Below are 57,671 nucleotides of genomic sequence, written 5' to 3'. Positions count from 1 at the left end.
TATCACATGCTATGCTTATGAATATGAGTTTTACTACAATCTGAGAAATGTAATAGCAAAACCAAGAAACTTTACAAAGATAGCGGGAAGAATAACAAGAATTGTTAACGATAAAGAGTTGACATTGAGCGACCATTCGGGTGATATTGATGTGTACATTGACAGTTTAGATCTGAATATCGTCAGGTTGCTAAACAAAGGTGACATTGTTGGCGTCGCCATTACATATGATAGCTCTAATGATAAGTTCATAGCTAATGATTTAACTCTACTCACCAAAACCCGCATCGGTATTGATTATAAGAATACAAACAAGGATTACAATCTTAAATACAGACATCTTTCTCATATTAATGACAAAAAGATAGCGAAAAATATACAGCTTCGCAGTAAAACTCTCAGTTCTATCCGCAAATTGTTGATGGATGAAGGTTTTATGGAGATTGACACCCCTCTCCTTCATCCATTTCAAGGAGATTCCACGTCCCGCCCAATCTTTGCAGAGACAGCGACATACGATGGGTTGCGTTTTGCCCTAGCGTCTTCACCAGAGCTATATTTGAAGAAGCTTTTAGTTAGTGGGTTTAATAAAGTTTTCACTATAAATAAGGTATTCAGAGACGAAAAGATTGATAGAACTCACTTAATGGAGTTTACTTCAGTAGAATACTATATGGCTTACGTTGACTACAAATATATGATGGATTTTACAGAAAAACTCTTAAAAAACCTTGCAAAAGAAATTACAGGAAAGTCAAAACTAACCTTTATGGACAATGTCTTAGACTTTTCCAAGCCATGGAAACGAATATCTATTCACGATACACTATTAGAAAGGTTCGGCAAGGATTTATATGCATTAGATTACAACGAGCTAATTGATGTTGCAAAAACGATAGACATAGAGTACTCTGAGCAAGCTTCGCCAGGCAATATAATTATTGACATATTTGAAAAACTTTACCTGTCGTCCTTAATACAACCTACTTTCATTTACGACTTTCCAAAAGATGCTAGCGTCATGTGCTACGACATAACGATGGCTAAAGATCACAGGAATAACAACTTGATGCTTGAAAGGTTTGAATTATATCTTGGTGGTATGGAGCTTGCAAACTGCTATTCAGAACTCAACGACCCCGAGGTGCAGAAACAAGCTTTTGACAGATTCTTAACTAGGCGAAATAAAGAGCTAACCATGGACGAAACCTTCTATCATGCGCTACGCGTTGGTATGCCTCCAGCGGGTGGCGTTGGATTTGGTATTGATAGACTTCTCATGATTCTAACAAATTCCAGCGATATCATAGACGTAGTCCCATTTTCTACCTATCATGAGAGTCAAAAAAGCAATTAAAATATTTGAAAAGATTCGCGACTTGCCCTACGGAACAAGTGGCAGTGATGAAGTGTGGTCGTGTTACCAAAAATGCGTACTCTTGAAACAAGAACTGCAGCATATCGGTATTACCAGTCAATTGCTAATTGGTGTTTTTGACTGGCAAGACCTGCAGATCCCCGAACATATCCTCAAAATTCGCCGCCAACGATATGAGAGACATGTGATACTACGCGTATTTATTGACGGATCGACGTATGATATTGACCCGTCGATTGACATTAGACTTGCACCAACCTTAACAATAGCTCATTGGGACGGCACTTCAAGCACGGCAACCATGGCGTCACTCAAGCATTTACGCATCTACCGACCACACTCATTGCATGAGCGTATTTTGTCGCGATTACGACGCAAGTTATTTCGGGGTAATCCCAAGGAGTTTTACACTGCGATTGACAAGTGGCTAGCAGACACACGAGCACATCAGTCATCCTAACGATCGCGGTACAGACTGAGCCAGACACTAACCTATCAATTGCTGTCATTGCCAATTTGACCTCGTTCTCATTTTTAGGCAAAGAAAAAACAGTAAATCTGTAATTCTTAGGTTTACTGTTCTGTGTTAATTTTTATTAAATTATTAGTTTAACAAGCCCCGAATTACCTACTTGTGATACTCTTTTATTGTATGTTCATATTCATTCAAAAGATTCTTTGAATAAATTTTTTCATTTTTTGAATTTCTAACTTCTTTCCAAAGAATAGAAGCTACTTTTAATTTGTTCGAATAGTTGCGGCTATTTTCATCTGCACAGAAATCCTTTAAAAATTGATTCCATTGACAAACAGAATTATCATACTTGGCATAATCCGACTCTCCATAATACACCTTCAGCATATCTTTGATTGTAAATTTGCCATCCTTTTCTCTTTTTACTTTCCGCCAAGCAGTAGCCATATCAGCAGTAAATTTAAAAGGTGTAATACCTGTTACGGCGGAGAAATATTCTCTAAATTTTGCATTAAAAGAAAAACCACATTCAAGTAATGGCATGTCTAATGTAATATTTTCAACTTGCTTCTTTTCATTTTTTATTAGTGATTTTTTAATCAGATTACCCTTAAAGTACTGCTCAATAATGTGATTGAGTTCTTGTTTTGTACCTCTATATTCTAATCCTAATGACTTGCAAATCTGTGAAAGTTCTTCACGATACCAATAATATTTATTAAACTCGTCAAACGATGTAGTTTTATCAAACTCAGGTCTACTTTCTATCAATATTTTAGCTCCTCAAAACTAATTTATTTTTTCATATCTAGTATCTACAGCTCTCCGACCCTCACCCGCCGCTGCTCCGTCGTATCTCGCTCACGCACGGTGACGGTGCCGTCACCGCCAGCTTCTCCCGGCAAGCCAACACTTGATCTCGCTGAGAACAACACCCTTAGCCGCCAGCGCAGCCAGCAACCCTTTTTTATCTCGCAATCTAACTTTTATCTCAATTTCTCTCATATATGAATGATACAATGTTTAGGACACGCGCATCTGCAAGTGGCGCTTCAGCCAATCAGCAATCGTATCAATATCGAGATGATCGGTCGCGACGCGGACAGCAAAGTCCTCTATATCTCCGCACCATACCACGAAGTGGCTAATCACCGTCTTTTTGGACCAGGTCCTTGTAGAAGTCGAGCAGCCTGTGAGTGCCGAAGGGTTCACCTATGCAGTCGTGGAGCATGTTCCATGAGATGAAGCGCAGCGTGTCGGCCCTTCTCCGGTTGAAGAGTCCGAGGGCTCCGATGAGGGGCGACAGGATGGCGGGTGACATGGTTGCGATTTTTGCAGGCCGATTGAGAGCTTGGAAGGCGCACTCAGCGAGCCCTTTCCAGGTGAAGACCTCAGGGCCTCCCACGTTCCATGTGCCCTCCTCGCCGTCGGTCAAGCGGTCGATGCAGAACTTCGCGAGGTCGGCGCCGTGAATGGGATTGATCCTGGTTTCCGGGCGGAAGAGGAAGACACGACCCTTTTTGGCCATCTGAAGAATCTGGGTCATGTCGGAGAAGTACCCGGGGGGATTGATGATCTGACTCGATATACGGGAGGCTGTCAGTTCTCGGGCGAAAGCGGTCTTTGCCCGGGTCAGCTGTGCCGGGCACTGGTCGCCTCCGATGACGTTGACGAAGCAGAAGTGCTTGACACCGTGCTTCTCCGCGGAACGGAGGACGGCGAGATTGGCCTGGTAGTCGATATCCCAAGGATTGGCCTTCTGCTTGGTGACCCCCAAGGCGGATATGACGTCGTCGGCCCCTTCTGCGACATCGGCGATGAATGCGGGATTCGTGACCTCCCCGACGGCCCAGTCGTCGACGAGGCCATCCAGTGAGGGAGAATCCCAGGGGCCTGGAGAGACGGCCCGCTCGCGACTGCGGGTGATCGCGCGCACCTTGTAGCCACGGCGGTGCAGCTCGGCGACGACGAAACGTCCGAGATAGCCTGTGGCTCCGGCTACGAGAACCGTTTTATGCTTCGTCATTTTGCCCCTCATTTTTGAAATTAACAACCAATTGTATACACATAATACCATACCTGAAGCCATTAATCACGCATCGGCCCGATAATATCCGTATTACCAAAGTAAGAATCAGTCAACACCCGACGCCATGGCGTATTAGTTGCCGCAGCATATATCATTTTGCCGATATCACCACGACATACCAGTAGCACCGTTTGATCAGGGTGTCGGACACGCCATAGAATCAAGCACCCGCTGGCCACGAGCTAATAAATCAGGAAACGTCTCAGCGCCATCAGGACGTAAAAAATAGGTCACGTTTTCTGTTTTGATGATGTCCGGCGCACACATTTCCTCAACATCAGCGGCCGGCCTACCGGTCATAATGCCAAAATTACGCTCGATTAAATCATCGTGAACTATCGGCTCGGCAAGACCCAGCTCCGTCGCCACAATTGCTGCCGTCTCGAGAGCCCGATCAAGTGGCGACACGTACACCACGTCAAAAACCAGCTCCCTATCCCTGATGCGCTGCGCCAATTGCTGCGCCTGCTGACGCCCCAAATCAGTCAGCGGCAGGTTGCGATGACCATTCAAAATCCCACGCACATTGTCTTCATCTTGGCCGTGGCGAGTTACTCCAACTGAATCTCGTGCAACGAGATGTCCGTTGGTAAGTTTTGTCATAGGGACAATTATAACACTTCCAGCTTAAACCCAGCATACGTACCGTCTTGCTTATAGGCTTTTGAGCCTAGGAACGAAGGAATAGCCTGAAGTTCATCATTATAGACAAAATTCTCAAGACCATCTATGCTCTTTTCTTCCTCTGGCAGAATTTTTCCTATCATCTTATAAAAAGTTCGTTCCTGGTCAATCATCTTCCCATCCAAGTATCGTTCTATATCAGTGCATATCTGCTTGTACAAATCATCATTCAGGCGCGAATTAGACACCTCATAAGCCACGAAATTCGACGCCACTGTAGTGATATCGTTTAACGGCGAAACCACTAAAGTATCTTTTATAAAACTAGAGTTGATAAATCTCTGCACTACTTCATTATTTCTATCTGCCGTTATCAAAATATTTGGCTGCTCGGCAGTGGTCGTATGAAAATCCAATACCAACTCCGGCTTCAATAACCGAATCCGCTCCTCAATCACCTTCGCACGCCGACCCTCATAAGTATCCAAACCAAGTCCATAACTCCTATTTAAGTCCGATTCGGTATACCGCACATTCTTTGCGTAAGCGCGAGGATTAGCTATGATAAATTCTATATCCTCCAGTAGCTTAGACCTTTTGGAGAGCATATATGCTAGCACATTTGGGCCTAATAATTCGTTACCGTGGGTGGAAATTATTGCGAGTATTTTTGTCATAAATATTCCCTTATTTACTAAATCTATTAAATATATCTTTACAATACTTACTGCTTATTATATAGTTCCTGCCATTTCATATGAGTTCTATACGCTCGAGCTGGCGCGTCAACCTCGCTTTTCTGAAGTAATAACTCCTCAGGGTTAATAAACATTACTTCATCACCCTCTTCACCTGGCGCAAAGTCAAAATTCTCCGGCCAGACACGGCAATAAAAACAGATTTGATTAGCATCAATCCGCTCAATATACATCTCATCCGACGCGTCAAAAAGCTGATAACGCAAACCGCCCTTGTAGCCAACCTCTTCGTACAACTCGCGTTTCAGCGACGACTCAATCGTCTCGCCAAAATCCATACCACCACCAGGCAAATCCCAATACGTCCGATCAATTTCTTTGACAACCAAAATGTGCCCAGCCTCGTTATAAATCAATGCTTTGAGCGAAATGCGATACAAACAATCCAGATGATCCGTACCATCTAGATTCTGCTTGATGATATGTCCTTTGGTGGTTTTTGACATAAGGATAATTATACTATCAAGCGCCTTTATCAGATATTTTTAGCTGCTCCAAAGTATTCACAATGACACCAACGGAATATATCAAATATTCAGACTCCACAGCTCCTTGCGTATTAGAACCATGCTTTGATCCTGGGTTGTAATGACTATCTAGCGTATTAAGCTGACTGGTAATGGAATTGCGAAAATGATTGGCAACACCAGCCTCTTTAAGGACACTTCCTATAGTTTTTTTATTAGCCTCAAGACCTTTTGTATTATTCAGATATTGCCGCAAATACTCTTCAAGGGTAAGCCGAGTGGCGTTTGATGACTCATTCCATTTCCCCGAAGCATATTCTCTTAACGCCTTCTCATATTCACCTGCACTCTTACCATCTAGGCTCAATAAAGTGCGCTCTACGACCTTTTCATCTAGCATCGGCTCACCTTGAGGATAGGTTACATATTTTCCTCTCTTATCTTTGCTGATCCTAATTCCTACATTTTCATTATTAATTATCGTAACGATCATATCCTTTTGATTATCGCTAATTACACTAGAAACTAGGATACATTCAAGTTTCTCCGCCAAGGCTACGGTAGATACTATACCTGAAAAATACTTTTTGAAATTAAATACTCCACCTTCATAAGTAAGTTCTATATACTTCTCTAGCGGAACCGCCGCTATAAATGCAAACTTATTTAGCTTACTACTATCTCGAACATACAAAGAATCGCCTATTAGAGCGCGTATTCTATAAATCGCTGTAGTAATATTATCCTCAACACTTGGCTCGGACAGCCCCCACCGTCGACGAAAATCATTAATCACGATAACTCCTCAACCTTCACCCGTCTCTGCTCCGTCGTATCCCGCTCACGCACGGTCACCGTGCCGTCCTCCAGCGTCTGGAAGTCGATGACCACGCAGTGCGGCGTGCCAATTTCATCTTGGCGGCGGTAGCGTTTGCCGATGTTACCGTTGTCGTCCCACATCACTCGGCCCGGGTTGGCTTTGGCGAGCTGGGCGTAGACTTCGCGGGCTTTTTCCACCAATTCTGGCTTGTTTTTGAGTAGCGGTGAAACGGCAAATCTTACCGGCGCCAAGTGCTCTGGCAGCGCCAAGTACACCCGCTTTTCACCGTTTTGCTCGTCCTCACGGTACGCACCCGACAACACCGCCATCAGCGCTCGCTCCACACCAAAGCTCGGCTCGATGACGTGCGGAACAAATTTTGTGTTCGTCCCTTGACGGTGTATTCCATACTCTTACCACTGACCCGCTGGATATTCATCAGGTCAAAATCGGTCCGGTAAGCGATACCCATCAACTCCTCGCGACCGATCGGATAGTCGTATTCGATGTCGATCGTTTTTTTGCTATAGTGTGCCCGATCCTCCGCTGGCACGTCTAGCTCGTGAATGTGCTCTGGTTTCAAACCCAGTTCCGCCAAAAACTCATGCGTCGCCGCCAGCAACTCATCAAACGCCTCTTGCCAGTGCTCAGGATCGACGAAATATTCGATCTCCATCTGCTCAAACTCGCGACTGCGAAAGACGAAATCGCGCGGCGCAATTTCATTACGAAACGCCTTACCAGCTTGGGCAATACCAAACGGCAAATTCGGGTAGAAACTATCGACGACGTTTTTGAAATTAGTGAAGATACCTTGGGCAGTTTCCGGACGGAGATAAGAAATACTGTCATCACTCTCAGTGGCACCAACGCGTGTCTTGAACATCATATTGAAAGTGCGCGACTTGCTTAGCGGATTGCCATCAGGGCTTTTGATGCCGCGCTCCGCAATCACCGCATCCATCTGCTCCATGGTCATACCATCAGCGTCAACACCATTGTCTTTGAGGATATGATCGGTGCGGTAGCGTCGGTGATTAACCATATCTTCGCACAGCGGATCGACGAAGGTATCGACATGCCCACTCGCCTTCCACACTTTCTGATTCATCAGAATCGCCGCATCCACGCCGTACATATCGTCGCGCTCGTCAACAAACCGGCGCCACCACAAATTCATGATATTACGCTTCAATTGCACGCCCAACGGGCCGTAGTCCCAAGTACCGGATAGACCACCGTAAACCTCTGAGCCCTGATAAATAAACCCTCTACGTTTGCAGAGGCTAACAATATCTTCCATTTTTGCTTGACTCATCGTCATGTCCCTTTCTCCGTGTTGGCAACATGGTAGTAGTTATTCGTAATTTAGTATACTACACTCACCCCTGGACAGGTATATTTCACTAAACAGAAGCGTGCTGACGAGTAATGAGCCAAACATCCGGCAGTACCGATGCAATACCACCAATTTGAGCAGCCGATTCGATCGGTTTTGTCATCAATATACGCAAAAGTTTAATGTGATCGGCGCTTATCTCACCCTGGTCGGCCCGACGTAATCCCCGCTCATTTATGTCATACATGTACGTTTTGTCACTTGACAGTGGCTGACCAGAAACATCAACCGACAGATTCAGTTCATACCCAGTCAGCTCTGCATAGTGGAGATAAAACCAACTTTGAGTTAACTGTAGAGGTATGCTCATGGCATCTAACCCCATATATACTTCACTCAGCACACCATACCACTCTGGCTCATCAATACTTTCGCTCGCCCTCGATACGAGGTTAATTGCCTCGTATCCAAACTGTAAGCGATCGTAATCTTCGAGAATGTATCGATAAAAATGCACAAGTTGGGTTGAGGTAAGAATACCCAGGTCACCCTTACCTGTGTTAATCACCACATCGCTAATCGCAAATAATTCTATCCCTCCAGCGAGCTTACTTTTCTCTCGTCGGACACCTTTCGCCATCACGCTGCGTTGACCCAGTGGTGTAAGTAGACGCAAAATACGATCAGCCTCACCATAATTGGTTCGTCTGAGCACGATCGCCCTAGTGCGCTCAACGCTCATAGAAGCACCTTTCGAACTGCCGTAACAACATCTGATGGCTCCATAGCTGTTTTGTCGAGCACGCACCTCACCCCATACTGCTCTAGGGTGTCCGACTTGATATCTGACGCTATATTAGTGCAAAGTATAACCGGAATGGTTGCAAGATCACTATGGGATTGCAGTTCATGCAACAAAACCAGCCCGTTCGGCCCAGGCATGAAAAAGTCCAGAACTATGACATCTGGACGCGCAGAGTCAATCTCTATCATAGCCTCGACACCATTACGCACACATGTCGCTCTGTAGCCTGCCTTTTTTACCGTTCGAGCAAGTTGATCAGCAAACCATACGTCATCATCAACGATCAGTACACGCCCCGCCATAGTCAGAATAACCTCATCTGCGTTGACGCACTTATATCAACATAAAATGTCGCGCCGTCTCGGTGTCGAGTTGTGCCTATCGACGCATTCATCGCTTCTGCAAATTGATGAGCAATGTATATCCCCAAGCCGCTGCTCTCTGGCCGACTATGAAGTGGTTGTGCTCGATTACCAAGCGAAGACTCAAGCTGTCGCCAGACCTTTGTCGGAATAGCTGGTCCATAATCACGGACTCCGAGTCTGATTCGCGTACCGTTGTCATGCGACGATGCCGTAATGACAACAGGCGCGTCACCCTCAGCATAGTGCAGTGCGTTATCGGCGAAATTAAGCAATATCCTACGGAGTAAATCACGATTCGCTAGGCCCAATAGCGGTCGACTACGACGGTTTACCATAATCTTGCGCCCCTTTGCTCTATATAGTGGAGATAGTTCAAACGCTACCTCCTCGCACAATGAGATTGGGTTGATTGGCTCAAGTGTAAACAAACCGTCCTCGAGACGCGACGTACGAGTGAGGTCAGCCGTCAGACGAAGCGCACGTTCGCTCGTCAGAGTAATCTGTCGAGCCAAAGTTTCAATCTCGTCAGGTGAACAATCCCCCGCCTCCAGCGCAAGCGACAACTGGCGAACCAGCGCAAGCGGAGACTTCAGCTCGTGTGCTGCCGCAACAAAAAGTGGTGTATGAGACAATACACCACCCCCCGCCAGTAGTTGCTCACTCTTCCCCTCGTTCATACGTATGAACCCAGTGTAGCATGACGAGGGTATTGGGCGGTAGTCTACTGCCTACTCGTTGAACTTGACTGTTTTGAGTAGTGCCTCAAAATCAGCCTTGAATACATCTCCATCTGTACGTATCGTTAGCGTACGATCTCGCATCTTGATGAGAACAGCCGTACCATAAACATCTGCATTGAAGTTGCCTTCTATCTTTGTTCCTGTATGTACACCGTCTGCATATACGCTTGATTTGAGACTACCTTTTTTAATCTCTTTATCGTAGGCTGCTACTGCCTGGTCATAAGTCTTTTGTTCGATTGTGATACGAATAGCAATCTTCTGGTTGTCACCAACTGGTGGAACATAAATCGGGTTGAGGTACGCATGATACGTCACGCCACCACCCTTGCTAACGTCAGTCGCCTGATACGCGCTCCACGTTTTTGGGTAATCAAACGTCAGACGCCCATAATCTGACGGACCAGCAAACTGCCGCATCGGTTCTTTTTCCTTTTTCTCAAAATCAGCCTCGAGTTTTTTTGAGTTCTCTAGAACCGCTTTTGCAGTTGCCTCCTCTACCTTGGCGTCAACATTCTGCTTCTGATCTAGGTAATTAACATAAGCCCAGACACCAAACGAGCCAAACACTAATACGAGGATAACGAGCGCTATAATAGCAAAAATGCTACCATTAATCGCCCCATGTTCGAGATTGCGACGTGTATTCATGCTTATGATTATACGTGGTAGATATGCTTATTGTAAAGGAGCAACCTGGTAGAGATGATGTGCTCCGAGTGATTTCACCAGCTTCGCCCCATTCACCTCAAATGCATAGCTCATGAGCATAATCTCGCGCTCCAACCGATTAGACTCCTGTTGGACATATTCAAACATTTTATGGATATCCCGGTCTTCACCAAATACGTAGACAATCGTCACGTTATCTGGTAGTTGAGTTTTCCAAAAATTGGCTAATTTCACCGAAACACGTGAATCATGGCGAGAGAGCCACTTTGAGACGGCTACAAGAATCGGATGAATCTCATACCCCACTACCCGCGCACCGAGCCGACTCGCCTCACGAAGTACGACCCCGTCACCAGAGCCAATATCAACCAGCACATCCCCAGGAGACAGTTTATATAGCTTGGTAAAGGCTTTTTTGAGGTCAGACCTCTTTGACGGAACATACGGTGCCCCCGTAAATGCCACAAACCCAATTGTGACAATAACTACTCCGAGAACAACCCAAAACCACATATGGAATCAATCTCTGCTAGGCATCAAACTTCTGCTTCAAGACTGTGATTTCATTTTTTAGACCTGATAGGTCCTTTTCAATTTCATCTGCCAATTTTTCAGCCTCTTTGTATTTATCGAGAGCCACCTCAAGCTCGAACTCCTCGCCCTCAAACCACGCGACCAGCTCGCCAAGCTTGGTCATTTTTTCTGATATAGATTTATTTTCTTGAGACATCTTTTACCTCCGCTATTATAGTGTCCTGCCGTCGCTCAATAGTGATACACTTACCAGGTATAGCCTGTCCGCGGATCATTGCATATCCACGTTTTAAAACCGCTCTAGGGTCATAAGCTACTAGCACCTGGCGCTGTGTCACCACCTGATTGAGCAGAATATCGGCTCGCGCATTCAGCATACTTAGACCATGACGCAACAGTTGCTTAGATTCATCATCAATGTCCGTCACAAACTGCTCCATGCGAAGCAATATACGACCGACTAGATGGCGAAGTGAAGCAACAAGTTCGCGCCTGTCTGGTACGAGAATCTGGGCAGCGTTACTTGGCGTTGCCGCCCGAACATCAGCCGCCAGATCAGCAAGCGTCTTATCAATCTCATGCCCCACCCCAACTAGCGTTGGAATACGGCTGGAAGCAATCTCGCGTACTAGCAACTCATCGTTAAATACATTCAGATCATCAGCACTACCCCCGCCACGAATAATCACCAGCACCTCAGGTAGAACCTCTTTCTCGTTGAAATACTTGATCGCTCGAATGATCTGATCAGCCGCGCTAGCCCCCTGAACTTGGGTGTGTGCGACGTCTACTCGCAATCCGCCCCAACGTTCATCAATAATTTTGACAAAATCCGCATACCCAGCCGCCTGCACGCTACTGATTACACCAACATAATTTGGAATCTCTGGCAGAGTTCGCTTTCGCTCTGCGGCAAATAGTCCTTCTTTTTCAAGCTTTGCTTTCAATAGCTCAAAACTTTTTTTAATACTTCCCTCGCCACTTGGACGAATCGACTGAATCGTCAGGCTAAATTTTCCCCACTGAGTAACTTTTGGCGACGCCCGAACCAGGACTTTCATGCCGTCCTCAACCTGAACTCGCAGGTTGTAAAGCGACATAAAACACCCGACGCTAGTCGTTTCGTCTTTCAGGTCAAAAAATACCCACTTACCCTGATTAATCTTAAAATTAGCTACTTCGCCCTCAATCTCAACGATTGGATACGCGTATTCAAGCGTCTGATTAAGGCTGGCGACAAAATCGCTAACATTAAATATTGGCGTCTGGTCGCTTACCATACTTCATAACCACTCGTTGATAAAATACCCATCCGATAATAATCGTTACTGCGAGGACAATCGCCCGAGTAAGCACAATTCCGGCAATCGCCTCACCCTGCGGCATGCCCGCAACTGCTAGTACAAACACCATAATAGCCTCATACGCCCCCGCGCCACCTGGCGTAACGATTGCAAATGCCGCAAGACTCGCTAGACCATAAGCAATCAGAATAGGCGCAGGATTCACCGGCGATCCAAGCGACCAAAAAACGATCCAGAATATCGCCACCTCTGTAATAGTAAAGAACAGGCCCCACAAAAACGGCTGTAATAGCACCCTCTTGTCGCGCATCATACTCTGGTAATCGTCTGACATATCGTCAAGAAACTCAACTAGCTTCGACGGCTTAATAACTTGCTCGACTCGACCAAATGTCACCTTACGAACGATTTTGTTGCAAAAACGCGATATCCGCTGCGCGACACGATGCATACGCTGTGGATCACCCATAAGATACATTCCGCCAATCGTCACAAAAACCATCACCGTTACAAGCGTGGAGCTCATCAAAATAATCCACCGATTTAGATGTCCATCAATCGTAACGACGAAGACCGCAATAGCGAGTAGTGCAATCAAACTAGCAAATCCCGCTACATAGCGCAGTACCTGTGCCATCGTCGCACGCCCAATTGGCACGCCGTAGCGCGCCAACCGCCAGTTCATATAGGAGATACCACTGACGCCACCACTAGGAAGAATATGGTTTACAAAGTTTAATTCAAGTGAAATGCGCGCTTGCGTCCACATACTTACATCTTTTATGAGATGTTTCTGGCGAAGATACGAAAACACCATCTCTCCCGACGCAAGATATCCAGCGATTATAACTGGTACCAGTAGAGCTAGTATCCAGGGGTCCACTTTTCCGATCAGTTCCCACGCACGAATTAACTCCTTGCGGGAAAAGAACAATATCACGCCGATCAGCACAAATGTCAAAATGCTAATCCACGTCCTTAGCGATAGCTTCTTCATATCTATCCAGTATACTATAGATATGTACATCGCTATACTTGGTCGCCAACCTGCCCTAGGCATCGCCGAACTTGAACGGCTCTATGGACTAGAGTCTGTTCGGTGGTTTTCCGATATCAGCGTAACTATTTCCACACCCAAATTTGACCTGGACATTCTCGGTGGAACCAAAAAAGCTGGTCGTGTTGTTGCCGAACTATCTGGCGACTGGCGTCGCGTCGGCATAGAGATTGTCCGCACCTATCTCGACGCCTGGAGTAGACACGAAGGCAAAATTACACTTGGTATCAGTGCTTACGGATTCAAATCTACCGCACGCGACATCCAGAAAACCGGCCTAGCACTCAAGTCAAAACTAAAAGAAAAAGGCGTCAGTCTTCGCTTAATTCCAAATGCTGAACTGGCCCTAAACACCGCAACCAGCCACCACAACAAACTGGGATTGTCGAATAATCATGTCGAACTATTGGTAGTTCGCTCGGCTAGCGGTAAGGTAATCGTCGCCGAAAGTATAGGTGCGCAGAATATCACCGCCTACGCTCGACGCGACCGCGATCGCCCACGCCGTGATGCTTTTGTAGGTATGCTACCTCCAAAACTAGCCCAACTCATGATCAATCTAGCTATTGGTGAGTCACGATTTGACGGCGACACACAAAACAAACATATTCTAGACCCATTTTGTGGAACTGGTACAGTCCTCCAGGAAGCTCTTCTCAGGGGCTACTCCGTCTACGGCACCGACCTCAGTCAAAAGATGATTGACTACACCATCGAAAACCTATCCTGGCTCCAAAAGACCCACAAAAACATTGGCACAATATTGTCTATTCGCCAAGGCGATGCCACTAATTTTCAGTGGGTAGAGGCCAACTTCCTAAGCGCCGTAATCTGTGAGACCTACCTCGGACAACCGTTCTCAGCACCGCCAAGACCCGAAAAACTTCAAGAAGTTATCAAAAACTGCAACCATATTATCAGTGAATTTCTCAAAAACCTCGCTCCACAACTAAAATCAGGTACCTCGTTATGCATCGCCGTACCCGCCTGGCACGACGGACATCGCCACTTCACCCACCTGCCACTAATCAATCAGCTCGAAAAGCTCGGCTACACTCAGGTCACCCTAAAAAATATTCGTAACGAACAACTTCTCTACTATCGGGAGAACCAAGTTGTCGCCCGAGAGCTACTTATCCTCAAAAAGGCTTGACGAAACCGCCAAAAGAGCGTAAAATGGAACAGATTGATTTACTAGTGTTTTAAGGAGTCACAATGTCAAAGGTTAAAGCAGGCGGTTCAAGCAAGAACATCCACAACAACGCCGGTGCACGTCTCGGTGTGAAGCGCTTTGGTGGTCAAAAAGTCTCCGCCGGCGAAGTTCTTGTTCGCCAGACCGGTAGCACAAAGATTGCTGGCCCTGGCACATACACCAGCCGCAATTTTACCATTCATGCTGCGGTTGACGGTGTCGTCAGCTTCAAAAAGGTTAAAAAAGCCTCATTTACTGGTCGCACTCACCCTCGTACGCAAGTTTGCGTTGAATAGCTTCCACCTATTCAATAACAAATACCCACTTACAGACAAAGTGGGTATTTTCTTTCGCAAACCCAACCCCTACACAGCAGTTAAGCGACTTTTAAGATCACCTATCGACGCAGGTAATCGCTTCTGGCGCCGATCGATTGTTGCTAAGCTGTCTCGTAAGCTGCAAAGACTTGAACCAATCTCACTCCCATACGCCTCCATACCCAATCTATCGTGCTGCATCTGGTCGATAAGCGACATCATCCGGTTGAAGTAGCTTCGAGCCTCATCAGTTTCATAAGCAACAACACCTCGATCGTAAAGCAATTCAGATATCGCACTGTCCGCACTATTCAAAGCCGACTTTATCTTTTTATAACTCTCCTCGTCGAGTTTAGTACGCGCCTCAGACTCTATGTCTTCAATCGCTGACTGAAGCTCCAGTATGGCCCGCTTATCACTCTCAATACCCGTAGTATCATTTGACACCGCCCGACTCGCTGGACCCGCATAGTCGTCAATCAAACGACGGATACTGCCAGAGTCAACCGATTCCGCTTGCCTCAGCTTCATCACTATACTATCAACCTCATCAAGCATTTCGTCCAACGCCCGACGGTATCGCTGACGCTCTTGAGAAGTCTCGTCGAAACTATACTCGAGTCGATTTACACGGTCTATTAGCTCCGCCCTGATCGTTTCGATTGCCAACTCCTGATGACGATACAGCTCACCGATCGAGTCTTCTGGCGATCTCGTATCTAACCCATCATTAGCATCAGACCCATCTAGCGAAGCTACATTGGAGTCAGCAACGCGCTCAGCAAACGCCTGCAAGTCAGCGATCTGCTCTCGTAGATTAGGCTCTGCGGGCTTATCTACTGCTATCTCAGACAATCCGTTTGTCATTGGCTCAAATTCAACATTTCGTAAGCTAGTCCCGATGTCGCGACAATCACTTACAAACGCACGAAGCTCACGTTTACCATCGTCACTCTCAATATAGCCAACCTGAACTCCGTCTACTGCAGTCGACGGATCAAATCCAATCTTGGCTAACATCTCATCTGCAATCACCTGCTGTTGTTCGGTAGTCTCGCCCGCATCTGCGGCCGATAAAACTGCCTGCTCAATCTTGCTCATCTGAGCGGTAGTAAGAGTCGGTGTATTTTCTGGGTCATACGTATATCGTACTGGCTTTTGGTCGGCATAAAGCTCAGCGTCAGCGCCAAGCTCCTCTAGGTTAGTGCGATGAATCGATTCAGGGTTCTGTTTGGCCATATAGTAACTATTCTATTTTTGTACTTTTTAACTTTATGGTCTAATTATAGCAAAAAATTGCCAAAAAGTCAATATACTTATGGCAATTCCTCTACTATTTTTCCCTATGATAGTTGACCGTCTAGGCCGAGATGGTGCTTAACTCGTGCAACCACATCGCCGATCACCACTTGCGACTTCACAAGATAGTCATCAACTCCAAGTTGCTCTGCCCTCTCCTTGTCCTTCGGCTGGCTAAGTGCAGTAAGCATGATGACACGAATATTTGTGGTTTCTGGGGTATTACGAAGAATATCAAGAACATCAAATCCACTAATCTTTGGCATCATAGCGTCCAGCAAGATCAAATCAGGCTTAAACGACACCGCTGCCGAGAGCGCATCTTCACCATTATTTACTTCATGGATTTCAAAACCCTCAAGCTCAAGCCTTGAACGATACACGGCAGCTAGTGCTATATCATCTTCTACTAGTAGAATCTTTTTCTTTGTAATATCCATATACCTTTTCCTATCGTTTCTATCTACAGTATACCATAAGTGTTATTTAGCTAGATCCATCGCTTTGTCGCGCTGTGGATCGCGACCAGCATTCATATCATCGGCTGTCAGCTCTACGATCGCTTCTGGAGTAATCCCCTCCTTTGTAATGTTTTTACCCTTTGGCGTATACCAGCGTGCTACGGTAACCTTGAGAAGACGACCATCAGCAAGATTCAACACCTTTTGAACCGTACCCTTACCAAACGTCTTCTGGCCGACAAGCGTTGCCTTGCCATGTTCCTGAAGCGCACCTGCCAATATTTCACTCGCACTTGCACTATCTCTGTTGACAAGCAAAATAGTCTTCATTCCATCGAGGATCGCCGATGAGCCCGTTTTTACTTCATCTGTCACCTTGTCGCCAGCTTTTTCCGTCACGACTATCTGATTATTGAGCCATATCCCCGCCACATCTCGTGCCGCATTGAGATACCCTCCACCGTTATCACGTAGATCGACGATCACAGCTTTAACACCCTGGGATTTTAGCTCACTCGCCGCCTGACGCGCCAGAGATGCCGTCTGTGCGTCAAATCGTGAGATAATCATCGTACCGACTCCGTCAGACACCGACCATCGCACACTAGGATCACTCACCTGAGCGCGTACTATAGTAAAATCAACAGTCGATTCTCCACGCTTCATCGTCAACTTAACAGAGGTACCAGCCTCACCACGCACCCTACTAGCAACGGCCGAAGCGTCCTTGCCCTCGACCGACTCACCATTAACCGCAACGAACACATCTCCGCTCTTTACGCCCGCCTTTTCTGCTGGCGAGTCATTCAGCACCCTCAAAACCGTTGGCTGGTTGCTACGCCGACCAATCTCGCTTCCAATCCCGGACACCTGACCGCTGAGACCTCTGTTAAACTCCTCGGCTTCTTTTTTATCCATAAATACCGTATAGCGATCGTCCGCCGCCGCAACCATACCGCGGACTGCTCCATCACTTAGGGCATCGGCATCAAGCTTACCATCGTAATTTGCCCTGAGATTACGATAAGCATCCTGCAAAACAGAGGTGTTAAGCGAGTCAGCACTCGCCTTTATGCCAAACACTGGCGCAATCGCTGCATACAGTTGATCACTACGCGTTCCAGCGATATAACCCACTAACGCTACGAAAGCAATCGATACAAAAAAGGTACTTTTTGACACCATATTGTCTCTACGACGTGTTTTTACTGCGTCATCATGTGGCGTATACTCCGTCACTACTAACTCCTTGATTCTAACTACTTAACAATAGTATAACGCACCCCAGGGCGGGCGCGCTATAGACTTTTACATGTTTTTGCTTAAGCTAAAAACGAAGGTAGATAACTCGTGAGGCAGACTTACTGATTGTCATAGTTGAGTACTCACCTGTACCGCCGAAGTTATATTGACTGACGTAGACATTGTCGCCAGAAACGCCCTCGACAACCATGAGGTGTCCAACTGGAGCCAATCCGGGCGTAATCGGCAGAACGACAGCATCACCAGGCGCTGGGTCACTGACACGAGTCGCTTTTGTACCGTTGCCCTTACGAGCACTCCATTCCCATTCGTAAGCCATACCATCCCCACGGAATGGCGCAACAGGTTTGCCATAGCCGTTTTGGATACGCCATGCTGCGTAAGAGACGCATTCTCGGGTATAAAGATTCCACGGATCGACACCGTAATCTAGCGGGCCGGCACAGAATGGATATCCTCCGCCACAGCCTCTATTGCCGCTAAAGCTCGTAATCGTCAGCCCACCAATTATACCGCTAGTAAATCGACCACCACTCTGTTGCTGGAGCGATGCATAGTAGGCCCGTTGCTGAGCGGCTGCATTTTCAACTTGGGCCTTTGCGTCATTTGCCATCTGCTGATACGCCGCCTCGTCGTTGCGTGTCTTGGCGACAAGCTCCGCTTGCTCTGCTTCTTTGGCGGCCAGTTGGGCCTTTTGGTCTTTCTGCTGGTCGAGGACTTTTTTGACCTCATTTTGCTTTGACTCAAGTTTCTTTTTTAGAGAATTGATCTGGTCAATCGTGTCACTGAGGGTATTTTGAATAGAATTACGATACTCCTGCTGGTCGACATAGTCGCCAATATTTTTGCTACTAGCGAGCATCTCAAGTGGCGTAATCGAGCCATCGACATACATATCCGCAATAATTCGGCCAAGCGCTTCTTTGTTGTCGTCAATCTTCTGTTTAGTCTCTTCGATCTGCTTTTGTAACGCATCATACTGCTTCTGGCTGAGATCAATCTGCGCTAAAATAGCATTTTTCTGTGCAGTAATCTGATCAAGCTGCGCCTGCAATGTATTGGCCTGCGCATTTAGGGCACTAGCCTGCGATTGATACTGTTGCATCTGCGCATTAAGCGCTCGCATCTGGTCATCCCACTGGTCGGCGAATGCTTGACTCGTCAGAGCCATTGGGGAGCTTATCCCCATCACAACAGCAGTTGCCACGAGAGCCGACTTCGTGACTAACCCATGTTTTGAAACTGTTGTGGTGGACATTAGTTTCATTGTCCACATGTTACCATAAGCAATATAGCACAGTCAACCCACGGTCATATTATCGTACTAAATTTTGAGGTGTCGACGAGTTGCAAACAGCGACGAAACCGTTCCCACCAGAGACCCAATGCCAATCATCGCGAGTAAGACAAATCCAATATAAGTTGTAATAAAATCAACGGTCCCCTTTACTACCACTCCATTATCGGCAAGTCCATTTCCAGTGAGATAAAGGACACCTACACCAATAAACGTAGCAATCACAGCGGCAATTAGCCCATAAACTATCGCTTCAACAACGAACGGTCCACGGATAAAGCTCTTGTTTGCACCAATCAGCTTCATCATCTCGATCTCATCGCGACGATTAAATATAGCCATGCGGATAGTGTTAAAGACTATCAAAGAAGAGATCACGACAAATAGGATACTCGCCCCGATGCCGACACGCTGAGCAAACCCAATCCATTGACCGATATTTTGAATCGCAGTTCGACGCGCACCAGCAAATGACGGCGCCCTCTCGGGGTGGATAAGCTTCTTGAGAGTCTCGCTTTTCTTTACAAACTCATCAAGCTGAGAGGTGTCATTTATATCTTTTAGGCTAACGCGGATCGTTGAAGGGAGCTGATTGGTCGCCAGATTGATGGCATTGAGAGTCTTTTTGTCAGTCTTGTTGTCCTGTGCTGTTTGCTCACGAGCGCGATCCGAGTCTATAAACGTGACATCACTCACGTTTGAGAGCTTCTTCAGCTCCTTCATGATTGGGAGAGCCTGCTCCTCCTTTGTACCCGTTTTTAGGTAAATCGACATGTCGACTCGCCTGCTGATTTCATTCACCGAGTCGCTCAAGACATTTTGCGCCACTAGTGTCATAAAGATAATCAACAAGGTTATCGTCATAACCGCTGTTGCTGCAATTGTCAACCAGGCATTACGTGTAAAGTTGTTGATTCCGTATCGACACATCCTAAGAAATGTCATCCATTGACGTCGATGATATTTTTGCTGCGCAAAAGCGCGTGCATTCTTGTCTTTTGCCATTATTGTCGGTAACTCCCTTGCGCCTGATCGGACGTGATCTTGCCATGATCTATGGTGATGACTCGACGCTTCAGTTTGTTTACTATCTCGACATTGTGTGTCGTCAAAAGAACTGTTGTTCCGTATTTATTGATCTTTTCAAGCAGTCGAACAATATCCCAACTGTGCTTCGGGTCAAGATTTCCTGTTGGCTCATCAGCAATCAGGATCTTTGGCTGACGCACTACCGCACGAGCAATCGCAACGCGCTGGCGCTCACCACCAGACAGCTGATGTGGGAAGTTCTTCTCTTTACCTTTTAATCCCACGAGCTCAATCACCTTTGGCACGGTAGTTTTAATCTCACGATTTGTCATACCCGCAATTTCAAGAGCAAATGCCACGTTTTCAAATACTGTCCGTTGTGGGAGAAGTTTAAAATCCTGAAACACTACACCGATTTTGCGCCTCAGTAACGGTATGTGTTTGTCTTTAAGCGTATCGTAATCAATACCTCCGACAACAATCTTGCCACTTGTCGGCTTTTCCTCACGAGTCAACAGCTTAAGAAGAGTTGACTTACCAGCACCAGAAGTACCAACAATAATCACAAATTCATTTGGCTCTATATGAAGCGACACTCGGCTTAGGGCCGGCTTCGCCTCTTTGCTATAAGATTTCGTTACCCTATCTAACAGAATCATTGGTGACAGTATAGCATAGAATAACCACAAGGGCTATCGCGACAAGCACATGTTAGCGATTACCAGCTACCGCTTGCACCGCCACCGCTGAAGCCACCGCCACCGAAGCTTCCACCGCCAAAGCCGCTCGAAGATCCACCGCTACTTGATCCGCCACCGAAATGCGTTCCACCAGCCCACCACGAGGGTTTCTCACCTCGAGACGTACGACTGCGATAATTTTTCGAGACAAAATAATCAAATACTAGTCCAGCTATGGCCAGGGCGCCAGCGCCAATAAGCGCACCTAGCGTCCAACTCATTAGTCCAGCAATAACAATACCGAAACCGCCGCCAATCACACCACCAGCCCACCAGCTCTTACTACGACCAAGGACCGAACCAAGCCAAGGAGCTAATATAAAACCAAGACAAGCCAACCAAAACGGATTAAACTCTTCGGCCATTGAGCCCATCTTGCCCTCATTAGGGTCCGCGCGCCCCTCAACCTGAGCTGTGATACTATCGAGCGCCATATCAATCCCCTGTGCATAGCGACGCTCACGAAACTCTGGTGCTATAACGTTACGAATGATTCGACCAGACTCTACGTCCGTCAGGTCTCCCTCTAAGCCTCTACCAACTTCAATTCTAACCTTGCGATCCTTGAGGACAATGAGCAACAGCACCCCGTTATTCTTGCCCGATGTCCCGATGCCCCACTTGCGAGCAACATCAATTGAGTACCCTTCTATATATTCGCCCTCACCCAGCGTTGGAACAATCAATACACCTATCTGGTAATCTTTTTTCGAGCGACTGTTGTTAATTTTTGCCGACAGACGGTTAATGTCTTCGGTGGTCAGAGCCTCCGCTTGATCAACAATCGGCCTATCCAGAGGCGGCGCCGGAGGAACCGCAAGCGCCGAAACAGATGGCGCAATTAGCCCAACTGCGACCAGTGCCACAAACATCGATCCGATGACTTTTCGGCGCAGGCTTCCCCCCATCGCAATCATAGTCCTATTTTGTACCGAAGTTTACTTTTGGAGCGTTCTCTGTGCCAGACGCAGACTCAAAGTACGCCTGCTTTGAGAAGCCAAAGATACCGGCTACGATGCTCGTCGGAAATGTCTGCACTCGAGTATTATACGGTCGTGCAATTTCATTGTAGTCAGAGCGTGCAACAGCAATACGGTTCTCCGTGCCCTCAAGCTGCACCATCAAGTCACGAAAGGCTGCGGTCGTCTTTAGGTCTGGATAATTCTCTGCAACTGCAATCAGCCGACTCAGCGAGCCAGTCATTTGGTTTTGCGCCTCAACGTATTGTTTAATCTGCTCTTGCGAAGAACTTGCGTCGATAGTCATTTTACCAACCTTTGCACGCGCCTCTGTCACGTTCGTCAAAGTAGTCTGCTCGAAGTTCGCCGAACCTTTAACGGTATTGACCAGGCTGTCGACCAGATCTGCTCGACGCTGGTATTGCACCTTAACGTCACTAAATGCTTTTGTGACTTTTTCGCGCTCACCAACAAGACCGTTGTACGTCCCAATGAGCAAAGCTCCAATCAGCACGACAACCACCGCAATAACGCCGATAACACCAAACTTTTTCTTCATATCTACTCCTACGGATGACCCGTCATTCGTAATGTTCTTACGTATACCAGTATACACGACTCCCTGGATTGGCAGTAGCAAATTAGCCTATAAATCCTAGGAAATACCTTGAGATAAGTATGCATCGATAAATTCGTCAATCGATCCATCAAGGACTCTTTGCACATCACGATTCTCATGCTTGGTTCGCGTATCCTTGACCATAGTGTAGGGATGAAGGATATAATTTCTGATCTGCGCCCCCCAGCTTGCAGACTCTCCTGCGCGTAAATCAGCAAGTGTTTCGGCGTGTTGCTCTAGCTTCATTTGAGTTAGTTTCCCGCGAAGGATCTTAAGAGCTGTTTCTCTGTTTTGTATCTGACTACGCTCGTTTTGAATAGCAACGACAGTACCAGTAGGAATATGTGTTACGCGCACAGCTGAGTCGGTCGTATTGACACTCTGACCGCCATGGCCGCCACTTCGGTATACGTCAATCTTTAGATCCTTATCGGCTATAGAGACCTCATCTGGCGCATCAATCTCGGGCATAACCTCAACCAGCGCAAAACTGGTCTGACGAAGATTATCGGAATTAAACGGACTAAGACGAACTAACCGATGAACACCATGTTCAGACCGAAGTTTACCATAAGCGTAAGCACCACGTACAATATATGTTGCACTCTTGATTCCTGCCATTTCACCTGTTGACCGCTCAACAAGCTCGGTCGCAAGGCCAGATTTTTCCGCCCAACGCAAATACATACGCTCGAGCATCTCTGTCCAATCTTGCGCGTCAGTACCACCAGCACCGGAGCTTAGCTTGAGAATAGCACCACGTCCGTCATATTCACCATCAAACAGCAACTCTTTGCGACGCTCCCGATACTCATCTTCAAGCGCATTAATCTGCTGCTCGAACTCAGGCAGCATCGTCTCATCACCCAAATCCATCAACTCAACTATGTCTGATATTTGAGATTTTAACACTTGCCACGGCTCAACCTGACCGTGTAGCGTAGCCGACTCACGCGCAAGAATCTGAGCGCGCTCGGGATTCACCCAAACATTGGCGTCAGACAGCTGTTCCTCAATTGCCGTCAGCTCCTCCTGCTTTGCGTCAATAGCCAGCTGATCGTAGGTGGCAGAGATCTGCCCTAACAGATCAAGACTTCGTTTCTTTAGCGGTTGCATTGTTGTCTATTATATCATTTGGGTTTGAGGCCTCAACTACCTCCTTCCATCGATCTAAATGACTTAAGCGTCGCACCAGAAACGGATGAGTACTAAACGTCTGCGCTAAGCGATTCATTGGTCGCTCGGCATTGTACTGCAGCCACTGACGAGCAATGTCATTCATACCACCAGCCACATCGGGCCCAACATGCACCTTGATAAGGGCGCTCTTGACCAGCTCCGAATTGCCCATATACATAAGCGCCAGACGATCACACGTCAGCTCTGCTCGTCGTTGCCAAAAACCAGCAAGCCAAGTAAATATAGAACCAAGCACCGGCAGACTCATGAACGGTATAAAGTAAAGAGACGCAACTGTATGTCCGTATTTAATGTGACCCATTTCATGCACAACAACCGCCTTTAGCTCATCATGTGAAAGATAGCGAATAGACCCCGAATGGAGAACGATCGTATATGGACGCACGAAACCAAACGAATAAGCATTGATGACTGGATCTTGGGTAATAAATATCTCAACCCGCGGTAATTCTAAGTCAGCCGAAACCTCATTCACCCAGTCGCGCAGCCAAGCATAGGCGCTATACTCTACCTGAAGAGCATTGCCGAGCATGTTCTGCCGCTGCATCTTTATAATGAACATACCGATCAATATCGCTAAAATAAACAAGAATACACCGCCAATCATAACACCGATTAAACCTATCGTCGCCACAATCGGCGTTAACGGCTCTTCTTTTGTGGCCTCAATAAAATAGCTAACGATAAAGTAACCGCACGTCAATAAAAAGAACGTTACAAACGTCATCGTCAGCACGATCAAATCACTAGAAGAATACGCACGCTGCACCGCCAGCTGTCCTTTGGTATATTTTTGCTGATCCATTCCTACAGCCTCCCTACCGCCGTCGTAAACTGCTCGCCACGGTCTATGTAACTTTTATATTGGTCAAAACTAGCACTAGCTGGGCTAAGTATAACGACTCCGTTCTCCTTTGCTATCGAGCTGGCCGCTGCGACAACCGCATTCATATCACCAGTTTCTCTGTGTACCGACACGCCCAACTCCTTGCATAAATCATAAATACGTCCTCCCGTCTGTCCAATAGCAACCACTGCAGCTTCTGCGCCTCGACAAGCCTCTATAAGAGTGCGATAATCCGCACCCTTATCTGAGCCACCGAGTATGATGACCTTTGGTTGAGTAAACGCCGATAAAGCGGCAATTGCCGAACCTGGAGTTGTGGCGATACTATCGTCATAGTAGCGTACATTATTTACTTCTCGAACGAACTTGAGACGATGTGGTAATCCAGTAAAACTACGGAGTCCAGCTTCAACAGCATCAACTGACGCCCCAGCTAACAGTGCGGCACTAATCGCGGCACAGGCATTTTCGCAGTTAAATGCTCCTGGAATTTGCATAGCGTCGACCGAGCAAATAGGCCTATTTTGGATAAAGAACAGGTCATCTCGTACATAGACTTGCCGATCGTCAGGAATCGCATACCTAACCTTGTGTGACAATGCTCCCTCAACAACCTTTGCCGTGTTATGGTTTGTCGGATGGTAGATCACAGTATCATCTGACGACTGGTACTTGACGATATTTGATTTTGCCAAAAGATACTCATTCATGTCTGCATGCACATCCAGATGGTCTTGTTCTATCATCAGGACAACAGCAATCTTTGGACTCATTTTGATGTCCCATAGCTGAAAACTACTCATCTCATATACAACAACGTCATCAGGCTGGATCGACGAGAGAGTATCAAGCGCAGGTGTACCTATATTGCCAACTAGATGCACATTTCTACCACTTGCTCGCAATATAGAGGCAATCAAACTACACGTCGTCCCCTTGCCCTTTGTGCCAGTCACCCCAATAATCAGCGCTGGGCAGCGCGTAAAAAACTCATTTGTTGCCGACCATATAGTGCCGTCAGTCTGAATTAGACCCGGGTTCAAGCCCGCCGTCCTAACTACCAGGTCAAACCCATGTAGCCTGGAGAATGCTCCCTCGCCGAGTATGGTATTAGCACCATCTGGAAGCGGTCTTTTTGGCGCACTATTCTCATCGACAATCGTTACATCATCGCCCCGATCAGCGTAGTATCGATAGCTTGACTCACCTTCAATTCCGTATCCAGCAATTGCAACTTTCAATTTACTACTCCTTCACCGTAAAAATTGTCTCTAGCTTATCGCCAAGCGCAGTAATATCCTCTTTTGAGCCACTACTTACCCCAGCAAGCACCCAGGTATTATGGGCAATAAACTCTCTTGCAGTCGCAAGCATTCTTTCAAGCGTTATTTTACGAATTGCATCAGGTACTTTATTGTAATCCTTTACAAAACCGTCACCGAAATACCGCCCACTATAGAAGTTGCTAATCTGAGCAACAGTTTGTGCCCCCATCTGATGACGTCCTAAAGCGTATGATTTAGCGGCATCAAGCTCCTCTTCGGTTATCTTGCCGTCCATGACGGCCTTGACTTCGCGAACAATGATATCAACCAGTCCGCCAGCCGTATCTAGATTGACCTGACCCCCAAAATCCCAGCTACTGTCATGGAAGCCAACTGATGTTTCGCTAAACATTCCATAAGCTAACCCCTTCTTACGTGCGGCGCCATAAATACGCGAGTGTAATGTCCCCGTCAAAATCTGATCTAGGCAAGCCATGGCTTCAGCCTCCTCGTCGCTCAGCTCGCGAGGCAACGTCATACTCCAGCCAAAAGTTAGGTTGCTCGCCTCTTTACGACGAATTAGTGTAGGATTTCCGCTTGTTAGCTCATCTTTTGGTATAGCAAAACGTTCACCTCGAGGAAGCTCCCATTCCTCGAGCATTCGCTGGATTTTCGCCTTGCGACCCTCTAGCTTACCGGCGATCACAAAGCGCATATTGTCGCTGGTATGAGTTCGCCGATGATGCTCTCTGATGTCCTTGAGTTGGACGTTATTTATAGTCTGAAGCCTCTGCCAGTATGTATAGACGTCCTCGCCTAATAATTGTTGTATTTTTGGCCACAAAACACGATTGTGGTTATTTAGATACCCCGTCAATTCACTCTTTACGTTGCCTTTTTCAGCCTCTAGCTCTTCTTGCCTGAATTTCGGTTGACAAATCGCTAGCCTCTGCAGGGACAAGATTCGCTCCCATTCAAAATCGGCACAGTCTGCAACGTATACCATAGACAGATCGCTCGTCCAGGCGTTATGATACGCTCCATTTTTTGTAAACTCGGCCTCATAAGCATGCTCATTTCGAAACTCAGCATTTGCTCCAAAAGCCATATGCTCCATGATGTGTGCCGTTTCGTAGATGTCTTTGTGTTTTACATAGCGGTTACCAGCTCGAAATTGAAACTGAAAACTCATCACCGTCGCACCGGGAATGTCAATCAAAAGACCGCGTGCGCCGTTTTTTAGTCGGACTTCGGTAGTAGTGTGCTTCATGGCTTAACGACTCTTCTTACGGTTTTGGCGTTGAGCTTTTTTCTTTTTGCGAGCAGCGTTACGCTTCTGATTAGTGCTTGCTGACGACTTATTCTTTCGAGTAGATTTATCAAAATCGTGATCACGGTTCTCTTCACCACCGGTAATCTCGTTGACACCTCTTTCAACTGCATTTTCGGCAAGCTTTGTAAGCTCTGTATCGTGCTCATCATCAACCGCCTCGCGAGTAATCGCGTCTGTTTTGTGGACGTGATAAATCGCTCTTAAAACCTCATCACGGAGAGTGGCCTGCAAACTATCAAATAGTTTTTGTGACTCAGAACGATACTCCACCAGCGGATCACGCTGACCGACACTACGCCAGTGAATTCCTTCACGAAGGTGTTGCATATTTTCTAGGTGCTGCATCCACAGAGTGTCTAGCACCTGTAGATAAACCTCTCGCTCAACACCACGAATCAACTCCTCGCCAAGCTCAGCCTCTTTTGCTTTATAAAGTTTTTGCGCCAGCTTAAGCGCCATTTCTCGACGTGTCCGGTCTTTCTTCTCGGCACCAACGGCTTCTATGTCTTTTACTTCAGCTGGGATAACCGCCTCAAACTCATCCACAAACTTTGGATTATTCTTTGACGGAACAATAGTTAGATCAGCCACCTTCTCATTGATCAATCGCTGTATCTCAGGCGCAATATTATCACCCTCCAAGATCTTTCGGCGCATCGTATAGACAACCTTTCGGTGACGGTTAATCACATTGTCGTACTGCACGACATTTTTTCGAGTATCGAAGTTGTAGCCCTCAACACGCTTTTGTGCCGCCTCAAGCGTTTTTGATACAGCCTTATTTTGAATTGCCGTCTCCTCATCAACACCAAGACGATCCATCAATACAGTTAGCCGCTCACCCTGGAATATGCGCATCAGATCATCCTCAGTCGATACATAAAACTGCGTATCACCAGGGTCGCCCTGACGACCACCACGACCACGAAGCTGATTATCAATACGACGCGACTCGTGACGCTCCGACCCGATAACAACCAATCCACCGAGCTCGCGAACACCTTCACCAAGCTTAATATCCGTACCACGTCCAGCGATATTGGTTGCAAGTGTAATTGCGCCCTTTTGGCCAGCTTGCTCGACGATCAGAGCCTCGCGTTCATTATTTTTTGCGTTAAGTATCTCGTATTTGATGCCTTCGCGGTCAAGGTGCGCTGCAATCATCTCATTCTTTGCAATCGACCCCGACCCAACCAATACTGGACGACCGATTGCATGATACTCCTTGATAGCCTCAGCAATAGCCTTAATTTTACCTTTTTCGGTCTTGTAGATCAGGTCATCATGATCCTCGCGAATAATTTTTTTATTCGGCGGTACAACTACGACATCGAGTGAGTAAATTTGCTGGAATTCCTCAGCCTCGGTAAACGCCGTACCCGTCATACCGGACAGCTTCCTGTAGAGTCGGAAGTAGTTCTGGAACGAAATAGTAGCGAGCGTCATACTCTCCTGTAACACCGGTACGCCCTCTTTGGCCTCAATCGCTTGATGCAGCCCTTCATTATAGCGGTTGCCCTGCTTTAGACGCCCTGTATGTTCGTCAACGATAATCACCTCGCCATCGTTCGTCACGACATAGTCCTTATCTCGATGAAACAGTGTCTGAGCACGAAGCGCCTGATCCATATGATAAACACTGCGAACATACTCAGGCGTGTAAAGGTTTTTGATGCCGAGCATTTTCTGTACCTTTTCGACACCCTCGTCCGTCAAAGCAACACTCTTGCGCTTTTCATCGAGTATATAGTCTTCAGGAACAAGCTGTGCAGCGACTTTCGCAAACTGGTAGTACGCATCTGGATTCTCGGCTGCTGGAGCAGAGATAATCAAAGGCGTACGGGCTTCGTCAATCAGGATAGAGTCAACCTCATCGACAATCGCAAAATTCAGATCACGCTGACGCACGAGATCGAGTTCATTCACCATATTGTCACGTAGATAATCAAAGCCAAATTCGTTGTTTGTTCCATATGTTATGTCGGCCTGATATGCTTCTTTGCGCGTACATGGGCGCAATTTCTTCATCCTGACATCGGTGTGCAGCTCGTTATCGTAACTACCGTCGTATACATAAGACGCATCATTGATGATGACACCAGTTGACACACCTAGCGCTTCATAGATCTGCCCCATCCAGCCAGCGTCGCGCTGGGCGAGATAGTCGTTCACCGTGACTATATGGACACCCTTACCCTCAAGTGCATTCAGATAGGCCGCCAACGTTGACATAAGAGTCTTTCCCTCACCAGTCTTGAGCTCGGCAACATTACCCTCATGGAGTACCATTGACCCAATCAACTGCACGTCATAATGTCTCTCTCCAATAACACGATCAGCCATCTCGCGCACAACAGCAAACGCATCAGGCAGAATTGTGTCGAGTGTCACACCCTTCTTTTTAAGTCGCTTCTTGAGAACTTCCGTCTGCTCGGCAAGCTCCTTTTTGGTCATCTTCTTGTATTTTGGCCCAAGCTTATTTATCTCATCGACTTTCTTGCCAAGACGCTTCAAGATACGCTTTTGCGGATCACCGAAAATCTTTGTGAGTGCTTGCTGTTGATTAACCATGTATAACCCTCTCCAAAATTGCTAGACATTCTGATAAAAACTACTCCTTATTATACCGAGAAAAAGCACAGAATAAAAGAGATCTGTCAAAAATACAGCCCCAGAAATAACCGAGGCTGCATCTCTCATAGATTACTAACTTACGTCCTACTATAGCTCACGCGCATAACTACGCTTGAATCGATCAAGTACTTTTCGTCTCCCAACGTGCGGCACTCGATCCTCCTTGTATCTCTTGAGCTGAGCAACAAGCTTTGCCTCAACAATGTCGGTTGCCGCCAATACATTCATCGTCGAGTCTTTTGCGGTCAGCGTCTTGTCTGGAACATGAAGCAATACCTCTACCTCATATTTATTGCCCCTGTCGCGGTTCACTTCGGCAAGCTTTACGTCTGCACGAACTGATTTACGTGCATGCCTCGGTAAACGCTTATCGAGCGATCCGATTTTCTTGCGAATATACTTTTTCGTAGGCTCGTCAGGTGTATAACTGCCGACTCCGGTTATTTCAACGTTTGCGATCATTTTATAAGACCCCTTTCGCTTAACCGATATTGTACTTCAATTATACACGCTTTTTATGATCTGCACCTATCGCTTCGCAAACACTGCTAAACCCATCTCGCTTGAGATATTTTTCAAGCCCAGCGTTTATCTCACCAATCAACTGCGGTCCTTCAAATATCATTCCGGTAATCAATGCCACTAGACTAGCGCCAGCACGAATCTTGGTGTATGCATCATACGCGCTAAAAATACCCCCTATGCCTATAATCACCAACCGGTCACCATACTCGGCGTATGTGTACTTAATCAGTTCTGTAGACACTTTTCTGGTGGGCTTACCACTCAAGTTGCCTGGAATCTTCGAATCAAGTTTATCGCGCTTATCTACACCATTCCTCTCGTGAAGAAGATTTCCAATCGCAACACCCTGAACATCATGCTTCACGATCACCTCTAACAATTCACGAAACTCACTCCAAGCTTTGTTAATCGGCATTTTTAGCATAACTGGTCGCGATAAATGTAGCCTATCGATTGCCGACAGTAACCGATCAAGCCTATCTGGTGACGTAAACGGCTCACCACCGTACGTATTTGGACAGCTAATATTTACTTCATACCAAGCAACTTTGCCCTGCGCCTCAAGTACGGTCAGGCTATGGCAATAATCTGCAATCGCTGTCTCATCATCTACTGTCTGCCTGGAGTTGGTCTTTGCCACGGACACCGCAAGTGGCATAGTATCAAATAGCCCCGCCGGATATCCTTGGATAATTTGCGCCACCGCATCAACACCGCTATTTGGTAATCCCGCGTGGACTACTAGTGACTTACTATGAGGCAATCTATGAAACCATGGCTTGGGATTCCCTATACAGTTCTCAGCAGTAATAGACCCCCCGGTCATAAACCCAAATCCAACACTTTTAATCGTTGGCGCAAGCTCAATATTTTTATCAAAACCAGCTGATAAGCCTACAGGATTCTTAAAATGAATGCCCAACAGGTCTTGCTCTAGTAGTGGTGATTGATACGCCCAGAGTTTTGGTAACCGCCTAATACCTGGGGTTTTTTGAGTTATTTTTGCCACCTTTACAAGTCGACGGTGAACACCATCTGGATGCTGCTTAAAAAGCAAGGGTTTTGCAATCCGCTTATACGCATGCTTTGTTGCGCCCCTCACCGTACGCTTGATCATTATGTTTACAGCTCCTCGAGACCACCTAGATATGGACGCAAAACCTCTGGCACCACGACATTACCCTCCGCAGTCTGGTAATTTTCGATAATTGCCACCATGCAGCGACCTAGCGCAAACGCCGTCGCATCGTTTGTGTGAACAAGTGAAACACCGTCTGCGTTTCGTACACGGGTCTGCAAACGGCGCGCCTGATAATCCGTCATGTAATCAGCGGTATGCGTCTCGCGGTACTTGCCCTGACCTGGTAGCCAGACTTCCATGTCAACGCCGCGCGCATTTGGCTTACCAATATCAGCCGTACATTTCATCAGGACATGGTACGGTAGCTTGAGCTGAGTCAAAAGCCACTCTTGAATGGCAATAAATAGGAGATGCTCGCTATAGCTATCCTTCGCCTCAGTGAAACTCTCCATCTCGAGCTTATCGAACTGGTGCATCCGAATCAGCCCCTCCATATCTTTGCCGTACGTCCCCGCTTCTTTGCGGAAACTAGTCGCAAAGCCCAAGTATCGAAGCGGTAATTGCTTGGCATCAAAAATCTCACCCGCATGCATACTGCCGAGCACATGCTCAGCACTCCCCTGCAGCCACAAGTCCTCGCCCTCAATCTTGTAGCGATCGTCACTTGGCTGGAGACGATCCATCTGATCATACGGCTCAGTCCGGATCATCAGCGGCGGCAAAACGGGAGTAAATGGCCGAGGATCAACCTCGAGACCAGCCCCCGTAATAATTTCTTTCATCGTCGCCTCGCTCGTGAGGGAGTTCATCACAAACTGGATAATCGCCTGTTGCAACAGCACCAGATCACCCATGATATAGGCAAAGCGAGCGCCAGCAACCTTGGCGGCGCGCTCTTTGTCGAGCCAACCCTTTGCCTCGGCAATCTCATAGTGATTTTTCGGCGCAAAATCAAACTTAGGGATATTGCCGACGACCTTAACTTCAACATTCTCGTCCTCACTGAGACCAACTGGCACGTCAGCATGAGGCATATTAGGCACCTGCTTCAATAACGCCATGTAGCGTCCATTGACCATATCAAGCTGACTCTCAAGCTGACCAAGCTCGGCCTTGATCGCTTTACCTCTATCGACTAGGTCCTGTTCAGGCTTACCCCCCTTCATACGAGAAGCTACTTCGTTGCGTCGCTGACGTAACTCATCAACCCGTTTTTGTAAGTCGCGACGGCTATCATCTAGCTCCAAGAGGTCGCTTATCGACACCCGGTAGCCCTTTTGTTCAGATGCACGCTGTACGGCATCGGCATTTTCTCTAATAAAACGAATATCTAGCATGGTTCTTATTGTACTACACCACCCTCGCTCAATATCGCACTATTAGTTAGATATCTTGACTATACTCAAACTTGCGGCAGATATATTACCCACCTTTGACTCAGAATAGACATAAAGACGCAGCTGTGTACCGGCCGTAAAGCGAGAGAGACGCGAGTATTGCATAGTAAATCGCCTGCCTGTGCCGCTATTATGCCACGCCCCTTCTGGAATATCTTGAGCTGAATCGTTAACTACCTGATAAAACTCACGCGCTGGCGAGCTATCTACCAAGCGAACACTTGAGCGAATCATATACACTCCAGCGCTAGGGATGGTATAGGTTGTGTTATTAGTCCAATTACCACCACCTCGATTAGTTACAACAGTTGTCAACGGTATTGCATAGTAGGTGTCAATAGGCGCGATAGCCACAGTTGCACTACCAGCGGCCCCCGTGCCAACACTGGCCGAAAATATCGTATCCTGAGGAATATTACCCCAAGTAAAGTCGCAATCGGTATCTGAGCGCTTCATCAGTATTTGACCATTTTGCCCCCCTGACGGTAAGAGTGCACCAGAAAACGTTAAACCTACGCTTGAGGTTCCACTGCCTGTTACTGAAAGTGAAGGCGAGCATGCCTGAGAACTATTTGTAACATTTAAGACCGCATTTGCACCAGCGTCACCTTTAGGACCCTTTTCACCCTTTTCACCTTTTTGGCCTTGAGGTCCAATTGGACCGGTTGGGCCTATGGGACCAATTGGTCCAGCGGGACCAGCAGGACCCGTGTCACCCTTTTGGCCTTTCTCACCTTTTTGGCCGGCAGGGCCAACTGGGCCAGTGTCACCTTTTAGACCTTGCAAACCTTGAGGGCCAGCAGGACCCGTGTCACCCTTTTGGCCTTTCTCACCTTTTTGGCCGGCAGGGCCAACTGGGCCAATTGGGCCAGCTGGGCCAGTGTCACCTTTTAGACCTTGCAAACCTTGAGGGCCAGCAGGACCCGTGTCACCTTTAGGACCTTTTTCACCTTGTACGCCTGGAGCGCCCTGTGGGCCAACTGCACCAGCGTCACCTTTAGGACCCTTTTCACCCTTTTCACCTTTTTGGCCTTGAGGTCCAATTGGACCGGTTGGGCCTATGGGACCAATTGGTCCAGCGGGACCAGCAGGACCCGTGTCACCCTTTTGGCCTTTCTCACCTTTTTGGCCGGCAGGGCCAACTGGGCCAATTGGGCCAGCTGGGCCAGTGTCACCTTTTAGACCTTGCAAACCTTGAGGGCCAGCAGGACCCGTGTCACCTTTAGGACCTTTTTCACCTTGTACGCCTGGAGCGCCCTGTGGGCCAACTGCACCAGCGTCACCTTTAGGACCCTTTTCACCCTTTTCACCTTTTTGGCCTTGAGGTCCAATTGGACCGGTTGGGCCTATGGGACCAATTGGTCCAGCGGGACCAGCAGGACCCGTGTCACCCTTTTGGCCTTTCTCACCTTTTTGGCCGGCAGGGCCAACTGGGCCAATTGGGCCAGCTGGGCCAGTGTCACCTTTTAGACCTTGCAAACCTTGAGGGCCAGCAGGACCCGTGTCACCCTTTTGGCCTTTCTCACCTTTTTGGCCGGCAGGGCCAACTGGGCCAATTGGGCCAGCTGGGCCAGTGTCACCTTTATCGCCTTTATCGCCCTTGAGATCTGAAAGTGCTATTAGATTTCTCCAGGTAGCGTCACCAGCATACCGCCACTGAACATATAGAGAAGTTTTCTGAAGCTCAATTTCACGACCGTCCTGGCCGGCATCGCCCTTCGCTCCTTGCGGCCCTTGTGGCCCCTGGGGGCCGCCAGCGTCACCTTTCTCGCCTTTATCACCTTTAGCGCCAGCATCACCTTTAGCGCCCGTCGCACCTTGTGGGCCTTGTGCACCGGTTGCTCCTCGAGAACCTGGGTCACCCTTCGCACCTGGCTGACCTGGAGAACCCTTAGCGCCAGCAGCCCCAACCGATCCACTCTTTCCGTCCGTGCCGTTTTTGCCGTCCTTACCAGCGTCACCTTTCTCGCCCTTATCACCACGAAGCTCGGCAATAGAAACCAAGTTCTGCCAATCGCCGCCCAAGAACTGCCACTGAATATTACCGTTACTCTGGCGCAAACTAATCTGCTCCGCCTTTACACCCTTGAAATAGCCGCCATGGCGGCTTCCCCAAGACCACCACCACAAAAATATGATGACAGCCAGCAGTACTATAAACAGGCCTACGACCAAACGTCGACTTGCATACCTTTTAACCTGTTCTTTCACCCGTTTTTCCTATCTTATACACATTGTTTATTAAAACACACTATATACGGACCCATGTTACCATAAGCAACACTAAAATACTACCTTTACACCACAGAATTACTCAGTGCGAAGTGCTTCAATTGGATCGAGCTTAGCCGCCCTACGACTCGGTAGCCAACCAGCAATAATAGCAATCAACATCAGCGAAACGATTACCAGCAGGGCACTGAGCGGCTGAAATATTAGCAGCGAGTTGCCGCCAAAGCCAAGAGACTCAGATATTTTCGGGTTAAATACACTAGCCAGACCCCAGGCAGACAAGATGCCAAGTGTACCACCTAGAAAACCGACCCATGCTGCCTCATATCGGAATAGCCGCCCAACATCACGACTACTTGCACCAAGTGCCTTCATTAGACCGATCTGTTGAGTGCGCTCCAACACGGATATATACATCGTATTCACTATACCAAAAACACTCACCAACAGCGCCAGAGCACCAAAGCCCATGACGATATACTGCAAAGTATTAACAAACGTAAACAATAAACCCTGAATATCTTTGGCTGTCATTGCAACATAGCCCGCATCAGCTAGACTCTTTTTTACAGCTTCCGGCCCCTCTTTGGCGGTCGCCGTCACCGTTGCATACCTCTGGTAATTACTTGTGCCTAAGGTTGCGAATTCACTCAACTCCTTTGCGGCGTCAGCGCTAATATATGTGTTTGGTGTATTCGTCATCTGATCAGCCGATTTACGAGTTACTGCGACAATCGTAAACTCTTTGTTCAAGACTTTTCCTTGAGTCAGTTCCACGACACCAGCCTCACCTTTTTCAGCCATAACTTGCGCTAACTTTTCTTGGCTAATATTTTGTGGCTGCTGATTGACTGTAATTACTATTTTGCTACCAATGGCATTTTCAGCGCTATCAATACCGAGTCTCTCAATATAAGCTTCTGGTATGGTTGCCTCATCTCTACTGAGATCAACTCCAGATTTCATGTCGCGCCCCGCCACCACTTCTTGACGAAGCGTACGATCGCGCATCACTATTTGCGGCAGGTATTGTTTCTGAGAATCTTTTGCAGCCCCAAATGTTGCATATTTTGGGGTCAGATTATAAAGCGGCTGCACGTTATCTATATCACTACGTGAACGTAATTTCGCTAAGTCATCTGGACTTAGGGTGGCATACTCTCTCCCATACTGAGTTACTGTATCAGGTTTATACTCTGGCAGGACGGAAGCACCAATCCCTTTTTGCATATCGGTTATTTTATTGTCCTTAGAGATTATCAACCCTTTTGGATCAATGTTACTGCTGATAATTCGGTCAACATACTGACGAGCCCCCTCACCCGCCATTAAACTGGCCATAATAGCAAATCCACCAACGGCAATAGCCACACTGGTCAAAAATGTGCGCATCTTGGCACGTCGGAGATTGCGCCCGGCTCGCCGAATAATATCAGTCGTTTTCATTATTGAATCCTCCTTTTTGCTGATGGCCGAGTGGTCCCCACGCTCTTCCTCGGGGATGAGGCAGTACGACGCGAAACCTTTTTAGCCAGATGACTTGCCTCTATTTTGACTACTTCGCCGTCTTTTATTCTCACAACTACGTCACAACGTGCAGCCAAGTCTTCATCGTGTGTCACAATAATTAATATTGCACCATTTTCCTTCTGGTAGCTGAACAGTAAATCCTCCACCACCTTCGCCGTAGTCGAATCAAGATTACCCGTAGGTTCATCGGCAAACAATATCTTAGGCTGACACACAATCGCACGAGCAATTGCTAAACGTTGTTTCTGGCCACCGCTGAGGTCTTTGGCGCGCGACTTAATCTTTTCACCCAAGTCTACCGCCGCCAAAGCTCGCTCGATACGTCGTCGGCGCCTTGACCTGGCGACACCAGCTGTCTCAAGAGAAAGACTCACATTGTCGTAGCACGTTTCGCCACCCTCAACAAAGAAACTCTGAAAAACAAACCCCATCTTCTTAGCACGAAACCTATCAGTCGCCCGCGCACTTAGACGCAAGATGTCCTCGCCATCAACAAGCACCTGACCCTGTTGTGGCTTGTCTAGTCCTGAAATAGCGTGCATAAGAGTAGATTTACCGGAGCCCGACTTCCCTAAGATAGCTACACTCGTACCATCCTCTATCGTCATGCTAACATCTTTAAGCGCAGTAAATATATTTTTCTTCTTACCATATATCTTGGTAATATTTTTTACTTCAATCATAATCCCCCTTACACTACAGCTATCGCACCGCTAATTATTAAGACAGTTATCGCTAAGCCAATGATTACGCGATACCAGATAAATAACGAAAAAGTATTGTTTGCGATAAACTTCAAGAGCCAAGCAATCGAAAAATACCCAACCAGGCCCGACACAGCCGTAGCGACAAGCGTCGGGGTCCAGCCAACACCATGAATCACAATATCGTCATATTTAGTAACAGCCTGCATCATACCTGCCGCAACCAGAGCTGGAATCCCGAGAAAAAAACTCAGCTTAGTCACTGCTACTCGATCCAGCCCCGCAACAAGACCCGCTGACATCGTAGCACCACTACGACTTACACCAGGAATCAAAGCTAAACACTGCGCAAGTCCAATACATAATGTATCTCGCCAGCCCACCGCCTTTTCAGTACGTCTTTGCGACGCAAAACGATCAGCTAGCCACATCACAGCACTCCACGCAATCAAAGCGCCCGCCACCCACCACATATTCCGAAAGGTCGTCTCAATTGTATGACGAAACAGCAGTCCAACAACTGCAATCGGCATAGACCCGAGAATAATCGCCCAGCCATAACGATAGTCGGCCTCCTTGCGGCTAGAGCGATCAAACAAACCTCTAGTCCACGCCGAAAGTATCCGAACAATATCAGCACGGAAGTACCATACGGCAGCTACAATTGCACCGATCTGGATAATTGCCGTAAATGCAGTAACGCCAGGGTCATCAATTTTGTAGCCAAAGACCTTCTCTACAATCGTAAGATGACCAGTGCTCGAAACTGGCAAAAATTCCGTTACACCCTCGACAATCCCGAGGATAACTGCATGGACAATATTCACTCTTACTCCCCTACCAAAACCCCGCTACGAGTCAGGCTACTTATCACTTACCTTAATTATAACCCATAAAACCCTGTGCTTATATTATTTTTTCCACCCCTGTTATCTATTGACGATTTATAATGTTTATGCTAGTATGAGAGACAACATAAGCCATAAACAAAGAAAAACCACCATGGAAACAGAACAACCTACTCCACCCTCAAGTACAACGACTCCCCCAATTCCTGGGGCTGAGGCTTCGATAGAGGCGGTGCCTCAATCTATCGAGCCGGTCACAGAGACAATGCCAACCAACAATACCACCAATGACGCGCAAACTACTGCAGTAGGAACAGCTAGTTCAGACATTCAAGCATCAATGGCTGACGAGCTAGCCTCGTCACCCACAATAGAAGTACCCGAACAGCCCGTCGCCACGGAGCCCGCAGTCATCGAAACTCCCGTAGCCAACCCGGTCACTAATCCGGATACGATCAATACACCTGCACCTGCCGATGAAGCAACAGCTACTGAACCAGCTGCCACTGTCGAAACATCAGTCATAAACCCTACCGCTGAAACCACTCCACCGACGGTCGCCCCTTCGGCGCCAGCATCTCCAGATACTGCGCCACAGAAACCAGGCTTTTTTGCTCGCCTGTTTGGTAAAAAATAAATAGACCAAGTCTACAAAATACACCTCTATAAGAGGTGTATTTATTTATATTTTATAGACTCCTACTTCAGGTTTGCCTCAGGATATAGCTTCTTCGTCGTTTCATCATATTCGTGACGTAGCTGGGGAAATGGCACCCCCTCACGAGCTGTCACGCCCTCAAACATCCAGAACACACGCTCAGAGTACCCCCAACCACAAGCTGGCGGCATACCATACTCAAGCATTTCGACGTAATCAATATCTAGCATCATCGCTTCGTCGTCACCACTATCACGCATCGCCTGCTGCTCTATAAAGCGACCGTATTGATCGATCGGGTCATTAAGCTCCGAAAAACCATTTCCTAGCTCACTACCAAGCATAATTGGCTGGAATCTCTGGACAGTATTAGGGTCATCGATACTACTCTTTGCAAGTGGTGATATAAACTTTGGTGTATTTACCAGCCAAACAGGACCAACAACGTCTTTACGAATATTCTTCCAGAGTTTATCAATACCACGAGGAATACTATCGGTCTTTTCAACCTCCAGACCGTTTTCCTTGAGCTTTGTGGCGACCTCTTCTATCGTCGTATCATAGATATCAATCCCATAACGATCACGGATCACCGTTGCATAATCCCAGACCTCCCAGTCTCTATCCATATCAATCTCAAAACCACGGACATTAAACTGCAGAGTACCAAACGTCTCCTCGAGAACGTACTTATACATACCCTCCATAAACTTCATGCCGTCTTGCCAGTTAGCGTACGCCCAATACCACTCCATCGCAATATGCTCTGGTAGGTGTTCGTCAGAGTAATTCTCGTTACGAAAGCGAGGACCGAGGTCATAGACTTTTTCAAACCCAGCACCCAATAAACGCTTGAGCGGCAACTCGTGTGAGATGCGCAGATAAAAATCTTGATCAAGCGCATCCATATGAGTCACAAACGGATTAGCGTCTGCACCACCAGTTGTATGCTCGAGAACTGGAATATTTACCTCTACAAAACCGTGATCATCGAGATATTTACGTGTTGCCCGCCAAAACTTACTACGCCGAACAAAACGATCACGCACCCCACGGTTGACGTTCATATCTACATAACGACGACGGAGTCGCTCTTCTTTATTGGTGAAGCCCTCCTGCTCTGTTGGCATACCACGAAGTGACTTGGTCAAAAGACGCAATTTATGCACCTCAAGACTTTTCTCGCCTGTCTTTGTTGTAATTACCACACCAGTTGCCTCAATAAAATCGCCTGGATCCAAAAGATTTAGTTCGCTCATGCCGAGCTGTGAATTCTTGGCGTTAAGCGGTTCTATGAGGTCGCTTTTAATAAAGAGTTGGATCTGCCCGCTCATGTCACGCAAAACAAAAAACGCCAGTTTACCAAATTTTCGAGTCGCGATGAGCCTGCCAGCAAGAGTTACAGTATCCCCAGAGAACTCTTCGAAGTTGTCAATCACTTCCTTTATTTCGTTACTTCGGCTCGACTCAGACGGGTATGGGTCAACCCCTAAGGTTTTTAGTTGCTCTAGTTTGCGTAGGCGCTCATCGCGCAGTTCTTTCATAGTTGCCATAATTACTGACATTATACCAAAAACCGCCCCATTTTTAGAGGCAGTCTATACGCAATAGCCTTAGGCTGCGGTTGGACGAAACTCTTTGCCATCAAAAAACGCAACGTGACCATCGTGCGTATGTATAGGTATCGGCGTCACATTGAACGGTGCGTCGCCTTTTTTGAACTCAACGAGACCAACTCCCTGTTGCCAGTTCTCAAAATATCTCATCGGTGATTCATCGGCACCAAGCGAGCTATGATAGCTCGGCACAGCACCATCAACACGCGCCAGCGTACCAAACGAGTGAGCCGAGTGTTGTACTGGTCGACCACCCGAGCCCATTGTCGTCTTGTAGTGTGACTCTATTCGATGAACGTGCCCAAAAATAACTGACGACATAGGGTTATTGTTGAGTAGTTTTGCGGCTGTGCTACCCTTGCTATTGACCATATCACCGTGGATAATACGAAGCCGATCATTTAACCAATAATCATTATTTGGATACCCCTCGAGCCATTGAATATCAACCCCCTGATCACGAAGTGCCTGAAGGTTCGTTAGCCAATCCATTGTAAGTGCCAACCCACCTAAGCGTCCGTTTGCGCCAGCCTGACGAATACCAATCAGTTCAGGGGCACCCTCTCGGATGTATCTCGGTAGCCGATTGTCGTGGTTGCCGCTCAGAACACGCTGAATCGACTCTGGAGAGTCGGCTGCAAACCCCGCATAAACATCGTGATTTTGTTGAAGCGTCCAGTTGACTGTGCCACACACCGTAGGGTCAGCGCCATGTTTGCCGAGGCTCGGAAAGTCATTGTTGTCACCGTTGAAAATAATGTAATCTGGCTTGATATATCTAGCCAGCATACGCGCCACCTCAATCGCCTCAACATCATGAAAGTTATGCCACTGACCGCTCGTGTCTAATCGACGACCAATCTGGATATCAGGTATCACTAGTGCCGTCTTGTCTGAGCGACGGTTCATGGTACGAACCCGTGTTTTTGTCGGTCGCACGACAGCGGGAGCTGGCTGTACGTACGAAAACTCCTCACCCGACATCTTACGTGGCATTGGCTTCTTTATCCAAAGTGCATCAACAGTCGCTGACGTCATTGGCTGATCACTCATGATCTGGCCATTCTCGTCCCGAGGACGACGGAATTGGACCGTCGCACCAACCGTATCTGGGTCAAACCCAAGTTCACGAATCACTTCGTCAGCGGCATCAATCTGCTCCTGCGTTGCTAATGCTTGCCCGCTCACAACACCACTATAGTCAACCTCACCCCGTTCACCTACCGGCAACACAACCTCAGACTGTACTGCCGTCCTTGTCACTTGTTCTCCCTTTATCATAAATCCCCCAATATAAAAAGAATGATGTGCTTACCCAAAAAGACTCACACCCCGATAGCGCATCGCTCTTGATTCGTTTAATTTCTAGCCGCCCCCTAGGCGTACTTAGTACCATATTAACCCACTACCCACACTATAGCTAGTGTTTAATTTGTGTAAAATACACAATACTCCGCTACATCTAGCGGAGTATTGAACTATTTATAGCTAGGCTTACGAGATTGCAACAACCGTATAGGTTGTATCACCTTTCGGTGTTGAGATCGTCACGTCATCACCAACTACTTTACCCATCAGTGCAATCCCAAGTGGTGACTCGTTGCTGATTTTTCCGTTTAACGGATCGGCCTCAACAGGACCAACTAGTGTGTATATAGCCTTTGCACCGTTCTTTAACTCAACGGTACTGCCAAGTTGTACCTTATTTGACTTACGAGCCTTGATCTCCTCGGCATTCATTAGGATATCTTCGATTTCTGCAATACGCGTCTCAACAAGACCCTGCTCCTCACGAGCACTGTCATATTCGGCGTTTTCACTCAAGTCGCCATAATCACGCGCCTCAGCAATCTTGTCTGCGATGTCGCCACGACGGCTTTTGAGTTCTTCAAGTTCGGCCTCAAGTTCTTTTCGGCCTGCTTCTGTGATTTGATATACTTTTTTCATAATTTATTACCTCTTATCAAGAGCCCTGTGGAAGGACCTAACCTTATATTGATTAGCGTTATTTCCCCTCCAAGAATCTCGATTTAGCTCAGTTTAGCAAGTAATTCGCTATGCGTCAAGAGCTCAGTCACCCCTGTTGCTCTAGAGGTAAATTCATACTGATCACTGGTCATCAGCCGATCGCTAACCGTCACGCGATAAGGAATGCCCATTAGCTCCGCATCAGCAAATTTCGCCCCTGGACGCTCGTCGCGGTCATCATAGATCACTTCAATACCCCGGTCTTTTAGTGACTCATAAAGCTCATCTGCTCGTCTTTTTGAATCGTCGCCAATCTGTACTAAATATACCTTCGCTGGCGCAATCGCCTCTGGCCACACTATACCCTTTTCGTCGGCAAACTTTTCGACAATAACACCCATGACACGGGTCACTCCAACGCCATATGACGCAAGATAAACTGGATGCCGTTTACCATCCTCTCCAGTATAGTAAAACTCCATCTGCTCGGACTTTTCGGTCCCAAATTTAAATATATTACCGACCTCGGCACTTACAACCGGCTTGAGCAACGCCTTATCTATCTCCATCTCTTTTGCGGCTTCATCGAGCACCTCTTCGTTTACAGCGATTGTTTGGTCGGCGTTTACATATAGGGTATCCTCGCCCGCCGAACAAATCGTCTGGAACTCATGACTAAACTTTGTAAACGCACCACCGCTTGCAAACGTGACAAAGGTACTATCTCCGATACCTAGCCGATCATATATCCTCTTGTAGGCTTCGACTACTCTGTCGTAATACGCATCGCAGTCCTCTGCTGTAGCATGCATGCTATACATGTCTTTCATCACAAATTCACGACCACGCATGATGCCACTTTTGGCGCGCATTTCGTTGCGTAACTTTGTCTGGAACTGATAGACGCTTACAGGTAGATCCTTGTAACTTTTGACGTACTGCTTGGCCATCTCGACGATAGCCTCTTCATGACTCCAGCCAAATCCCACCTCAGTACCATCCTTTAGCTCGGACTTAAACCAAATATCAACCACCTCATCACTCCACCGACCAGTCGCTTCCCATGTATCCTTGCGCTGTAGACTGCTCATAATCAACTCTTGACTGCCGACCTGATTCATCTCCTCACGGACAATCTGCTTGATATTTTCTAAGACCCTTAGGCCAAGTGGCGTATAAGCATACACACCTGCCATTACTTTATAAACAAATCCTGCTCGGATTAGTAATTGTGCATTACGCGACACCTCATCGGCAGGCGTATCACGAAGGGTACGTGTAATATTTTGCGATAATCTCATAATCAACCCCATTGTACAATCTTTATGGCCTATACACTAGAGAATAATCTCATATAAATCGACAATTATCTATCGTACCAGACCCTGAATAATCACAAATTTTATTATAAACGCAATCATGTTTTTGATAATATGAAGCAACGTTCCGGCCCATATCGATCCAGTAACTTCACGTAGAGCACACGCCACCATACTCAAACAAAATACATCAATCGCAACATTCCACTGCATGTGCGCCAACCCAAATAGCGCGCTCACTACAATCGCCGACAGCCACCATGGCACCGCTCGTATTCGAAGTTTTCCGTAGAGAAAGCCTCGAAAGATCAACTCCTCAAACAGCGGAGTCAGTACGACAAACACCACAAACACAACCAGCCGATCCAGTCCATAAACCTGTGCAATACCGATGTCCTGCGATTGCTCTAGAGAAAAACCTGGGATTTTTGATGCAACAAAAATCGCAATCGTCGCGCTGAGCATATAAATAATCGTTCCAGCGAGAGAAATCCCTATGTCCTTCCAGGTTAGTAGCTTCACCACGCCCGAAGTCAACACGAATTGATCGCGATTACGATAATATATCGCTCCGCCAAGTATCGCGGTGAGGATAATGTATGTCATCACCCTATACACAGTCGCACCAATCGTAGTCTCCATAGACCAGGCAACACCAACACTCCTCACAACCCACACCAATGCACTTGCTAGATAAGTCGAGGCAACGAACGCAACTACACCAACAAGGCTCCACTGGACAATAACACCCACTATAGAGACTATCTTTTTTCTATTAGACGTCTGCCTACCCTTTTCGGTCATAGCATTATCGAAGCTTTCCGATATCCGCAATCGTAACGAGGGCTACTAAAAATACCAGAACCATAAAACCAATCCCATGGATACGCTCTTCAACCTCTTTTGTAAGCGGCTTTCTGAGGACACGATAAAGAGCCGTAACAAACCAACGACCACCATCAAGCGCCGGGATCGGCAACACATTCATTACTGCTAGCGTCAAGGAGATTACGGCAGCGATCATCAACACATAAGTGAATCCTGCTTTTTCAGCTGCTGGGAATATAATACCAAAAATTGCTAATGGTCCGGCGACACTATCACCAACCGCCGACAAACTTTTATTAGCCTGCTCTTGAAGCGCCCTATCGGGGCTCAGCTTCATGAGCAAACCAGACACACCATTTCCTACCAGTTGACCGAGACCCTCAAAAGTAACCCAAGTCATCTGTGCCGTCGTGCAAAGCCCAACAATTGGCGCCGACCAAGTTGATCTTATCAGCTCCCGTTGAGTCGGCCCCGCCCCTAAAAAGCCCTTTTGGTCTGAATTGTCTTTCCTGAGAGTTACCTTGGCCTCACGCTCGGTACCATGTCGTGAATAGATTACACTAACTGTCCTGCCTTTGTTAGCGGTAGCTAATTCCGACAGTCTCTTTGCGCTATCTAGAGTCTGACCATCAAATCGAAGAATTTTATCACCTGGTTTCAGTCCCGCTTTATCAGCCGGTAAACCAGATGTCACCGACACTAGCTCTACGGGCTGGCTAATAAATTGTGCGTCAGAAGCAACATAAAACTGGTTTGAAAGAATCTTTGGCATACCGAATAGGGCGAGAACCGTCAAAAGAACTACCGCCAACAACCAGTTAACCGCAACACCAGCCAGCAAGACCTGAGTCTTCTGCCAAAACGTCATCGCACCATAATCACCCTTATTTGTATCGTCGTCATGTTCCCCTTGTAGACGAACAAAACCGCCAAGTGGCAACCAGTTAATACTGTATTCAACATTTTTTCCTAGAATACTATTTGGGATCTTTTTGCTCCACAACTTCGGAGGAAATCCGACACCAAATTCTTCAACAACAGTACCGTGTTTTTTTGCGACTAGCGCATGTCCGAGTTCGTGCGCTACGACAAGTAGCGTTAGCACAATAACCCCTACGATAATCCCGACTATCATCCCCTTATCCTCCAAACCTGCGCGATCGACGCGCATATTTTTTCAGTATACTGACGACATCTCTCTTTGTCATCTCAGGCCAGGCCTTTTTCAAAAAGACAAACTCACTATATGCGCTACGCCACAGCATAAAGTTTGACAACCTCTTTTCACCACTCGTTCTGACTATCACATCACACGGCGGTACGTCGGGTGTATACAAAAATTGTGCAAACTCGTTAACAGTCAAATCTCGGCTTGAATCCACTTCCTGGCGAACCTTATTGACCGCATCGACAATTTCTTGTTGACCACCATAATTAAAACATGCAATAAACGTTCCTCCAGTGAGATGTTTGGTTATCGCCTCCGCCTCATTTATCGCACTTATAACTCGCTTACTCAGACGATCTCTCACCCCTACTATCCTCAAACGAATATTGTTTTCAGTAAATACGTGGATATCTTTTTTAAGCATTCGAACAATCAGCTCCATCAACCAATCGACCTCGACCTTACTTCGTCTCCAGTTTTCTGTACTAAAAACGTATGCACTAACATACGGCACACCACGCCTACAGGTTTCAACCACAATCTCCTTGATCTTTTCGTACCCTGCGGTATGACCTTGACTAGCCGACAACCCACGGTCCTTCGCCCAGCGTCGATTGCCGTCAACAATATATCCGACATGCATCGGAACAGTACAATCTTCTGACATTAGAGCGTGAGGATATCCTTTTCTTTTGCCTTAAATATTTCCTCAAGCTTCGCCTGCGACTCAGATATCAAGCGATCGATTTCTTTTTCAACGAGCTTTACATCATCCTCGGACAACTCCTTGCCCTCCTTCTTACGCTTCGCCTCTTTTAGACCGTCCTGACGAACGTTTCTCAAGGCAATACGCGCCTCTTCGAGCTTCTCGGCCGCCTGCTTGACTAGCTGACGACGACGCTCCTCGGTTAGCGGAGGAACTGGCACGCGGACGACTCGGCCATCATCGCTTGGATTAAGTCCAAGGCTCTGGTCATTGCGGATCGCTGCTGCAATCTGTTGAATATTGCTTGGATCAAATGGTGTAATCTGGAGCAGCTGAGCTTCTGGAGCGGTGACATTGGCCACCTGATTAAGCGGCATCTCGGCGCCATACGCCTCGACCTTGATCCCATCAAGCATCCCAGGGTGCGCCCGCCCAGTTCTAACCTTTGCCAGCTCAGCCTGAAAATGCTCAGTAACACCTTGCATTCTTAGCTCGTATTCATCTGTGTTAAACATGTCATCCTCCAAAATTATCTGCTACTTAGTATATCAGATAGACACTTACCCGTCCGACCCAAAAAACGGCCAAAATCAAAAACCGAGACCTAAAAGTCCCGATTTTTGATCAATTAGCAAATTTATACGTGGCCTACTCGGTAACACCAAGCTCTATGCGCTTAAACTGGCTAACGCGAATGTTCTCGCCTGATAGCGCAATCTGCTCCTTGATACGATCACCCACTGTCTTGCTGTCGTCTAGAACAAATGCCTGCTCTACAAGCACTCGCTCTGCAAAGTACTTCTTGAGTTGGCCCTCGACAATCTGCTCACGCATATTCTCTGGCTTGCTCTTTAGGCTTTCGCTCTCTAGAAGCTCCTGTTTCTTAGCTTCTAGAACGTTAGCCGGAATATCATCCATCGTCGCAAACTGAGGATTCATTGCAGCAATCTGCATCGCAATTTGATGCGCAAACTCCTTAAACTCTGGAAGACGCGCAACAAAATCTGTCTCGCAGTTTACCTCCACAACAACACCGATACGACCTGAATGGACATAGCTTTCGATCAATCCCTCGCGAGTTTCGCGGTCACCTTTTTTCTCGGCTTTTGTCAGGCCTTTTTTGCGCATCGCCTCAAGGGCTTTGTCAAAATCACCGTCAGCCTCAACAAGTGCTGCTTTAGCGTCAGTTAGACCAACACCGGTAAGCTCTTTGAGCTTCTTGATATCTTCAATTGATACTGCCATACGCCCCCTATTATTCTGCTTTATTTTTACCTTCGGTGATTGCTGAAACAAAGTAGTCAAGCATCAGCTGGATACCTTTGATCGCATCATCATTTGCAGGAATTACATAATCGACCTTACTTGGGTCGGCATTCGTATCGACAAGACCGATTACTGGAATCCCGAGATTTTTCGCCTCTGCGATTGCATTGCTGTCAACAAGCGTATCAACGACGATCATTGCGCCTGGTCGACCATTCAGCTCTTTTATGCCACCGTACTTTAGATTTAGGTTGTCGATTTCCTCTTGATAGCGTTGCACCTCAAGCTTGTTGTAGCGCTTCTCTAGGTCGCCCGAAGCCATACGACGCTCAAGATCCTTTAGCTTCTTGATCTGGGCATTAACCGTCGTTACGTTAGTCAACATACCGCCAATCCATCGCTCAGTGACATACGGCTGTCCCGCACGCTCTGCCGCACTCTTTACGATGTCTTTTGCCTGCTTCTTGGTACCAACAAAAAGAATCTGCTTAGTTGCCGCAACTTTAGTCAAGAACGGCAAAGCCTTGTCTAGCTGTTCGACAGTTTTTGTCAGGTCAATGATATGACTATCCTGACGCTTGCTATGAATATATGGCGCCATCTTTGGGTGCCAACGGCTCGTTTTGTGTCCAAAATGGACACCAGCTTCGAGCAAAGCCTTGATATCAACCTCTACGGCCATGATATCCTTCTCCCTTCACATTCGCATCATCTAAGGATACCTTTAGCGAATGTTGTTTCATTAAAGTTTGTTACAATAATAAATTATAACAGTATTACAGCAATATAACAAGTATGGAACAGTCAAGTATTGGGTGCTCGCTCGAAAGAATTTCAGCTACAGATGCCCTATCGACACGATTAGCCCTTGTGGGCGGCATAGCAACTGATCTAATGTTGCTGTCTTCTGGCGTATTTCACGAAGATATTAAAACAATTAACGTAGACCGTGATGAGCTAGATACAATCACAACACTTCGTAGCAATGGAACAGTTAGGGATATTGACATCAAAGTCTTTACGTCTCGCCCCGAAGTGTGCCGATCAGTTCAAACAGAACTAGCGGCCCGTACGTCAGCCCCCGTATCAGCTTCTGGCTACAATTCAAAAGAGATAAAAAATCGACGAGTACGCTTCACCTCTGAGTTTATCGAAGAGAATGACGAGACGCTCTCACTCCGAGCAGGTGCCATATGCCACAACGTTGACCGAAAACTGATCGAGGATACATGGACGGTCGAGGCAAACGACGGTTCAGTTTCTCTGCCCGTCCTTTCGCCATACTCCCATATCGGTCTCTACTATACGCGCTACATAAGTGGGATCAAGCGCAAAGACACTGAGAAAGTGAATTTATTACAGTCAAAACTACAAGGCCTAAGTCTATCCGATAGCTCAACCAGCAACCTAGACCCATTCATGGCATTTCAGAACGATGTCGACGCCTACTACAGTGCAAATAATTTAAAAGAACTACTCAAGCAACGTGAGTTGCCTATGCTAATTGCAAAATACGCTATAAAGTACCTTGACCTCGTTAACTTTCAGGAATTAGCGCAGTCAAACAAGCTCCTAGGCAACATCTCTGAACGCATCATCTGTTCTGAGCAGAATGGTCAATTCTATGCCTAACATCCGATAAATCCTCCCTATTGAGTGAGATATCAAGCGCAAGAGACTCTATTTCGTCAAACGATACCCACCGCGCTTCTGATACATCAAACCCTAGCTTACCTATATTCTCCTCTGTGGTCGCTAGAAAATAATAATACGACCACTCAACACCCCGCTTAGACATCGTTCTATCAAACAAAAAATCAAAACTCGTGTAGCTACGCACACTAAGCTCTTCTTCAAGTTCTCGCTTAGCTGCGGCAAACTTGTCTTCGCCTCGCTTAATACCGCCACCCGGCAACGACCACACTCGTGGCGTTAGGAGGTTACGAACCAGTAAAAGCTGTCTGTCTGTCCCATTTTGACGCAAGATAAATACCCGCGTTCTGGGCTTGTGCTTATACCTGAAAACGTGATCTAGGAGATCAGGAAGGTACACTATAGCTGGCGCGAACCGTTCAATTATACGCTTCATTTCACTTTAATTATATCTCAGCCCATCCTGGAGGCTATATAGAATCAGACTTTTTGACATTATCTCCCTCATCTGTTAAACTAGGCAGGTTATGAAAAGCAGTATTCACCCACAAGACTACCGCCCAGTCGTATTTAGCGACGAAGTAGCGGGCTTTGCGTTCTTGACACAATCAACAGCGCAAACGAGTGAAACGATCAAATGGGAAGACGGCAACGAATACCCACTAGTCAAGATTCACATCTCTAGCAAATCTCACCCGTTCTTTACTGGTGAGGAAAAAATCGTCGACACCGAAGGTCGCGTCGACCGATTCAAGGCTCGTGCAAAGGTCGCCGAAGAGCGTCGCGCCGCACTTGCTGCAAAAGCAAAGAAGCAAAACGCCAAAAAAGCCGCAAAAGCGGACAAATAGTACTAGTCCCAAGAGGCTGTCGTCTAGTACAGCCTCTTTGTTTATGTAATATAGCGTACAATGGGGATAAGCATGCCAAGGATTGAACTCAACATCGATGACCTAACCGCCGAAAAACAGCGACTCGGCGAGTTTTTAGCAGACCCGCTTGCATTTAACAGTCCTGATTTCATGAAAAATAATAAGCGCTTCAACGAACTTGATGCGATCATCGCGAAAGCTTCTGAGCGCGAAACCCTCGAGAAGCAACTAGCCGAGGCGCGCGAGCTAGCAAACGGCAACGATGAACTCGCCGAGCTTGCCAAACTAGAAATCCCCGAAGATGAGGCAAAGCTTAAACAGATTGAAAATGACCTGTTCATCATGCTGACCCCAAAAGATCCAAATGACGACAAGAATATCATCATGGAGATACGTGCTGGCGCTGGTGGTGACGAAGCCTCGCTATTTGCAGCTGAGCTCTACCGGATGTTCCTCCGCTACTGTGAAGCACATGGCTTGCGCACCGAGCTAATGAGTGAGAGCGCAAACGATACTGGCGGATACAAGGAAGTCATTTTCAGTATCAAGGGAGATTCGCCGTACTCTAAACTTAAATTTGAAAGTGGCGTACATCGCGTCCAGCGCGTTCCAGCAACCGAGTCCCAGGGTCGCATCCACACTAGTACCGTTACGGTAGCCGTACTCCCCGAGGCCGAGGAGACAGATATCGATATCAACCCAAATGATCTGCGTATTGATGTTTATCGATCAGGTGGCCATGGTGGGCAAAGCGTCAATACGACAGATTCAGCAGTGCGAATTACCCACCTACCGACTGGTTTGGTTGTTCAAAACCAAGACGAAAAATCACAAATCAAAAATAAGGAAAAAGCCCTAAGCGTCCTACGATCTCGCTTACTTCAACAAAAGATTGACGAAGAGAATGCTAAGCTCACTGCAGAACGCCGTGGCCTAATCGGCTCAGGCGATCGAAGTGAAAAAATTCGCACCTATAACTTCCCTCAAGATCGAATTACCGACCACAGAATTGGCTACAGTCGCAGTAATATCCCCGCCGCCATGAATGGCGACATCGACGACATACTCGACCGCCTTCAAGCTACCGAGCGGGAACTCAAAGCTCAGGGTATTGAACACTCCTAGGGTGCCCACAAAAAAACTAGCGAGCTCTATCCAGGCTAGCCAGGTAAACTACTCCATAGTATAATTCAGAATATAGTGACAAATATGTCAAAAACATATCCTATCCGAATATGGCTACGTGACGCAGCCGAACAGTTAGCTAGCGTCGGTATACCTAGCGCCCTCCTGGACGCTGAGATAATTCTCGCCCACACCCTACGCAAAAGTCGCACCTGGCTTCATGCCCACGGCGACGAAACAATTAACATTCGCGATCTAGAGATAGCAAACGCACGCCTTGACCTGCGCCTCGACCGCACACCGATCGCCTATATTATTGGTCACAAGGAATTTTATTCGCGGTTGTTCAAGGTTACCCCAAGTGTACTGATACCTCGACCAGAATCAGAGGCTATCATTACTCTCCTTAAGCAATGCGTCCCCCAAAAAGCCACACGGCTTGTTGACATTGGCACTGGGAGCGGATGCCTAGGTATCACTGCAAAGCTCGAGCTTCCTCGCCTATCGGTCACCCTGACCGACATCAGTCGCCACGCGCTCAGTGTCGCCAGACATAACGCATCAGCCCTACGTGCCGATGTAGTCACGTGTCGTAGCGATCTATTGTCAGATATACCTGGCGTATTTGATGTCATCATAGCTAATCTCCCCTACGTCGACCGATCGTGGGATAGATCACCCGAGACAAATGTCGAGCCAGCAATAGCTCTTTTTGCAGAGCAAAACGGACTCTCTCTAATCAGCCAGCTAATTACTCAGCTAAGAGGCCGCCTCACACCAGGTGGGTTATTAATCCTCGAAGCCGACCCCGTCCAGCACGACACCATCCTCCAACTATGTCAGAAGGTCCATCTAGCACACATAGCAACTGATGGATATGCTATAGCTTTTAAGCAGACTAATTAGCTCGATATGTCGCCAGCGTCACTTTTGTCGTGCGCTCTGAGCCACCTCGTAAATAAGTTACCGTCACCGTTTCTCCTGGCGCATAAGCCCCAATTAACGTTGACACTCCGCCCGCCTCACCGACACTAGCGCCGTTAATCTTGGTAATTATGTCCTTTTCAGAAATTCCCGCCTTATCAGCTGGACCACCAGTCTCGACGGCACTAGTAGCGCCATCGCTCACAACGTACGCCCCCTGCTTGACTGGAAGGTTGAAGCGCTTGGCAATTGCTGGCGTAACCGGTACGTAGCGCAGCCCTATATATGATCTCTGCACACCCTTGCCAGAAATCACCGACACCAGTGTGCCTTTGACCGCATTAATTGGAATCGCAAACCCAATCCCTTCCGCATTGGCGGCAACGGCAGTATTAATACCAATCACCTGTCCACTACGATTAAGTAATGGTCCACCAGAGTTGCCGGGGTTGATCGCGGCGTCTGTCTGCAATAGGTCACTAAGCGACTCACTGGTTGAGCCATTTTCGCTACCAGCGCTTACTGGACGCCCCTTGCCAGATATAATTCCACTCGACACGGTATTTTGATACTGGCCAAGCGCATTACCAATCGCAATCACCCCTTGCCCAACACGAACTGTTGATGAGTCTCCTAGCGAGGCCGGCTTCAGCCCCTTTGCTCCGTCAATCTTTAGATATGCAATATCGTTAAGCGGATCAACACCCACCAACGAAACTTTTTCATAAATCGTACCATCACTCATTACTATCGTAACTGCAGTCGCCCCAGATACAACATGCTTATTGGTCAAGATATACCCATCTGCGCTGACGACCACTCCTGTGCCGGCCGCTTGCTGTTGAGCTGCACCAAACATAGTCCGCGTTGATACATTCGTCATAATCGAGACAACGCTAGGAGACGCCGCGTCAACTACTCTAGAAATTAACGCTTCGTCGCTCGTGCTAGCGAGATTGCCATCATGTTTTGGTCTATTCCTCTCAGATATCGATGTGTTATTCACGCGCGTGTACAAATACATTCCAGCCGTAACAGTTGCGCCCAAAATAAGCACACCAACAATTACGACAATCCATACGACCTGCTTAACACGATTATCAACAGACTGATGATTTTTATTCACCCTATCCCTCCTATTCTTTTAGCTCACACTACAGTAGTGCATCTACTCCCTTAATCACGGCGAGCACATACATAGCAATCATAATTGACACTGTCAGTATAATCGGCAATATCACCTCACTAGTCCGCACCTTTCCATAGCGATGGTAGCTCGCATACGCACGTTCAGCAACCAGCGCAAACAGTGTCGCAAACACAGCCAACTGAGACATCTTTACCGACCCAAACCCAACCCCCGGCTGATAAGCCATGAGCCAGTGAAAGCCGATCCAACCAAATTCCGCAAATACAAAACCAGTCACGAGACTATAGAGTGTCGTATGCGGTTCACTATAGCTTCCCAAAACATGCCGTGCCGCTACATACCCAATAACCCACATGCCGAGAACGAAAAACGTAGCATCCCACGCATATGACACCATCGAAAGCGATGTGACACCGAGAAAGACCGCTATACCCGCTTGCGCTGCCATATAGGCCCTCTTGGAACGAGGCTTGATGAAGAGAAGCCAGACCACGTGCAGGACGGTCATCGCTACCTGCAGCCAAATCTGGCCGTCAGCCGCATATAGCAAGATAACAGCACTAACCCCGACGATAATATCAACCATATTAGCGACAAGGTTAGCAAACCAGAATCGTGGACGAACCGCAAGCGCTCGCCACTTACTAAGTAAAACCAAAACTAGCGCCAACCACGGTGTCTGTACAACTCGTACAATCGCAAATAACGTCACCGCAAGTCCAATATTTAACAAAATATAGACCGCCTCACTGAGGCGAGAGCGTCGTTTGTGTGACCTTAATAAATCCATAGACTAGAGACCATTATACCATTATTGTGCTTTTGTATCGGCCTCACCAATAACAATGACAAAATCTATATCTGCAGAAACACCAAATTTGCTCAGCCCCGTCTTTGGCTCGCTACCATACATACTAGCCAGCTTCGCACGAGTAGCAGACATAGATTTATCGTCGCGCTGATACACTTCTCGACGGCCATACTTACCCTCTGGGGCATTAGAAACAACACTAACAATAAAGCCCATGTCGCTGAGTTTATCGGCTGCAATCTGAGCCTGTCCGGCAACACCGCTACCATTTAGCACAGCAATCTTGGCTTTTTCGCGTGTCGCAGCATCCGCATTAATCTCTCGCTTAATATACGAGGTGACGTCGCTATAGTCGAATAGACCCTTGGATGGCCGTACAATACTAACGCCATTATGGTTAGCAGTTGTCATTACTGATTCGCCATCTTTATCAAGGCTTATCGAGGTAATCGCACTTGATTTAATATCAGACGCAAGTGACAACAGTGTTCGTATTTCGCTCGTATCAAAGTCGGTAGACATGTTATTGCCAAGTGCATCTATAAGACCCGTCACCTTCGCGGGATTACTTAATGTACCAGCGCTCAAAGCCTTCTCACGAAGAGCTACAATTACCTTCTGCTGATTGCGCTCTCGATCAAAGTTACCACCAGCTAGACCGTAACCACCCTGAGCATTCCGGGCACGCATAAAGGCAAGCGCATGCTCACCATCCATCTGCGCCACCTCACCATTTGCATACTTTACGTAGTGACACTTATAGTTACACTTCCAGTCAAAGTTACGATCGAGAATACCGCGCGGGTCAGACGACTCCACTTTTACAGTTATACCCCCCACTGCATCAACCGTCTGACGAACAACTGTGTAATTAACGTGAATATGATACTGGACATCGAGACCTGTCACCTCTTTTGCCTTACCCATCAGGGCCTTAGCTCCAGCATCCTTGTTGCTACCGCCTGCTGAAGTACAGTTAAACAGCTCATTTAGCTTAAACTGATATCCGGCACTACAGCCTTCTTTATAAGAAACCCACAAATCACGCGGTAAACTGACCATAAAAGCGTCCTTCTTCGACTGACTAATGCTGAGCACCATGATAGAGTCTGTCAGAGCCGCGCCGGGGTGGTTACCCCCCTCGTCATCTTCCGATGTACCAAAAATTAAGATATTGCTACGTCCGTTCGCATCTTTTTTCAACTCTTTTTGCTGGATTAGCCCAAAAATATCACCCTTAAATACCGACTTGCTGGCCATCAGCGCCTTGACGCCAATCCACCCACCAATAAGTAAGACGACCAGAATCAAAAACAAAACAATACGCTTGATAATTCGTCGACGACGCGACTTCTCTCCGCCTCGCTTACTGCGACGTGACTTTTTAGAGGATTGCTGATCGTCATTGTCTATCTGCTTTAAAGAATCATCAATATCAGCACGCGTTAGACCATGCTTATCTGACCTAGTTGGAGCCAGGCCATTTCCTTCACTACTCGGCCTCGGAACATGTACCGGCATAGCCGAGTGATGTACTGGGATACGTCGCTGAAGTCCTACTGAAGTATCTGGGTGCGGAAGCTTAAACTCACCTCGATTATGCGCCTCGCCAACCACCCCAGGCGAACGACGCGGAACAAATCCGTCTATCGCATGTTTTTTTGTCATTATTTACCCACTATAGCTGATTTAAGATGAAAAATAAACGGGTAATGCCTATGTTTTAAATATTTTTTAACCACGATTAGTGTATAGTATAAAAGATGGAAGCAAGCTTTCTAACTCGCCACCCACGCGCCAAAGACGCAATTAGTCTGTTGATATTTATCTCTCTAGTTTTTATCGGAACGATCATAATCAACACGTATATTTTTCGTAGTTTTGCAGTGTCTGGTCACAGTATGGACCATACCCTCGCGGACAAAGATCGCTTAATTGTCAACCGAATACCGATCACCCAAGCCCAACTTGCCAACAAAACCTATATGCCAAAACGTGGTGAAATTATCGTCTTCAAGAACCCTCGATACGTACCTGGTATGGCAGACGAATATATCGTTAAGCGCGTTATTGCACTTCCTGGAGAGCGAGTTACAGTAAAAGACGGTGTGTTGACCGTATATAACAACGACCATCCAGATGGCTACCAACCTGACGAAGAATGGCGCAAAGACGGCGTCGGCCCTCAATCTCCAGTTAGCGGAGATGTCGATACTACTGTACCGGACCAAACAGTGTTCGTTAGTGGCGACAACCGCATTGGACAACATTCCTTCGACTCAAGATCGGGTCTCGGCATGATACCGACGTTTGATATCATCGGCCCAGTGGTGATGCGCATCTATCCTTTCACCTCAATCCGCTGGTTCTAAAACCTAGCACTACTTCTCTAATAGCTTAGCGATGCGCTGAAACTCATCGTCGTTTTTGAACGACAAGACAACCTGGCCAGAACCTCTTGCTGTGGTCGTAATCCTAACTGGTACCGAGAATCGCTTTTCAATCCGAGCAATATTATTTGCATACGGATGCTCCACCGGTGGCTTTTCACCTAGCTTCTTAGCAGACTGCATCTTTTTAACACTAGACACATATTGCTCAACGGCACGAGCGCTCCACTCCTCAGCAATAATCCTAGGCAACACCGCTTCAATTAAATCAGAGTCCAAGTTGATTAAAGGACGCACCTGCCCCTCACGCAACCGACCGTCAGCTAGTGCAGCACGAACCGACGCTGGAAGCCTCAGTAGCCGTAACGTGTTGCTAATCGCCGCAACAGACTTTCCGCCAACTCGCTGCCCAATCTGATCTAGCGTGAGATTAAATTGGTCGCGTAATTTCAGATAAGCTGTAGCTGTTTCAAGCGGATTTAGATCACGTCGCTGGAGATTCTCGATCAGCGAAAGCTCCAGTCGATGTTGATTAGATAGTGTTCGAACCAAGGCTGGAATCTTTTCCATACCGGCGCGCATCGCCGCTCGAAAACGCCTCTCTCCCGCTACAATCATATACTTACCTTCGTGAGGAACCACAACAATTGGCTGTAAAATACCATGTTCTTTGATAGATGCACTTAGCTCCTCGAGCGACGCTTCATCAAACGTCCTTCGTGGCTGATTGGGGTCAGCAACAATCTCAGACAACTTGATGTGCCGGAGGTCACTAATCTGCTCATCTTGCTCGGCGGTCGGGTCAAACGACTCATCAAGCACCTCTGTTGGAATCAAAGACTCAAGTCCGCGGCCCAGGCCACCCCGTTTAGCTGACACGTTCAGTTACCTCCTTTGCGACTGCTTTGTAGGCTCTCGCCCCCTTACTAAACCGATCATACACCCCAATCGGCAGTCCATGGCTAGGCGCCTCTGCCAACCTAACGTTACGAGGGATTGTATTTTGAAATACCTTACCAGG

Annotated in this window: 60 protein-coding genes and 1 pseudogene (1 of these 61 cut by a window edge); 10 read left to right on the top strand and 51 right to left on the bottom strand. The window is 47.2% G+C overall.

Translation table 11 applies throughout. The annotated features are described in order from the left end of the window. Nucleotides 1-124: 124 nt before the first annotated feature. Nucleotides 125-1,357, top strand: coding sequence for a hypothetical protein (locus tag GWK75_01210; GenBank protein QHU91081.1), 1,233 nt, complete (start codon nucleotides 125-127; stop codon nucleotides 1,355-1,357). Then, entirely contained in the window at nucleotides 1,335-1,838 is a 504-nt protein-coding gene (locus tag GWK75_01205) for a hypothetical protein (GenBank protein QHU91080.1), read from the top strand. The genes GWK75_01210 and GWK75_01205 overlap by 23 nt, the downstream gene beginning before the upstream one ends. A gap of 168 nt (nucleotides 1,839-2,006) precedes the next feature. Here GWK75_01205 and GWK75_01200 read toward each other — a convergent pair whose 3' ends face one another. From GWK75_01200 to GWK75_01130, 15 genes and pseudogenes are all read right to left on the bottom strand, one after another. Then, complete coding sequence (locus GWK75_01200; GenBank protein QHU91079.1) at nucleotides 2,007-2,624, bottom strand: hypothetical protein; 618 nt, start codon at nucleotides 2,622-2,624, stop codon at nucleotides 2,007-2,009. 373 nt (nucleotides 2,625-2,997) lie between these two features. Next, nucleotides 2,998-3,879 carry an NAD(P)H-binding protein gene (locus GWK75_01195; protein QHU91078.1) on the bottom strand — a complete coding sequence of 294 codons (882 nt, stop codon included), beginning with the start codon at nucleotides 3,877-3,879 and terminating at the stop codon, nucleotides 2,998-3,000. A 198-nt stretch (nucleotides 3,880-4,077) separates the two neighbouring features. Beyond that, complete coding sequence (locus GWK75_01190; protein QHU91077.1) at nucleotides 4,078-4,545, bottom strand: histidine phosphatase family protein; 468 nt, start codon at nucleotides 4,543-4,545, stop codon at nucleotides 4,078-4,080. Nucleotides 4,546-4,553: 8 nt separating this feature from the next. Next, complete coding sequence (locus tag GWK75_01185) at nucleotides 4,554-5,243, bottom strand: hypothetical protein (GenBank protein QHU91076.1); 690 nt, start codon at nucleotides 5,241-5,243, stop codon at nucleotides 4,554-4,556. A gap of 47 nt (nucleotides 5,244-5,290) precedes the next feature. Beyond that, entirely contained in the window at nucleotides 5,291-5,770 is a 480-nt protein-coding gene (locus GWK75_01180) for an NUDIX domain-containing protein (protein ID QHU91075.1), read from the bottom strand. A 16-nt stretch (nucleotides 5,771-5,786) separates the two neighbouring features. Continuing rightward, a complete protein-coding gene (locus GWK75_01175; GenBank protein QHU91074.1) occupies nucleotides 5,787-6,587 on the bottom strand; it encodes a hypothetical protein in 801 nt (266 codons plus the stop codon). Further along, nucleotides 6,584-7,929: pseudogene (locus GWK75_01170) on the bottom strand (glycine--tRNA ligase). Before GWK75_01170 ends, GWK75_01175 begins: the two are co-directional and overlap by 4 nt. Before the next feature lie 88 nt (nucleotides 7,930-8,017). Then, the gene (gene recO, locus GWK75_01165; protein ID QHU91073.1) at nucleotides 8,018-8,692 is read right to left on the bottom strand and encodes a DNA repair protein RecO; all 675 of its coding nucleotides are present in this window, start codon (nucleotides 8,690-8,692) and stop codon (nucleotides 8,018-8,020) included. Next, nucleotides 8,689-9,057, bottom strand: coding sequence for a response regulator (locus GWK75_01160; GenBank protein ID QHU91072.1), 369 nt, complete (start codon nucleotides 9,055-9,057; stop codon nucleotides 8,689-8,691). Before GWK75_01160 ends, recO begins: the two co-directional genes overlap by 4 nt. Before the next feature lie 2 nt (nucleotides 9,058-9,059). Next, nucleotides 9,060-9,797 (bottom strand): hypothetical protein, encoded by a 738-nt coding sequence (locus GWK75_01155; GenBank protein QHU91071.1) that lies wholly within the window; start codon nucleotides 9,795-9,797, stop codon nucleotides 9,060-9,062. A gap of 51 nt (nucleotides 9,798-9,848) precedes the next feature. Further along, nucleotides 9,849-10,511 carry a hypothetical protein gene (locus GWK75_01150; GenBank protein QHU91070.1) on the bottom strand — a complete coding sequence of 221 codons (663 nt, stop codon included), beginning with the start codon at nucleotides 10,509-10,511 and terminating at the stop codon, nucleotides 9,849-9,851. 27 nt (nucleotides 10,512-10,538) lie between these two features. Further along, nucleotides 10,539-11,045 carry a methyltransferase domain-containing protein gene (locus tag GWK75_01145; protein ID QHU91069.1) on the bottom strand — a complete coding sequence of 169 codons (507 nt, stop codon included), beginning with the start codon at nucleotides 11,043-11,045 and terminating at the stop codon, nucleotides 10,539-10,541. 16 nt (nucleotides 11,046-11,061) lie between these two features. Beyond that, nucleotides 11,062-11,262: a hypothetical protein gene (locus GWK75_01140; protein ID QHU91068.1), complete on the bottom strand. Its 201-nt coding sequence runs from the start codon at nucleotides 11,260-11,262 to the stop codon at nucleotides 11,062-11,064. Continuing rightward, nucleotides 11,246-12,346 (bottom strand): exodeoxyribonuclease VII large subunit, encoded by a 1,101-nt coding sequence (gene xseA, locus GWK75_01135; protein ID QHU91067.1) that lies wholly within the window; start codon nucleotides 12,344-12,346, stop codon nucleotides 11,246-11,248. The genes GWK75_01140 and xseA overlap by 17 nt, the downstream gene beginning before the upstream one ends. Beyond that, nucleotides 12,318-13,367, bottom strand: a complete 1,050-nt coding sequence (locus tag GWK75_01130) for a flippase-like domain-containing protein (protein ID QHU91066.1) — start codon at nucleotides 13,365-13,367, stop codon at nucleotides 12,318-12,320. The genes xseA and GWK75_01130 overlap by 29 nt, the downstream gene beginning before the upstream one ends. A gap of 22 nt (nucleotides 13,368-13,389) precedes the next feature. Between GWK75_01130 and GWK75_01125 the strand changes: the two genes are divergently transcribed. Together GWK75_01125 and GWK75_01120 are read left to right on the top strand one after the other, a co-directional pair. Then, nucleotides 13,390-14,580 carry a methyltransferase domain-containing protein gene (locus GWK75_01125; protein QHU91065.1) on the top strand — a complete coding sequence of 397 codons (1,191 nt, stop codon included), beginning with the start codon at nucleotides 13,390-13,392 and terminating at the stop codon, nucleotides 14,578-14,580. A gap of 62 nt (nucleotides 14,581-14,642) precedes the next feature. Beyond that, nucleotides 14,643-14,915: a 50S ribosomal protein L27 gene (locus tag GWK75_01120; GenBank protein QHU91064.1), complete on the top strand. Its 273-nt coding sequence runs from the start codon at nucleotides 14,643-14,645 to the stop codon at nucleotides 14,913-14,915. Between the two features lie 69 nt (nucleotides 14,916-14,984). Here GWK75_01120 and GWK75_01115 read toward each other — a convergent pair whose 3' ends face one another. The 20 genes from GWK75_01115 to GWK75_01020 all read right to left on the bottom strand — a co-directional run bounded on the left by GWK75_01115 (nucleotide 14,985) and on the right by GWK75_01020 (nucleotide 38,178). Then, nucleotides 14,985-16,175 (bottom strand): hypothetical protein, encoded by a 1,191-nt coding sequence (locus tag GWK75_01115; GenBank protein ID QHU91063.1) that lies wholly within the window; start codon nucleotides 16,173-16,175, stop codon nucleotides 14,985-14,987. Between the two features lie 104 nt (nucleotides 16,176-16,279). Next, nucleotides 16,280-16,675, bottom strand: coding sequence for a response regulator (locus GWK75_01110; protein ID QHU91062.1), 396 nt, complete (start codon nucleotides 16,673-16,675; stop codon nucleotides 16,280-16,282). A gap of 42 nt (nucleotides 16,676-16,717) precedes the next feature. Then, nucleotides 16,718-17,935, bottom strand: a complete 1,218-nt coding sequence (locus GWK75_01105; protein ID QHU91061.1) for a PDZ domain-containing protein — start codon at nucleotides 17,933-17,935, stop codon at nucleotides 16,718-16,720. Nucleotides 17,936-18,023: 88 nt separating this feature from the next. Continuing rightward, entirely contained in the window at nucleotides 18,024-19,226 is a 1,203-nt protein-coding gene (locus GWK75_01100) for a CHAP domain-containing protein (protein ID QHU91060.1), read from the bottom strand. 57 nt (nucleotides 19,227-19,283) lie between these two features. Then, nucleotides 19,284-20,261 carry an FtsX-like permease family protein gene (locus tag GWK75_01095; GenBank protein ID QHU91059.1) on the bottom strand — a complete coding sequence of 326 codons (978 nt, stop codon included), beginning with the start codon at nucleotides 20,259-20,261 and terminating at the stop codon, nucleotides 19,284-19,286. Beyond that, the gene (gene ftsE, locus GWK75_01090) at nucleotides 20,261-20,944 is read right to left on the bottom strand and encodes a cell division ATP-binding protein FtsE (protein QHU91058.1); all 684 of its coding nucleotides are present in this window, start codon (nucleotides 20,942-20,944) and stop codon (nucleotides 20,261-20,263) included. The genes GWK75_01095 and ftsE overlap by 1 nt, the downstream gene beginning before the upstream one ends. 59 nt (nucleotides 20,945-21,003) lie before the next feature. Beyond that, the gene (locus GWK75_01085) at nucleotides 21,004-21,942 is read right to left on the bottom strand and encodes a methanol dehydrogenase (GenBank protein ID QHU91057.1); all 939 of its coding nucleotides are present in this window, start codon (nucleotides 21,940-21,942) and stop codon (nucleotides 21,004-21,006) included. A 4-nt stretch (nucleotides 21,943-21,946) separates the two neighbouring features. Continuing rightward, the gene (locus GWK75_01080) at nucleotides 21,947-22,543 is read right to left on the bottom strand and encodes a LemA family protein (GenBank protein ID QHU91056.1); all 597 of its coding nucleotides are present in this window, start codon (nucleotides 22,541-22,543) and stop codon (nucleotides 21,947-21,949) included. Nucleotides 22,544-22,639: 96 nt separating this feature from the next. Further along, complete coding sequence (locus tag GWK75_01075) at nucleotides 22,640-23,719, bottom strand: peptide chain release factor 2 (protein ID QHU91055.1); 1,080 nt, start codon at nucleotides 23,717-23,719, stop codon at nucleotides 22,640-22,642. Continuing rightward, nucleotides 23,691-24,608, bottom strand: a complete 918-nt coding sequence (locus GWK75_01070; protein QHU91054.1) for a M48 family metalloprotease — start codon at nucleotides 24,606-24,608, stop codon at nucleotides 23,691-23,693. The genes GWK75_01075 and GWK75_01070 overlap by 29 nt, the downstream gene beginning before the upstream one ends. A gap of 2 nt (nucleotides 24,609-24,610) precedes the next feature. Continuing rightward, a complete protein-coding gene (gene murD / locus GWK75_01065; GenBank protein ID QHU91053.1) occupies nucleotides 24,611-25,891 on the bottom strand; it encodes a UDP-N-acetylmuramoyl-L-alanine--D-glutamate ligase in 1,281 nt (426 codons plus the stop codon). A 4-nt stretch (nucleotides 25,892-25,895) separates the two neighbouring features. Further along, nucleotides 25,896-27,185: a hypothetical protein gene (locus GWK75_01060; protein ID QHU91052.1), complete on the bottom strand. Its 1,290-nt coding sequence runs from the start codon at nucleotides 27,183-27,185 to the stop codon at nucleotides 25,896-25,898. A gap of 3 nt (nucleotides 27,186-27,188) precedes the next feature. Beyond that, nucleotides 27,189-29,819 carry a preprotein translocase subunit SecA gene (gene secA / locus GWK75_01055; GenBank protein QHU91051.1) on the bottom strand — a complete coding sequence of 877 codons (2,631 nt, stop codon included), beginning with the start codon at nucleotides 29,817-29,819 and terminating at the stop codon, nucleotides 27,189-27,191. Between the two features lie 150 nt (nucleotides 29,820-29,969). Beyond that, nucleotides 29,970-30,344 (bottom strand): hypothetical protein, encoded by a 375-nt coding sequence (locus GWK75_01050; protein QHU91050.1) that lies wholly within the window; start codon nucleotides 30,342-30,344, stop codon nucleotides 29,970-29,972. Between the two features lie 40 nt (nucleotides 30,345-30,384). After that, a complete protein-coding gene (locus GWK75_01045; protein ID QHU91049.1) occupies nucleotides 30,385-31,524 on the bottom strand; it encodes a quinone-dependent dihydroorotate dehydrogenase in 1,140 nt (379 codons plus the stop codon). A 5-nt stretch (nucleotides 31,525-31,529) separates the two neighbouring features. Further along, nucleotides 31,530-32,825 carry a serine--tRNA ligase gene (gene serS, locus GWK75_01040; protein QHU91048.1) on the bottom strand — a complete coding sequence of 432 codons (1,296 nt, stop codon included), beginning with the start codon at nucleotides 32,823-32,825 and terminating at the stop codon, nucleotides 31,530-31,532. 42 nt (nucleotides 32,826-32,867) lie between these two features. Next, on the bottom strand, nucleotides 32,868-35,096 hold the full coding sequence (locus tag GWK75_01035) for a collagen-like protein (protein ID QHU91047.1): 2,229 nt from the start codon (nucleotides 35,094-35,096) through the stop codon (nucleotides 32,868-32,870). 99 nt (nucleotides 35,097-35,195) lie between these two features. After that, nucleotides 35,196-36,563 (bottom strand): FtsX-like permease family protein, encoded by a 1,368-nt coding sequence (locus GWK75_01030; protein QHU91046.1) that lies wholly within the window; start codon nucleotides 36,561-36,563, stop codon nucleotides 35,196-35,198. Next, nucleotides 36,563-37,330, bottom strand: a complete 768-nt coding sequence (locus tag GWK75_01025; GenBank protein ID QHU91045.1) for an ATP-binding cassette domain-containing protein — start codon at nucleotides 37,328-37,330, stop codon at nucleotides 36,563-36,565. Before GWK75_01025 ends, GWK75_01030 begins: the two co-directional genes overlap by 1 nt. A gap of 8 nt (nucleotides 37,331-37,338) precedes the next feature. Next, nucleotides 37,339-38,178: an undecaprenyl-diphosphate phosphatase gene (locus tag GWK75_01020; protein QHU91044.1), complete on the bottom strand. Its 840-nt coding sequence runs from the start codon at nucleotides 38,176-38,178 to the stop codon at nucleotides 37,339-37,341. Nucleotides 38,179-38,353: 175 nt separating this feature from the next. Here GWK75_01020 and GWK75_01015 point away from each other — a divergent pair, with 175 nt between their 5' ends. Then, nucleotides 38,354-38,836 carry a hypothetical protein gene (locus GWK75_01015; protein ID QHU91043.1) on the top strand — a complete coding sequence of 161 codons (483 nt, stop codon included), beginning with the start codon at nucleotides 38,354-38,356 and terminating at the stop codon, nucleotides 38,834-38,836. Nucleotides 38,837-38,898: 62 nt separating this feature from the next. Here the strand turns inward: GWK75_01015 and GWK75_01010 are convergent, their stop codons facing one another. The 10 genes from GWK75_01010 to rpsB form a co-directional block, all read right to left on the bottom strand. Next, nucleotides 38,899-40,410, bottom strand: coding sequence for a lysine--tRNA ligase (locus GWK75_01010; protein QHU91042.1), 1,512 nt, complete (start codon nucleotides 40,408-40,410; stop codon nucleotides 38,899-38,901). Between the two features lie 60 nt (nucleotides 40,411-40,470). Then, nucleotides 40,471-41,754: a hypothetical protein gene (locus tag GWK75_01005; protein QHU91041.1), complete on the bottom strand. Its 1,284-nt coding sequence runs from the start codon at nucleotides 41,752-41,754 to the stop codon at nucleotides 40,471-40,473. Between the two features lie 213 nt (nucleotides 41,755-41,967). Beyond that, a complete protein-coding gene (greA, locus tag GWK75_01000; protein ID QHU91040.1) occupies nucleotides 41,968-42,420 on the bottom strand; it encodes a transcription elongation factor GreA in 453 nt (150 codons plus the stop codon). An 83-nt stretch (nucleotides 42,421-42,503) separates the two neighbouring features. Then, nucleotides 42,504-43,742, bottom strand: a complete 1,239-nt coding sequence (locus tag GWK75_00995; GenBank protein QHU91039.1) for a prolyl-tRNA synthetase — start codon at nucleotides 43,740-43,742, stop codon at nucleotides 42,504-42,506. Between the two features lie 69 nt (nucleotides 43,743-43,811). After that, nucleotides 43,812-44,564: a CPBP family intramembrane metalloprotease gene (locus GWK75_00990; GenBank protein QHU91038.1), complete on the bottom strand. Its 753-nt coding sequence runs from the start codon at nucleotides 44,562-44,564 to the stop codon at nucleotides 43,812-43,814. 4 nt (nucleotides 44,565-44,568) lie between these two features. After that, nucleotides 44,569-45,759: a PDZ domain-containing protein gene (locus GWK75_00985; GenBank protein ID QHU91037.1), complete on the bottom strand. Its 1,191-nt coding sequence runs from the start codon at nucleotides 45,757-45,759 to the stop codon at nucleotides 44,569-44,571. Continuing rightward, nucleotides 45,728-46,423 (bottom strand): di-trans,poly-cis-decaprenylcistransferase, encoded by a 696-nt coding sequence (uppS, locus tag GWK75_00980; GenBank protein QHU91036.1) that lies wholly within the window; start codon nucleotides 46,421-46,423, stop codon nucleotides 45,728-45,730. Before uppS ends, GWK75_00985 begins: the two co-directional genes overlap by 32 nt. Then, on the bottom strand, nucleotides 46,423-46,977 hold the full coding sequence (locus GWK75_00975) for a ribosome recycling factor (protein QHU91035.1): 555 nt from the start codon (nucleotides 46,975-46,977) through the stop codon (nucleotides 46,423-46,425). Before GWK75_00975 ends, uppS begins: the two co-directional genes overlap by 1 nt. Nucleotides 46,978-47,110: 133 nt before the next feature. Next, nucleotides 47,111-47,707: an elongation factor Ts gene (gene tsf / locus GWK75_00970; GenBank protein ID QHU91034.1), complete on the bottom strand. Its 597-nt coding sequence runs from the start codon at nucleotides 47,705-47,707 to the stop codon at nucleotides 47,111-47,113. 10 nt (nucleotides 47,708-47,717) lie between these two features. Continuing rightward, nucleotides 47,718-48,410, bottom strand: coding sequence for a 30S ribosomal protein S2 (gene rpsB / locus GWK75_00965; protein QHU91033.1), 693 nt, complete (start codon nucleotides 48,408-48,410; stop codon nucleotides 47,718-47,720). Between the two features lie 113 nt (nucleotides 48,411-48,523). On the opposite strand from rpsB, the gene GWK75_00960 reads away from it, so the two are divergent. Continuing rightward, a complete protein-coding gene (locus GWK75_00960; protein ID QHU91032.1) occupies nucleotides 48,524-49,360 on the top strand; it encodes a hypothetical protein in 837 nt (278 codons plus the stop codon). Here GWK75_00960 and GWK75_00955 read toward each other — a convergent pair. Beyond that, entirely contained in the window at nucleotides 49,323-49,817 is a 495-nt protein-coding gene (locus GWK75_00955) for an NUDIX domain-containing protein (GenBank protein ID QHU91031.1), read from the bottom strand. The two genes, GWK75_00960 and GWK75_00955, sit on opposite strands and share 38 nt — an antisense overlap. Before the next feature lie 91 nt (nucleotides 49,818-49,908). On the opposite strand from GWK75_00955, the gene GWK75_00950 reads away from it, so the two are divergent. The 3 genes from GWK75_00950 to prmC all read left to right on the top strand — a co-directional run bounded on the left by GWK75_00950 (nucleotide 49,909) and on the right by prmC (nucleotide 52,281). After that, complete coding sequence (locus GWK75_00950) at nucleotides 49,909-50,229, top strand: type B 50S ribosomal protein L31 (GenBank protein ID QHU91030.1); 321 nt, start codon at nucleotides 49,909-49,911, stop codon at nucleotides 50,227-50,229. A 72-nt stretch (nucleotides 50,230-50,301) separates the two neighbouring features. Then, on the top strand, nucleotides 50,302-51,375 hold the full coding sequence (gene prfA, locus GWK75_00945; protein QHU91029.1) for a peptide chain release factor 1: 1,074 nt from the start codon (nucleotides 50,302-50,304) through the stop codon (nucleotides 51,373-51,375). 84 nt (nucleotides 51,376-51,459) lie between these two features. Next, nucleotides 51,460-52,281, top strand: coding sequence for a peptide chain release factor N(5)-glutamine methyltransferase (gene prmC, locus GWK75_00940; protein ID QHU91028.1), 822 nt, complete (start codon nucleotides 51,460-51,462; stop codon nucleotides 52,279-52,281). Here prmC and GWK75_00935 read toward each other — a convergent pair. The 3 genes from GWK75_00935 to GWK75_00925 are packed head-to-tail and all read right to left on the bottom strand — an operon-like array spanning nucleotide 52,274 to nucleotide 55,928. Beyond that, complete coding sequence (locus GWK75_00935; protein QHU91027.1) at nucleotides 52,274-53,425, bottom strand: PDZ domain-containing protein; 1,152 nt, start codon at nucleotides 53,423-53,425, stop codon at nucleotides 52,274-52,276. The two genes, prmC and GWK75_00935, sit on opposite strands and share 8 nt — an antisense overlap. Before the next feature lie 28 nt (nucleotides 53,426-53,453). Next, nucleotides 53,454-54,239 carry a hypothetical protein gene (locus GWK75_00930; protein ID QHU91026.1) on the bottom strand — a complete coding sequence of 262 codons (786 nt, stop codon included), beginning with the start codon at nucleotides 54,237-54,239 and terminating at the stop codon, nucleotides 53,454-53,456. Between the two features lie 21 nt (nucleotides 54,240-54,260). Then, nucleotides 54,261-55,928, bottom strand: coding sequence for a hypothetical protein (locus tag GWK75_00925; GenBank protein QHU91025.1), 1,668 nt, complete (start codon nucleotides 55,926-55,928; stop codon nucleotides 54,261-54,263). A 95-nt stretch (nucleotides 55,929-56,023) separates the two neighbouring features. Between GWK75_00925 and lepB the strand changes: the two genes are divergently transcribed. After that, complete coding sequence (gene lepB / locus GWK75_00920; GenBank protein ID QHU91024.1) at nucleotides 56,024-56,632, top strand: signal peptidase I; 609 nt, start codon at nucleotides 56,024-56,026, stop codon at nucleotides 56,630-56,632. Between the two features lie 9 nt (nucleotides 56,633-56,641). Here lepB and GWK75_00915 read toward each other — a convergent pair whose 3' ends face one another. Both GWK75_00915 and GWK75_00910 read right to left on the bottom strand, forming a co-directional pair. Next, nucleotides 56,642-57,529 (bottom strand): ParB/RepB/Spo0J family partition protein, encoded by an 888-nt coding sequence (locus tag GWK75_00915; GenBank protein ID QHU91023.1) that lies wholly within the window; start codon nucleotides 57,527-57,529, stop codon nucleotides 56,642-56,644. After that, nucleotides 57,519-57,671: the 3' end of an AAA family ATPase gene (locus tag GWK75_00910; GenBank protein QHU91022.1), read on the bottom strand. Its footprint extends 612 nt past the window's final position; 153 of the gene's 765 nt are visible here — the last part of the coding sequence; its start codon lies off the right edge, out of view; its stop codon occupies nucleotides 57,519-57,521. The genes GWK75_00915 and GWK75_00910 overlap by 11 nt, the downstream gene beginning before the upstream one ends.

Source organism: Candidatus Saccharibacteria bacterium oral taxon 955, assembly GCA_010202265.1.
Taxonomy (GTDB): domain Bacteria; phylum Patescibacteriota; class Saccharimonadia; order Saccharimonadales; family Saccharimonadaceae; genus Saccharimonas.
This window is presented reverse-complemented; position numbering and strand designations above follow the sequence as displayed.

What these genes read in the sequence shown, in the direction of transcription:
- serS (QHU91048.1), bottom strand. Translation starts at nt 32,825, where the DNA reads ATGCTAGATATTCGTTTTATTAGAGAAAATGCCGATGCCGTACAGCGT.
- GWK75_00960 (QHU91032.1), top strand. Translation starts at nt 48,524, where the DNA reads ATGGAACAGTCAAGTATTGGGTGCTCGCTCGAAAGAATTTCAGCTACA.
- GWK75_01190 (QHU91077.1), bottom strand. Translation starts at nt 4,545, where the DNA reads ATGACAAAACTTACCAACGGACATCTCGTTGCACGAGATTCAGTTGGA.
- GWK75_01030 (QHU91046.1), bottom strand. Translation starts at nt 36,563, where the DNA reads ATGAAAACGACTGATATTATTCGGCGAGCCGGGCGCAATCTCCGACGT.
- ftsE (QHU91058.1), bottom strand. Translation starts at nt 20,944, where the DNA reads ATGATTCTGTTAGATAGGGTAACGAAATCTTATAGCAAAGAGGCGAAG.
- GWK75_01180 (QHU91075.1), bottom strand. Translation starts at nt 5,770, where the DNA reads ATGTCAAAAACCACCAAAGGACATATCATCAAGCAGAATCTAGATGGT.
- greA (QHU91040.1), bottom strand. Translation starts at nt 42,420, where the DNA reads ATGAAAAAAGTATATCAAATCACAGAAGCAGGCCGAAAAGAACTTGAG.
- GWK75_00925 (QHU91025.1), bottom strand. Translation starts at nt 55,928, where the DNA reads ATGACAAAAAAACATGCGATAGACGGATTTGTTCCGCGTCGTTCGCCT.
- lepB (QHU91024.1), top strand. Translation starts at nt 56,024, where the DNA reads ATGGAAGCAAGCTTTCTAACTCGCCACCCACGCGCCAAAGACGCAATT.
- GWK75_01195 (QHU91078.1), bottom strand. Translation starts at nt 3,879, where the DNA reads ATGACGAAGCATAAAACGGTTCTCGTAGCCGGAGCCACAGGCTATCTC.
- GWK75_01130 (QHU91066.1), bottom strand. Translation starts at nt 13,367, where the DNA reads ATGAAGAAGCTATCGCTAAGGACGTGGATTAGCATTTTGACATTTGTG.
- GWK75_01115 (QHU91063.1), bottom strand. Translation starts at nt 16,175, where the DNA reads ATGGCCAAACAGAACCCTGAATCGATTCATCGCACTAACCTAGAGGAG.
- GWK75_01085 (QHU91057.1), bottom strand. Translation starts at nt 21,942, where the DNA reads ATGATTGCGATGGGGGGAAGCCTGCGCCGAAAAGTCATCGGATCGATG.
- GWK75_01015 (QHU91043.1), top strand. Translation starts at nt 38,354, where the DNA reads ATGGAAACAGAACAACCTACTCCACCCTCAAGTACAACGACTCCCCCA.
- GWK75_01160 (QHU91072.1), bottom strand. Translation starts at nt 9,057, where the DNA reads ATGGCGGGGCGTGTACTGATCGTTGATGATGACGTATGGTTTGCTGAT.
- GWK75_01050 (QHU91050.1), bottom strand. Translation starts at nt 30,344, where the DNA reads ATGATCGCAAACGTTGAAATAACCGGAGTCGGCAGTTATACACCTGAC.
- prmC (QHU91028.1), top strand. Translation starts at nt 51,460, where the DNA reads ATGTCAAAAACATATCCTATCCGAATATGGCTACGTGACGCAGCCGAA.
- GWK75_01120 (QHU91064.1), top strand. Translation starts at nt 14,643, where the DNA reads ATGTCAAAGGTTAAAGCAGGCGGTTCAAGCAAGAACATCCACAACAAC.
- GWK75_00975 (QHU91035.1), bottom strand. Translation starts at nt 46,977, where the DNA reads ATGTTTAACACAGATGAATACGAGCTAAGAATGCAAGGTGTTACTGAG.
- GWK75_01140 (QHU91068.1), bottom strand. Translation starts at nt 11,262, where the DNA reads ATGTCTCAAGAAAATAAATCTATATCAGAAAAAATGACCAAGCTTGGC.
- GWK75_01155 (QHU91071.1), bottom strand. Translation starts at nt 9,797, where the DNA reads ATGAACGAGGGGAAGAGTGAGCAACTACTGGCGGGGGGTGGTGTATTG.
- GWK75_00950 (QHU91030.1), top strand. Translation starts at nt 49,909, where the DNA reads ATGAAAAGCAGTATTCACCCACAAGACTACCGCCCAGTCGTATTTAGC.
- GWK75_01045 (QHU91049.1), bottom strand. Translation starts at nt 31,524, where the DNA reads ATGATCAAGCGTACGGTGAGGGGCGCAACAAAGCATGCGTATAAGCGG.
- GWK75_01080 (QHU91056.1), bottom strand. Translation starts at nt 22,543, where the DNA reads ATGAAGAAAAAGTTTGGTGTTATCGGCGTTATTGCGGTGGTTGTCGTG.
- GWK75_01185 (QHU91076.1), bottom strand. Translation starts at nt 5,243, where the DNA reads ATGACAAAAATACTCGCAATAATTTCCACCCACGGTAACGAATTATTA.
- xseA (QHU91067.1), bottom strand. Translation starts at nt 12,346, where the DNA reads ATGGTAAGCGACCAGACGCCAATATTTAATGTTAGCGATTTTGTCGCC.
- GWK75_01075 (QHU91055.1), bottom strand. Translation starts at nt 23,719, where the DNA reads ATGCAACCGCTAAAGAAACGAAGTCTTGATCTGTTAGGGCAGATCTCT.
- GWK75_00955 (QHU91031.1), bottom strand. Translation starts at nt 49,817, where the DNA reads ATGAAGCGTATAATTGAACGGTTCGCGCCAGCTATAGTGTACCTTCCT.
- tsf (QHU91034.1), bottom strand. Translation starts at nt 47,707, where the DNA reads ATGGCAGTATCAATTGAAGATATCAAGAAGCTCAAAGAGCTTACCGGT.
- GWK75_00985 (QHU91037.1), bottom strand. Translation starts at nt 45,759, where the DNA reads ATGCGCGTCGATCGCGCAGGTTTGGAGGATAAGGGGATGATAGTCGGG.
- GWK75_01095 (QHU91059.1), bottom strand. Translation starts at nt 20,261, where the DNA reads ATGGCAAAAGACAAGAATGCACGCGCTTTTGCGCAGCAAAAATATCAT.
- GWK75_01125 (QHU91065.1), top strand. Translation starts at nt 13,390, where the DNA reads ATGTACATCGCTATACTTGGTCGCCAACCTGCCCTAGGCATCGCCGAA.
- recO (QHU91073.1), bottom strand. Translation starts at nt 8,692, where the DNA reads ATGAGCGTTGAGCGCACTAGGGCGATCGTGCTCAGACGAACCAATTAT.
- rpsB (QHU91033.1), bottom strand. Translation starts at nt 48,410, where the DNA reads ATGGCCGTAGAGGTTGATATCAAGGCTTTGCTCGAAGCTGGTGTCCAT.
- GWK75_00990 (QHU91038.1), bottom strand. Translation starts at nt 44,564, where the DNA reads ATGACCGAAAAGGGTAGGCAGACGTCTAATAGAAAAAAGATAGTCTCT.
- GWK75_00995 (QHU91039.1), bottom strand. Translation starts at nt 43,742, where the DNA reads ATGAGATTATCGCAAAATATTACACGTACCCTTCGTGATACGCCTGCC.
- GWK75_00930 (QHU91026.1), bottom strand. Translation starts at nt 54,239, where the DNA reads ATGGATTTATTAAGGTCACACAAACGACGCTCTCGCCTCAGTGAGGCG.
- GWK75_01150 (QHU91070.1), bottom strand. Translation starts at nt 10,511, where the DNA reads ATGAATACACGTCGCAATCTCGAACATGGGGCGATTAATGGTAGCATT.
- GWK75_01010 (QHU91042.1), bottom strand. Translation starts at nt 40,410, where the DNA reads ATGGCAACTATGAAAGAACTGCGCGATGAGCGCCTACGCAAACTAGAG.
- GWK75_01145 (QHU91069.1), bottom strand. Translation starts at nt 11,045, where the DNA reads ATGTGGTTTTGGGTTGTTCTCGGAGTAGTTATTGTCACAATTGGGTTT.
- GWK75_01100 (QHU91060.1), bottom strand. Translation starts at nt 19,226, where the DNA reads ATGAAACTAATGTCCACCACAACAGTTTCAAAACATGGGTTAGTCACG.
- prfA (QHU91029.1), top strand. Translation starts at nt 50,302, where the DNA reads ATGCCAAGGATTGAACTCAACATCGATGACCTAACCGCCGAAAAACAG.
- GWK75_01005 (QHU91041.1), bottom strand. Translation starts at nt 41,754, where the DNA reads ATGATAAAGGGAGAACAAGTGACAAGGACGGCAGTACAGTCTGAGGTT.
- GWK75_01025 (QHU91045.1), bottom strand. Translation starts at nt 37,330, where the DNA reads ATGATTGAAGTAAAAAATATTACCAAGATATATGGTAAGAAGAAAAAT.
- GWK75_01060 (QHU91052.1), bottom strand. Translation starts at nt 27,185, where the DNA reads ATGAAGCACACTACTACCGAAGTCCGACTAAAAAACGGCGCACGCGGT.
- GWK75_01110 (QHU91062.1), bottom strand. Translation starts at nt 16,675, where the DNA reads ATGGATATTACAAAGAAAAAGATTCTACTAGTAGAAGATGATATAGCA.
- GWK75_01205 (QHU91080.1), top strand. Translation starts at nt 1,335, where the DNA reads ATGAGAGTCAAAAAAGCAATTAAAATATTTGAAAAGATTCGCGACTTG.
- secA (QHU91051.1), bottom strand. Translation starts at nt 29,819, where the DNA reads ATGGTTAATCAACAGCAAGCACTCACAAAGATTTTCGGTGATCCGCAA.
- uppS (QHU91036.1), bottom strand. Translation starts at nt 46,423, where the DNA reads ATGTCAGAAGATTGTACTGTTCCGATGCATGTCGGATATATTGTTGAC.
- GWK75_01070 (QHU91054.1), bottom strand. Translation starts at nt 24,608, where the DNA reads ATGGATCAGCAAAAATATACCAAAGGACAGCTGGCGGTGCAGCGTGCG.